This is a genomic window from Georgenia muralis, from assembly GCF_003814705.1.
GTDB classification, from domain to species: Bacteria; Actinomycetota; Actinomycetes; order Actinomycetales; family Actinomycetaceae; genus Georgenia; species Georgenia muralis.
This window is the reverse complement of sequence record NZ_RKRA01000001.1, coordinates 2,790,180-2,846,521: the sequence shown is the minus strand read 5'-3', so window position 1 is coordinate 2,846,521 and position 56,342 is coordinate 2,790,180. Positions and strand designations below refer to the sequence as shown.

The 56,342-nt window shown below is 71.9% G+C and carries 53 protein-coding genes, 2 pseudogenes and 1 riboswitch (2 of these 56 cut by a window edge); of the genes and pseudogenes, 22 read left to right on the top strand and 33 right to left on the bottom strand.

The window, feature by feature from the left end:
• From EDD32_RS12790 to EDD32_RS12770, 5 genes are all read right to left on the bottom strand, one after another.
• A protein-coding gene (locus EDD32_RS12790) for an ABC transporter ATP-binding protein (RefSeq protein ID WP_123920521.1) crosses the window boundary here: on the bottom strand, positions 1–1,577 show its 5' portion. The gene continues 343 nt to the left of window position 1, outside the view; 1,577 of the gene's 1,920 nt are visible here — the first part of the coding sequence; it begins with the start codon at positions 1,575–1,577; its stop codon lies beyond the left edge, outside the window.
• A 14-nt stretch (positions 1,578–1,591) separates the two neighbouring features.
• Positions 1,592–3,340, bottom strand: a complete 1,749-nt coding sequence (locus EDD32_RS19185) for an ABC transporter ATP-binding protein (RefSeq protein ID WP_123920520.1) — start codon at positions 3,338–3,340, stop codon at positions 1,592–1,594.
• Positions 3,341–3,461: 121 nt separating this feature from the next.
• Positions 3,462–4,832, bottom strand: coding sequence for an SPFH domain-containing protein (locus EDD32_RS19180; protein ID WP_211338813.1), 1,371 nt, complete (start codon positions 4,830–4,832; stop codon positions 3,462–3,464).
• Positions 4,833–4,863: 31 nt separating this feature from the next.
• Positions 4,864–5,310, bottom strand: a complete 447-nt coding sequence (locus EDD32_RS12775; protein ID WP_123918044.1) for an NfeD family protein — start codon at positions 5,308–5,310, stop codon at positions 4,864–4,866.
• Between the two features lie 65 nt (positions 5,311–5,375).
• Positions 5,376–6,227, bottom strand: coding sequence for an ABC transporter ATP-binding protein (locus EDD32_RS12770; RefSeq protein ID WP_123918042.1), 852 nt, complete (start codon positions 6,225–6,227; stop codon positions 5,376–5,378).
• A gap of 92 nt (positions 6,228–6,319) precedes the next feature.
• Here EDD32_RS12770 and EDD32_RS12765 point away from each other — a divergent pair, with 92 nt between their 5' ends.
• The gene (locus EDD32_RS12765) at positions 6,320–7,120 is read left to right on the top strand and encodes a hypothetical protein (protein WP_123918040.1); all 801 of its coding nucleotides are present in this window, start codon (positions 6,320–6,322) and stop codon (positions 7,118–7,120) included.
• Positions 7,121–7,148: 28 nt separating this feature from the next.
• On the opposite strand, the gene glgA is transcribed toward EDD32_RS12765, so the two are convergent.
• Positions 7,149–8,375, bottom strand: a complete 1,227-nt coding sequence (glgA, locus tag EDD32_RS12760) for a glycogen synthase (RefSeq protein WP_123918038.1) — start codon at positions 8,373–8,375, stop codon at positions 7,149–7,151.
• A 159-nt stretch (positions 8,376–8,534) separates the two neighbouring features.
• Here glgA and EDD32_RS12755 point away from each other — a divergent pair, with 159 nt between their 5' ends.
• Both EDD32_RS12755 and serB read left to right on the top strand, forming a co-directional pair.
• The gene (locus EDD32_RS12755; RefSeq protein WP_123918036.1) at positions 8,535–9,776 is read left to right on the top strand and encodes a glucose-1-phosphate adenylyltransferase; all 1,242 of its coding nucleotides are present in this window, start codon (positions 8,535–8,537) and stop codon (positions 9,774–9,776) included.
• Between the two features lie 43 nt (positions 9,777–9,819).
• Positions 9,820–10,740, top strand: a complete 921-nt coding sequence (gene serB, locus EDD32_RS12750) for a phosphoserine phosphatase SerB (RefSeq protein ID WP_246006120.1) — start codon at positions 9,820–9,822, stop codon at positions 10,738–10,740.
• 269 nt (positions 10,741–11,009) lie between these two features.
• Here serB and EDD32_RS12745 read toward each other — a convergent pair whose 3' ends face one another.
• The 3 genes from EDD32_RS12745 to EDD32_RS12735 are packed head-to-tail and all read right to left on the bottom strand — an operon-like array spanning position 11,010 to position 13,995.
• On the bottom strand, positions 11,010–12,284 hold the full coding sequence (locus EDD32_RS12745) for a PQQ-binding-like beta-propeller repeat protein (protein WP_123918034.1): 1,275 nt from the start codon (positions 12,282–12,284) through the stop codon (positions 11,010–11,012).
• On the bottom strand, positions 12,281–13,258 hold the full coding sequence (locus tag EDD32_RS12740; protein ID WP_123918032.1) for a cytochrome c biogenesis CcdA family protein: 978 nt from the start codon (positions 13,256–13,258) through the stop codon (positions 12,281–12,283). The genes EDD32_RS12745 and EDD32_RS12740 overlap by 4 nt, the downstream gene beginning before the upstream one ends.
• Before the next feature lie 2 nt (positions 13,259–13,260).
• Positions 13,261–13,995: a DsbA family protein gene (locus EDD32_RS12735; RefSeq protein WP_123918030.1), complete on the bottom strand. Its 735-nt coding sequence runs from the start codon at positions 13,993–13,995 to the stop codon at positions 13,261–13,263.
• A gap of 114 nt (positions 13,996–14,109) precedes the next feature.
• On the opposite strand from EDD32_RS12735, the gene EDD32_RS12730 reads away from it, so the two are divergent.
• From EDD32_RS12730 to EDD32_RS12720, 3 genes are read left to right on the top strand one after another with little or no spacing between them, the layout of a single operon-like run.
• Entirely contained in the window at positions 14,110–14,736 is a 627-nt protein-coding gene (locus EDD32_RS12730; RefSeq protein WP_246006119.1) for a hypothetical protein, read from the top strand.
• A complete protein-coding gene (locus tag EDD32_RS12725) occupies positions 14,729–15,121 on the top strand; it encodes a BlaI/MecI/CopY family transcriptional regulator (protein WP_123918028.1) in 393 nt (130 codons plus the stop codon). The genes EDD32_RS12730 and EDD32_RS12725 overlap by 8 nt, the downstream gene beginning before the upstream one ends.
• A complete protein-coding gene (locus tag EDD32_RS12720) occupies positions 15,118–16,161 on the top strand; it encodes a M48 family metalloprotease (RefSeq protein WP_123918026.1) in 1,044 nt (347 codons plus the stop codon). The genes EDD32_RS12725 and EDD32_RS12720 overlap by 4 nt, the downstream gene beginning before the upstream one ends.
• 364 nt (positions 16,162–16,525) lie before the next feature.
• Here the strand turns inward: EDD32_RS12720 and EDD32_RS12715 are convergent, their stop codons facing one another.
• The 3 genes from EDD32_RS12715 to fabG are packed head-to-tail and all read right to left on the bottom strand — an operon-like array spanning position 16,526 to position 18,568.
• On the bottom strand, positions 16,526–17,026 hold the full coding sequence (locus EDD32_RS12715) for a SixA phosphatase family protein (protein WP_123918024.1): 501 nt from the start codon (positions 17,024–17,026) through the stop codon (positions 16,526–16,528).
• Complete coding sequence (fabI, locus tag EDD32_RS12710; RefSeq protein WP_123918022.1) at positions 17,026–17,793, bottom strand: enoyl-ACP reductase FabI; 768 nt, start codon at positions 17,791–17,793, stop codon at positions 17,026–17,028. The genes EDD32_RS12715 and fabI overlap by 1 nt, the downstream gene beginning before the upstream one ends.
• Positions 17,794–17,851: 58 nt before the next feature.
• Complete coding sequence (gene fabG, locus EDD32_RS12705; RefSeq protein WP_123918020.1) at positions 17,852–18,568, bottom strand: 3-oxoacyl-ACP reductase FabG; 717 nt, start codon at positions 18,566–18,568, stop codon at positions 17,852–17,854.
• A gap of 101 nt (positions 18,569–18,669) precedes the next feature.
• Between fabG and EDD32_RS12700 the strand changes: the two genes are divergently transcribed.
• The 3 genes from EDD32_RS12700 to EDD32_RS12690 are packed head-to-tail and all read left to right on the top strand — an operon-like array spanning position 18,670 to position 20,233.
• Positions 18,670–19,014, top strand: coding sequence for a DUF3099 domain-containing protein (locus EDD32_RS12700; RefSeq protein WP_123918018.1), 345 nt, complete (start codon positions 18,670–18,672; stop codon positions 19,012–19,014).
• Positions 19,011–19,253, top strand: coding sequence for a hypothetical protein (locus tag EDD32_RS12695; RefSeq protein WP_123918016.1), 243 nt, complete (start codon positions 19,011–19,013; stop codon positions 19,251–19,253). The genes EDD32_RS12700 and EDD32_RS12695 overlap by 4 nt, the downstream gene beginning before the upstream one ends.
• On the top strand, positions 19,250–20,233 hold the full coding sequence (locus tag EDD32_RS12690; RefSeq protein WP_123918014.1) for an SURF1 family protein: 984 nt from the start codon (positions 19,250–19,252) through the stop codon (positions 20,231–20,233). Before EDD32_RS12695 ends, EDD32_RS12690 begins: the two co-directional genes overlap by 4 nt.
• A gap of 31 nt (positions 20,234–20,264) precedes the next feature.
• On the opposite strand, the gene EDD32_RS12685 is transcribed toward EDD32_RS12690, so the two are convergent.
• Both EDD32_RS12685 and EDD32_RS12680 read right to left on the bottom strand, forming a co-directional pair.
• Positions 20,265–21,854, bottom strand: coding sequence for an ABC-F family ATP-binding cassette domain-containing protein (locus EDD32_RS12685; RefSeq protein ID WP_484103614.1), 1,590 nt, complete (start codon positions 21,852–21,854; stop codon positions 20,265–20,267).
• 240 nt (positions 21,855–22,094) lie between these two features.
• Positions 22,095–22,973 carry an aminoglycoside phosphotransferase family protein gene (locus tag EDD32_RS12680; protein WP_211338812.1) on the bottom strand — a complete coding sequence of 293 codons (879 nt, stop codon included), beginning with the start codon at positions 22,971–22,973 and terminating at the stop codon, positions 22,095–22,097.
• A 173-nt stretch (positions 22,974–23,146) separates the two neighbouring features.
• Between EDD32_RS12680 and ypfJ the strand changes: the two genes are divergently transcribed.
• Positions 23,147–24,028 (top strand): KPN_02809 family neutral zinc metallopeptidase, encoded by an 882-nt coding sequence (gene ypfJ, locus EDD32_RS12675; protein WP_123918010.1) that lies wholly within the window; start codon positions 23,147–23,149, stop codon positions 24,026–24,028.
• A gap of 106 nt (positions 24,029–24,134) precedes the next feature.
• Here ypfJ and EDD32_RS12670 read toward each other — a convergent pair whose 3' ends face one another.
• The 4 genes from EDD32_RS12670 to EDD32_RS12655 form a co-directional block, all read right to left on the bottom strand.
• Positions 24,135–25,481 (bottom strand): nucleobase:cation symporter-2 family protein, encoded by a 1,347-nt coding sequence (locus EDD32_RS12670; protein WP_123920517.1) that lies wholly within the window; start codon positions 25,479–25,481, stop codon positions 24,135–24,137.
• Between the two features lie 586 nt (positions 25,482–26,067).
• Positions 26,068–26,442: a fluoride efflux transporter CrcB gene (crcB, locus tag EDD32_RS12665; protein WP_123918008.1), complete on the bottom strand. Its 375-nt coding sequence runs from the start codon at positions 26,440–26,442 to the stop codon at positions 26,068–26,070.
• Positions 26,439–26,789: a DUF190 domain-containing protein gene (locus tag EDD32_RS12660; RefSeq protein WP_123918006.1), complete on the bottom strand. Its 351-nt coding sequence runs from the start codon at positions 26,787–26,789 to the stop codon at positions 26,439–26,441. Before EDD32_RS12660 ends, crcB begins: the two co-directional genes overlap by 4 nt.
• Positions 26,786–27,295: a FluC/FEX family fluoride channel gene (locus tag EDD32_RS12655; protein WP_123918004.1), complete on the bottom strand. Its 510-nt coding sequence runs from the start codon at positions 27,293–27,295 to the stop codon at positions 26,786–26,788. The genes EDD32_RS12660 and EDD32_RS12655 overlap by 4 nt, the downstream gene beginning before the upstream one ends.
• Before the next feature lie 319 nt (positions 27,296–27,614).
• Between EDD32_RS12655 and eno the strand changes: the two genes are divergently transcribed.
• The 3 genes from eno (at position 27,615) to EDD32_RS12640 (ending at position 31,091) form a co-directional block, all read left to right on the top strand.
• Entirely contained in the window at positions 27,615–28,877 is a 1,263-nt protein-coding gene (gene eno, locus EDD32_RS12650) for a phosphopyruvate hydratase (RefSeq protein ID WP_123918002.1), read from the top strand.
• 3 nt (positions 28,878–28,880) lie between these two features.
• Positions 28,881–30,119, top strand: coding sequence for an MFS transporter (locus EDD32_RS12645; RefSeq protein ID WP_123918000.1), 1,239 nt, complete (start codon positions 28,881–28,883; stop codon positions 30,117–30,119).
• 63 nt (positions 30,120–30,182) lie between these two features.
• Positions 30,183–30,262, top strand: a riboswitch (Fluoride riboswitch).
• A gap of 16 nt (positions 30,263–30,278) precedes the next feature.
• Positions 30,279–31,091 carry a hypothetical protein gene (locus EDD32_RS12640; RefSeq protein WP_123917998.1) on the top strand — a complete coding sequence of 271 codons (813 nt, stop codon included), beginning with the start codon at positions 30,279–30,281 and terminating at the stop codon, positions 31,089–31,091.
• Positions 31,092–31,094: 3 nt separating this feature from the next.
• Here the strand turns inward: EDD32_RS12640 and EDD32_RS20025 are convergent, their stop codons facing one another.
• The 5 genes from EDD32_RS20025 to EDD32_RS12615 form a co-directional block, all read right to left on the bottom strand.
• On the bottom strand, positions 31,095–31,496 hold the full coding sequence (locus tag EDD32_RS20025) for a phosphatase PAP2 family protein (protein ID WP_425459501.1): 402 nt from the start codon (positions 31,494–31,496) through the stop codon (positions 31,095–31,097).
• A 414-nt stretch (positions 31,497–31,910) separates the two neighbouring features.
• Positions 31,911–33,467: a MutS-related protein gene (locus tag EDD32_RS12630; RefSeq protein WP_123917994.1), complete on the bottom strand. Its 1,557-nt coding sequence runs from the start codon at positions 33,465–33,467 to the stop codon at positions 31,911–31,913.
• Positions 33,464–35,086, bottom strand: a complete 1,623-nt coding sequence (locus EDD32_RS12625) for a MutS-related protein (protein ID WP_123917992.1) — start codon at positions 35,084–35,086, stop codon at positions 33,464–33,466. The genes EDD32_RS12630 and EDD32_RS12625 overlap by 4 nt, the downstream gene beginning before the upstream one ends.
• A gap of 56 nt (positions 35,087–35,142) precedes the next feature.
• Positions 35,143–35,862: a DedA family protein gene (locus EDD32_RS12620; RefSeq protein ID WP_123917990.1), complete on the bottom strand. Its 720-nt coding sequence runs from the start codon at positions 35,860–35,862 to the stop codon at positions 35,143–35,145.
• Between the two features lie 213 nt (positions 35,863–36,075).
• Positions 36,076–36,540, bottom strand: coding sequence for a PepSY domain-containing protein (locus tag EDD32_RS12615; protein ID WP_123917988.1), 465 nt, complete (start codon positions 36,538–36,540; stop codon positions 36,076–36,078).
• 149 nt (positions 36,541–36,689) lie between these two features.
• On the opposite strand from EDD32_RS12615, the gene EDD32_RS12610 reads away from it, so the two are divergent.
• Positions 36,690–38,141 carry a sensor histidine kinase gene (locus EDD32_RS12610; RefSeq protein WP_123917986.1) on the top strand — a complete coding sequence of 484 codons (1,452 nt, stop codon included), beginning with the start codon at positions 36,690–36,692 and terminating at the stop codon, positions 38,139–38,141.
• Between the two features lie 2 nt (positions 38,142–38,143).
• Here EDD32_RS12610 and EDD32_RS12605 read toward each other — a convergent pair whose 3' ends face one another.
• The 10 genes and pseudogenes from EDD32_RS12605 to EDD32_RS12555 all read right to left on the bottom strand — a co-directional run bounded on the left by EDD32_RS12605 (position 38,144) and on the right by EDD32_RS12555 (position 49,304).
• Positions 38,144–39,553, bottom strand: a complete 1,410-nt coding sequence (locus EDD32_RS12605; protein ID WP_123917984.1) for a bifunctional DedA family/phosphatase PAP2 family protein — start codon at positions 39,551–39,553, stop codon at positions 38,144–38,146.
• 1 nt (position 39,554) lies between these two features.
• Positions 39,555–40,232 carry a response regulator transcription factor gene (locus tag EDD32_RS12600; RefSeq protein ID WP_123917982.1) on the bottom strand — a complete coding sequence of 226 codons (678 nt, stop codon included), beginning with the start codon at positions 40,230–40,232 and terminating at the stop codon, positions 39,555–39,557.
• 1,157 nt (positions 40,233–41,389) lie between these two features.
• Entirely contained in the window at positions 41,390–42,130 is a 741-nt protein-coding gene (locus EDD32_RS12590) for a ZIP family metal transporter (RefSeq protein WP_123917980.1), read from the bottom strand.
• Positions 42,131–42,207: 77 nt separating this feature from the next.
• A complete protein-coding gene (locus EDD32_RS12585) occupies positions 42,208–43,293 on the bottom strand; it encodes a cation diffusion facilitator family transporter (protein ID WP_425459485.1) in 1,086 nt (361 codons plus the stop codon).
• The gene (locus tag EDD32_RS12580) at positions 43,290–43,649 is read right to left on the bottom strand and encodes an ArsR/SmtB family transcription factor (protein WP_123917978.1); all 360 of its coding nucleotides are present in this window, start codon (positions 43,647–43,649) and stop codon (positions 43,290–43,292) included. Before EDD32_RS12580 ends, EDD32_RS12585 begins: the two co-directional genes overlap by 4 nt.
• 197 nt (positions 43,650–43,846) lie before the next feature.
• Positions 43,847–45,838, bottom strand: a complete 1,992-nt coding sequence (locus tag EDD32_RS12575) for a heavy metal translocating P-type ATPase (RefSeq protein WP_123917976.1) — start codon at positions 45,836–45,838, stop codon at positions 43,847–43,849.
• The gene (locus EDD32_RS12570) at positions 45,835–46,260 is read right to left on the bottom strand and encodes an ArsR/SmtB family transcription factor (RefSeq protein ID WP_123917974.1); all 426 of its coding nucleotides are present in this window, start codon (positions 46,258–46,260) and stop codon (positions 45,835–45,837) included. Before EDD32_RS12570 ends, EDD32_RS12575 begins: the two co-directional genes overlap by 4 nt.
• A 151-nt stretch (positions 46,261–46,411) precedes the next feature.
• A complete protein-coding gene (locus tag EDD32_RS12565) occupies positions 46,412–47,056 on the bottom strand; it encodes a vitamin K epoxide reductase family protein (protein ID WP_342771409.1) in 645 nt (214 codons plus the stop codon).
• A gap of 4 nt (positions 47,057–47,060) precedes the next feature.
• Positions 47,061–47,722 (bottom strand): annotated as a pseudogene (locus EDD32_RS12560) (DsbA family protein).
• 334 nt (positions 47,723–48,056) lie between these two features.
• Entirely contained in the window at positions 48,057–49,304 is a 1,248-nt protein-coding gene (locus EDD32_RS12555; protein WP_123916160.1) for an IS256 family transposase, read from the bottom strand.
• Positions 49,305–49,954: 650 nt separating this feature from the next.
• Here EDD32_RS12555 and EDD32_RS18855 point away from each other — a divergent pair.
• The 8 genes and pseudogenes from EDD32_RS18855 to EDD32_RS12515 all read left to right on the top strand — a co-directional run.
• Positions 49,955–50,644, top strand: coding sequence for a M23 family metallopeptidase (locus EDD32_RS18855; protein WP_170175282.1), 690 nt, complete (start codon positions 49,955–49,957; stop codon positions 50,642–50,644).
• 105 nt (positions 50,645–50,749) lie between these two features.
• Entirely contained in the window at positions 50,750–51,409 is a 660-nt protein-coding gene (locus EDD32_RS12545; protein ID WP_170175281.1) for a copper resistance CopC family protein, read from the top strand.
• A gap of 134 nt (positions 51,410–51,543) precedes the next feature.
• Positions 51,544–52,185 (top strand): thioredoxin-like domain-containing protein, encoded by a 642-nt coding sequence (locus tag EDD32_RS12540; RefSeq protein ID WP_246006116.1) that lies wholly within the window; start codon positions 51,544–51,546, stop codon positions 52,183–52,185.
• A gap of 2 nt (positions 52,186–52,187) precedes the next feature.
• A complete protein-coding gene (locus EDD32_RS12535; protein ID WP_123920513.1) occupies positions 52,188–52,901 on the top strand; it encodes a DUF305 domain-containing protein in 714 nt (237 codons plus the stop codon).
• A 92-nt stretch (positions 52,902–52,993) separates the two neighbouring features.
• The gene (locus tag EDD32_RS12530) at positions 52,994–53,371 is read left to right on the top strand and encodes an ArsR/SmtB family transcription factor (protein WP_123917969.1); all 378 of its coding nucleotides are present in this window, start codon (positions 52,994–52,996) and stop codon (positions 53,369–53,371) included.
• Positions 53,371–54,288 (top strand): cation diffusion facilitator family transporter, encoded by a 918-nt coding sequence (locus EDD32_RS12525; RefSeq protein ID WP_123917967.1) that lies wholly within the window; start codon positions 53,371–53,373, stop codon positions 54,286–54,288. Before EDD32_RS12530 ends, EDD32_RS12525 begins: the two co-directional genes overlap by 1 nt.
• Before the next feature lie 177 nt (positions 54,289–54,465).
• A pseudogene (locus EDD32_RS12520) lies at positions 54,466–54,933 on the top strand (cbb3-type cytochrome c oxidase subunit I); the annotation flags it as partial.
• 339 nt (positions 54,934–55,272) lie between these two features.
• A protein-coding gene (locus EDD32_RS12515; protein WP_123917963.1) for a bifunctional copper resistance protein CopD/cytochrome c oxidase assembly protein crosses the window boundary here: on the top strand, positions 55,273–56,342 show its 5' end (the start). 1,093 nt of this gene lie beyond the right edge of the window; only the first 1,070 of its 2,163 coding nucleotides appear in the window; its start codon is at positions 55,273–55,275; its stop codon lies beyond the right edge, outside the window.

The window sequence follows — 56,342 nt, the reverse complement described above, 5'->3', positions numbered from 1 at the left end:
ACGACGGTGTCGTAGCCCTCGGCGAGGGAGTGGACGAACCGCTCGACGCCGGTGGCCCGCGCCGCGTCGCGGACCTCCTCGTCGCTGGCGCCGGAGCGCCCGTAGGCGATGTTCTCGGCGATGGTGCCGTTGAAGAGCCAGGTGTCCTGGAGCACCATGCCCACCTGCTTGCGCACGTCGTGCCGGCTCATCTGCCGGGTGTCGACGCCGTCGAGGAGGATGCGGCCGGCGTCGATGTCGTAGAAGCGCATGACGAGGTTGACCAGGGTGGTCTTGCCGGCCCCGGTGGGCCCGACGATCGCGACGGTCTGGCCCGGCTCAACGACGAGGTCCAGGTGCTCGATGAGCGGGGTGTCGGCCTCGTAGCGGAAGCTGACGTCGTCGAAGAGGACCCGGCCGCGCACCTGCTCGGGCGTGCGGGGGGCGGCGGGGTCGGCGCTCTCCTCGGGGGCGTCGAGCAGCTCGAAGATCCGCTCGGCGGAGGCGACCCCGGACTGGACGAGGTTGGCCATCGAGGCCAGCTGGGCGAGCGGCTGGGTGAACTGGCGGGAGTACTGGATGAACGCCTGGACCTCGCCCAGCGTGATCGCCCCGGACGCCACACGCAGGCCGCCGACGACCGCGACGAGGACGTAGTTGAGGTTCGACACGAACCCCATCGCCGGCATGATCGTGCCGGAGATGAACTGCGCGCGGAAGCTGGCGCGGTAGAGCCGGTCGTTCTCGGCCTCGAACGTCCGGGCGAAGGAGTCGCCGGCGTTGAAGGCCGTGACGACCTCGTGCCCGGTGAAGGCCTGCTCGACCTGCCCGCCGAGGTCGCCGGTGGACTTCCACTGCGCGACGAAGTGCGGCTGGGCGCGCCGGGCGATGAGCATCGTCATGACCGCCGAGACGGGCACGGTCACCAGCGCGATGAGGGCAAGCTGCCAGGACAGGACGAACATCATCACGAGCACGCCCACGACCGTCAGCAGCGACGTCACGAGCTGGGAGAGCGTCTGCTGGAGCGACTGGGTGACGTTGTCGATGTCGTTGGTCACCCGCGAGAGGACGTCACCGCGGGGCCGGCTGTCGAGGTGGCCCAGGGAGAGCCGGTCGATCTTGGCCTGGACGTCCTCACGCAGGCGGAACCCGGTGCGCTGGACGACGTGGGCCAGGATGAGACCCTGCGCCCACAGGAACACCGCCGAGAGCACGTAGACCGCCAGGACGACGACGATCTGACCGCCCAGGGCGTCGAAGTCGATTCCCTGCCCGGGCACCACCCCGGTGCCCGAGACGAGGTCCGCCATGCGGTCCTCTCCCGCCGCGCGCAGCGCCTCGACGGCCTCGTCCTTGGTGCTGCCCGCGGGCAGCATCCGGCCCACGACACCGTCGAAGACGATGTTCGTGGCGTCGCCGAGGAGCTTGGGGCCCATCACGGCCAGCGCCACCGAGACGGCGCCGAGGACGACGACGGCGCCGAGCCACGCCCGCTCGGGGCGCAGCGCGGCGAGCAGCCGGCGCAGCGAGCCGCGGAAGTCGGCGACCTTGGCCGGCGGGGCCGCGCCCAGGCCGCCGTGCGGTCCGCCCCCCATGGGGCCCCGGCCGCTCACGCTGCCTCCTCCGCGGTGATCTGGGACAGGACGATCTCCCGGTAGGTCTCGTTGCCGGCCATGAGCTCGGCGTGGGTGCCCAGGCCGACCACCCGGCCCGCGTCGAGGACCACGATCTGGGCGGCGTCGCGGATGGTGGCCACCCGCTGGCCGACGACCAGGACGGTCGCCCCGGCCGTCGCCGCGGGCAGGGCCGCCCGCAGGCGGGCGTCGGTGGCGTAGTCCAGGGCGGAGAAGGAGTCGTCGAAGAGGTAGACGTCCGCGGGGCGCAGCAGGGCCCGGGCGATCGCCAGGCGCTGGCGCTGCCCGCCGGAGAAGTTCGTCCCGCCCTGCTCCACGGGAGCCGCCAGCCCCTCGGGCAGCGCCTCGACGAAGTCCCGCGCCTGTGCTGCCTCGAGGGCGGCCCAGATCTGCTCCTCGCTCGCGCCGGGGCTGCCGTGGCGCAGGGTCGAGGCGATGGTCCCGGAGAAGAGGTAGGCCCGCTGCGGCACCAGGGCGATCCGGTCCCGCAGCTCACCGGGGTCGAGGTCGCGCACGTCGGTCCCACCCACGCGCACCGAGCCACCGGTGACGTCCAGCAGGCGGGGGACGAGGTTGAGCAGGGTGGTCTTGCCCGCACCGGTGGAGCCGATGACCGCCGTCGTGCGGCCCGGCTCGAGCCGGAGGTCGACGCCGGTGAGGACCGGCTCGTTGGCGCCGGGGTAGCCGAAGGTGGCGCCTTCGAGCTCGACGACGAGCCCGCGCCCGGTGCCGTCACGGGCGGGCAGCCGGCGCGGCTCGGGCGGGGCGGTGATCTCGGGGTCGGTGGAGAGAACCTCGTCGATGCGCTCGGCGCTGACCTCCGCGCGCGGCACCATCATGAACATCATCACCGCCATGAGGACGGACATGAGGATCTGCATGAGGTAGTTGAGGAACGCCACCAGCGAGCCGACCTGCATCTCGCCGGTGTCGATCCGCCCCGCGCCGAACCAGATGACGGCGACGGAGGAGACGTTGATGATGAGCATCACCGCGGGGAACAGCAGCGCCAGGAGCCGGCCGACGCCCAGGGCCGTCTCCATGAGGGCGGTGTTCGCCTCGGCGAACCGGACCCGCTCGGTGCCCTGACGGTTGAACGACCGGATGACGCGCACGCCCGAGATCTGCTCGCGCATGACGAGGTTGATGCGGTCGAGCCGCTCCTGCATCTGCCGGAAGAGCGGCCGCATCCGCACGAGCATGAAGCCCATGACGCCCAGCAGCAGGGGCACCACGACCACGAGCAGGCCGGACAGGGCCACGTCCTGGCGCAGGGCCATGACGACGCCGCCGACCATCATGATCGGCGCCATGACCATGATCGTGAAGGTCAGGACCGTGACCATCTGGACCTGCTGGACGTCGTTGGTGGTGCGGGTGATGAGGGACGGCGCCCCGAACCGGCCCATCTCCGCCACGCTGAAGCGCTGGACCCGGCCGAAGACGGCGGCGCGCAGGTCGCGACCCGCGGCCATCGCGGTGCGCGCGCCGAGGTAGACCGCGCCGATCGCGCAGGACACCTGCACGGCGGTGATGGCCAGCATGAGGGCGCCGGTGCGCCAGATGTAGCCGGTGTCCCCGGTGAGGACGCCGTTGTCGATGATGTCGGCGTTGAGGCTCGGCAGGGACAGCGCGGCAAGGGTCTGGACGACCTGCAGCACGACGACGATCGCGACGTCCCGCCCGTAGGGGCGCAGGAAACGGCGCAGGACACGCAGGAGCATCGGACCTCTTCGACGGCAGGGGCGGACCCGGCAGCGGGTGACCAGGACAAACCCTACGCCGCGTGGGTGACGACGGGCCGGGAGGCAGGTGCCTCCCGGCCCGTCGTCGGCCGGACCGCTCCTAGCGCTGGTCGGGCCGCTCGCTGCCCTCGTCGGTGGGCTGCGGCGGGGCGAAGCGGGTGGTGTCCTCCTGCTCGGCGCCCCCCTCCTGCGGGCCGGGACCGCCCGGGGAGGTGCGGGTGCGCTCGCTGAGCTCCTCGGCCTGACGCTGCGCCTGCAGCCGGGCACGCTCGCTGCCGGCCTCGAGGGCGTCCTCACGGGCCTGGGCGGCAGCCCGCCGCTCGGACCGGGTCTGCTCGCTCTCGGCGGGGGCCTGCCCGCGCTCGGCCGAGCGGGAGAACGGCGAGCCGGACCGCTCGCCGGCGGTGGTGGCCTCCGACGTCGCCCGGGCCGCCTCGCCCCGGGCCTGCGCGAGCGCCTCGTCCGGGTCCTGCAGGGTGGTCTCGCCGAGCTCCTTGGCCATCCCCGACCCGTAGGTGCCGAAGTCGACGGTGGGGTGCGCGCCGTCGTCGAGGTCGCCGTCGTCCCCGCCCGGCCCGCCGGTGCCGACGCCCCCGAAGCCCTTGGTGATGCCGTTGAGCGCGGCGGTCAGCTCGGTGGGGATCACCCACAGCTTGGACGCGGAGCCGTTGGCGATCTCGGGCAGCATCTGCAGGTACTGGTAGGCGAGGAGCTTGCTGTCGGGCTTGCCGCGGTGGATCGCGTCGAAGACCTGGAGGATCGCGCGGGACTCGCCCTGGGCCCGCAGGATCGCGGACTGCGCCTGCCCCTCGGCGCGCAGGATCGCCGACTGCTTCTCGCCCTCGGCGGTGAGGATCTGCGACTGCTTGACACCCTCGGCGGTGAGGATGGCGGCGCGGCGGTCACGCTCGGCACGCATCTGCTGCTCCATCGCGCCCTGGATGCTCTGCGGCGGGTCGATCGACTTCAGCTCGACACGGTTGACGCGGATGCCCCACCGGCCGGTGGCCTCGTCCAGCACCCCGCGCAGCTGGCCGTTGATCTGGTCACGGCTGGTGAGGGTCTGCTCGAGGTCCATCGAGCCGATGACGTTACGCAGCGTGGTCACCGTGAGCTGCTCGATACCGGTGATGAAGTTGGCGATCTCGTACGTCGCGGACTTGGGGTCGGTGACCTGGAAGTACAGCACCGTGTCGATGCTCACCACGAGGTTGTCGGAGGTGATCACCGGCTGCGGCGGGAAGGACACGACCTGCTCGCGCAGGTCCACGCTGGCGCGGACCCGGTCGACGAACGGGATGAGGAAGTGCAGGCCGGCGTACATGGTCGTCTGGTACTTGCCCAGACGTTCGACGATGAGCGCCACCGCCTGCGGCACGATCCGCACGGCGCGGCTGATCGCCACGACGACGAACAGCGCCACGAGCAGCAGGACGACGAGGGCGACGGTGCCGCCGAGGGACTCGAGCACGATTCTCCTTCGATGGCCGGCCGGGGTCGGCTCAGCCGTAGGGGGTGGTGGGCACGGGCTCGACGACGGCGATCGCGCCGTCGATCCGCACGACCCGCACCGTGGTGCCGGCGGGCAGGACGGTGCCGTGGCCCGCGGCGCGCGCGGTCCAGACCTCGCCGAGCAGCTTCACGCGCCCGGCCCGGTCGGTGACGTCGATGAGGACGGTGGCCTCGCGGCCGACGTGGGCGGCCACGTTGGTGAGGGAGTCGGGCGTGCTGCGGTCCAGCGCCCTCTTGGCCCAGGGCCGCACGCCGAAGAGGAGGACGATCGAGACGACGGAGAACACGAGGATCTGCGCCCACACCGGCGCGCCGAGGACCGCCAGGAGCATCGCGGCGAGGGCCCCGCCGGCGAACATGAGGAAGATGAGGTCCACCGTGAGCATCTCGACCACACCGAGGACGAGCGCGCCGCCGAGCCACCAGAGCCAGGCCATGGTCACACTCCCCTCGATGTCGTCACGATCCTAGCGAGCGGCCCACGCCGATCTGCCGGATTCGTCTAGCCGAGCGCGTCGCGGGCGTCGCGGGCGTCGGGTGCGCTGTGGGCGCCGTGGTCGTCGGCGTGCGCGCGCGAGGCGCGAGCGCTGTAGCGGTCCCGGTGCCGCTCGACCTCGAGCTCGAGGCCGAACGCCCGCGAGAGGTGCTGCGGGGTGAGCACCTCCTCGAGGGGACCTGCGGCCTCGACCGTGCCCTCGCGCAGGAGCAGGGCGTGGGTGAATCCGGGCGGGATCTCCTCGACGTGGTGGGTGACGAGGACGAGCACCGGCGATCGCCGGTCCCCGGCGAGCTCGGCCAGGGCACCCATGAGCTCCTCGCGACCGCCGAGGTCGAGGCCGGCGGCGGGCTCGTCGAGGAGGAGCACCTCGGGGTCGGGCATGAGCGCCCGGGCGATCTGGACCCGCTTGCGCTCCCCGGAGCTGAGGGTGCCGTAGGTCCGCTCGGCGAGGTCCCCCACGCCGAAGGCGTCCAGGAGCGCCGCGGCACGGGCGGTGTCGACGTCCTCGTACTGCTCGCGCCAGCGCCCGGTCATGCCGTAGGAGGCGGTGAGGACGACGTCGAGCACCCGCTCGCCCGCGGGCAGGCGCTGGTCCAGCGCCGCGGAGGCGAGGCCGACGAGCGGGCGGAGCTCGGCGACGTCCACCTGGCCCAGTCGCTCGCCGATGATGTCCACCGTGCCCGAGGTCGGGTGCAGGCGGCCCGCGACCAGCTGGATGACCGTCGTCTTGCCGGCGCCGTTGGGCCCGAGGACCACCCAGCGCTCGCCCTCGTCGACGGACCAGCTCACGCGGTCGAGGATCAGCTTCGCCCCGCGCCGGACGGAGACGTCGTTCAGCTCCAGCACATCACCCATGGCACCGACCCTAACGGGACCGCACCGGTGGCCCCCGCGCGGGCGCGCCGGGCCGGTGGGACGCCGCCGTGCCGGGCTCGTATCGTTGCTCCATGCCCGGCCCCGCGATCCTCACGCTGCCCGTCTCGGTGATGCTGGCGATCTGGCTCCCCCACGTCGACGGCGCCCCCTCGGCCCGGCGGGCCGCCCGGGCCGTCACGGGCACCGACGAGCCGCACCGGGTCCTCGAGCACGGCGGCGACGACCAACCCGCCCGGTCGCTGGCGGAGCTGATCCCGCGGCTCGGGCCCGTCGTCGAGACTGCCGCGATCCTGCCCCGTCCGGGTGACCCCATGGGCGCGCCCGCGGTGCGCTCGGCCGAGCTCGTCGACGCCGGGGAGGGCGTGCTGCTGCGCCGCACCCGGGGCGGGCGCGAGACCTGCGCGGTGCTGGTGCCCGAGCGGGAGCGGTTCGGCAGCGTCTTCGAGGAGGGCGAGATGGTCACCTGGTCGGTGCACCACGACGTCACCGAGCACGTCCCGGCACCGAGCCTGTTCCTCGCCGGCGTGGACTCCCTCTCCCAGGCGCGCCGGGACATCCAGCTCGCCCTGACCGAGGCCGTGGAGACCCTCGAGGACCTCGAGGTCGCCCGCGAGCGCCCGGACCTCGCCGACCGGCTCCTCGACATCTCCGTCGCCGGCCTCGCCGAGCCGCTGCCGCCGATCGACCCGCGGCGGCTCGACGTCCTGGAGCGAGCGGCGCGGCTGCTCGCCATCGTCGAGCTGGCCACCTCCGACGACGGCGGGGCCCGGACCGCCGCCCAGGTGCAGGAGCGCCGGGCGGCGCTGCGCGCCGTCGACCGGGCGGCCCGGCACGCGCTCAGCGCGGCCTCCGCCACCCGGGCCCCGCACTGACCGCTGCGGGGGCCCGGGCCGGGGACCGTCAGAGCACGCTGCGGTAGACCTCCAGCGTGCGCTCGGCGATCGCCTCCCACGCGAAGTGCTCCTCCACCCGGCGGCGGGCGGCGACCCCCATCTCGGCCGCGCGGGCCGGGTCGGAGACCATCGCCGTCAGGGCCTCGGCGAGGTCGTGCTCGAACGCCTGCGGGTCCACCGGGGTGCCGGTGCCGTCCTGCACCTGCTCGATGGGGACGAGGGTGCCGGTGACGCCGTCGTCGATGACCTCCGGGATCCCGCCGGTCGCCGAGCCGACGACGGGCAGACCCACGGCCATGGCCTCGAGGTTGACGATGCCCAGCGGCTCGTAGACCGAGGGGCACACGAACGCCGTGCCAGCGGCGAGCACCGCGACGAGCTCCTCTCGCGGCAGCATCTCCTCGATCCACACCACGCCGTCACGGCGGTCCTGCAGGCCCTCGACGAGGGAGGTGACCTCGGCGGCGATCTCGGGGGTGTCGGGGGCGCCGGCGCACAGCACGAGCTGGACCTCGGGGGGCAGCTGCTCGACCGCGCGCAGGAGGTGGGGCAGGCCCTTCTGGCGCGTGATGCGCCCGACGAAGACCACCGTGGGCCGCGCGGGGTCGATGGCCAGGCGGGCGAGCGTGGCCCTGGCGGCCTCCTCCTGCGCTGCGCCGGTGGGGCGGCGCCACCCGTCGAGGTCGATCCCGTTGTGGACGACGTGCACCTTGGCGGGGTCGACCTGGGGGTAGGAGCGCAGGATGTCCTCGCGCATGCCGCCGGAGACGGCGATGACGGCCGCGGCGCTCTCGTAGGCGGTGCGCTCGGCCCAGCTCGAGAGGGCGTACCCGCCGCCGAGCTGCTCGGCCTTCCACGGCCGGAGCGGCTCGAGGGAGTGCGCGGAGAGCACGTGGGGGACGCCGTTGAGCAGCCCGCCGAGCGTGCCGGCGAGGTTGGCGTACCAGGTGTGGCTGTGGACGAGGTCGGTCCCGGCGAGGTTCGCGGCCATCGTCAGGTCCACGCCGAAGGTGCGCAGGGCGGCGTTGGCCGAGCTGAGCTCGGGCAGGTCGTCGTAGCCGGTCACGGGGACCTCGACGTCGTGGTCGGTGTCGCCCGCCGGACGCGGACCGTCGAACGCGTGGACCCGCACGTCGATGCTGCGGCGCAGCACCCGGGCCAGCTCGGTGACGTGCACCCCGGCACCGCCGTAGACGTGCGGCGGGTACTCACGGGTGAGGAGATCGACCCTCATCGTTGAACGTCCTGTTCTTCCGGGCGGCGGGACGGCCCGGGCGGGCCGGTGACCGGCGGTCGTGGCAAGCATGCCCCCTGGGGCGGTGATCCGCGCAACACCAGGCCACGAGTTGCCATCCGGGCGCGCCGATCGCGTGACGGCAATATGGTTTCGGGCATGGCATCCCCACGAGTACTTGCGATCGTCCTGGCCGGCGGCGAGGGGAAGCGGCTGATGCCGCTGACCATGGACCGGGCCAAGCCCGCGGTGCCGTTCGGGGGCATCTACCGGCTGATCGACTTCGCGCTGTCGAACATCGTCAACTCGGGGTACCTCAAGATCGTCGTGCTCACGCAGTACAAGTCGCACAGCCTCGACCGGCACATCGCCAAGACGTGGCGCATGTCGAACCTCCTGGGCAACTACGTCGCCCCCGTGCCCGCGCAGCAGCGGGTCGGCAAGCACTGGTTCCTCGGCAGCGCCGACGCCGTCTACCAGTCCCTCAACCTCATCGACGACGAGCGGCCCGACATCGTCGTCATCGTGGGCGCGGACAACATCTACCGCATGGACTTCTCCCAGATGGTGTCCCAGCACATCGACTCGGGGTTCCCCCTCACGGTCGCGGGCATCCGGCAGCCGCTGGCGCTGGCCGACCAGTTCGGCGTCATCCAGGCCGACAAGGACAACCCGCACAAGATCGCGGAGTTCCTGGAGAAGCCCAAGGACGCGCAGGGGCTGGTGGACTCCCCCAACGAGGTGCTGGCCTCGATGGGCAACTACGTCTTCGACGCCGACGCCCTGGTCGAGGCCGTCACCGCCGACGCGAAGGACGACTCCTCCAAGCACGACATGGGCGGCTCGATCGTCCCGGCGTTCGTCAGCGACGGCGCGGCGGGCCTCTACGACTTCACCTTCAACGACGTGCCGGGAGCGACCGACCGCGACCGCAGCTACTGGCGCGACGTCGGCTCCGTGGACGCCTTCTACGAGGCGAACCAGGACCTCATCTCCGTGTTCCCGGTCTTCAACCTCTACAACGACGACTGGCCGCTGTTCACCGGGTACACCGGCCTCCCGCCGGCGAAGTTCGTCTACGGCCACCGCGAGCGCCTCGGCCACGCCCTGGACTCCCTCGTCTCCCCCGGCGTCATCGTCTCCGGCGGGGAGGTGGTCGGGTCCGTGCTCTCCCCCGGCACCCGGGTGAACTCCTGGTCCTCGGTGCGCGACTCCGTCCTCTTCGACGGCGTCCAGGTGGGCCGCAACTCCACGGTCTCGCGAGCCATCCTCGACAAGTACGTCGTCGTGGAGGAGGGCGCCCAGGTCGGGCTGGACCACGACCAGGACCGCGAGCGGGGCTTCACCATCACCGAGTCGGGCATCACCGTCGTGCCCAAGGGCATGGTCGTCAAGCGCTGAGCACCCCCGCGCGTCACCGACGCCGGACCGTAGGCTGCCGGGCGTGAACGCCTCCCCGGACCGCCCCACCCTGCGCGTCGGCCTCGTCTCGCCACGGCCGCTGCCGGTCTCGCTCGTGGAGCACGCGCGCGAGCTGGTCGCCGCCGTGGCCGACGACGCCGCGCTCGTGACGACCTCGCGCGGCGGGTGGTTCGCCGTCGCGGTCACGGCCTCGCTCCGCGACGGCGGTGGTGCCGGCGCCGTCGACGCCCGGCACCTGCGGACCGAGCTCGGCGGCCCGGCGGCGGCGCTGGGCGTCGACGTCGGCGTGACGACGGGCGCGCTCGCCCAGGACGGCCCGGGCCTGCTCGTCATGGACGTCGACTCCACCCTCATCACCGCCGAGGTGATCGAGCTGCTCGCCGAGCACGCGGGCACCCGCGCGGAGGTCGCCGCGGTCACCGAGAGGGCCATGCGTGGTGAGATCGACTTCGCCGACAGCCTGCGCGCGCGGGTCGCCACCCTCGCCGGGCTCGACGTGGCCGTCCTCGCCGACGTGCGCGCCGCCGTCGAGCTCACCCCCGGCGCCCGTGAGCTCGTCGAGGCGGTGCACGCCGGGGGCGGCCGGGTCGGCGTGGTCTCGGGCGGGTTCGTCGAGGTGGTCGAGCCCCTGCGGGCCGGCCTGGGCATCGACCACGCGGTGGCGAACGCGCTCGAGGTCCGCGACGGCCGCCTCACCGGGCGCACCCTCGGTCCGGTCGTCGACCGGGCCGCGAAGGAGGCGCAGCTGCGCCGGTGGGCCGCGGCCGACGACGTCCCGCTCGAGCGCGTCGTCGCGGTCGGCGACGGCGCGAACGACCTGGACATGCTCGGTGCGGCCGGGTTCGGGGTCGCCTTCCGGGCCAAGCCCGTGGTGCAGGAGGAGGCCGACGCCGCCGTCACGTTCCCCCGGCTCGACGCCGTGTGGGGCCTGCTCGGTCGCTGACCTCCCGCCGCGGGCCGGACTCACCGTGCCGACCCGGACTTGCCACGCCGACCCGGACGAGGTCGCGCAGGCGCCGCCCGGACTTGCCACGCCGACCCGGACGAGGTCGCGCAGGCGCCGCCCGGACTTGCCACGCCGACCCGGACGAAGTCGCTCCGATGGCTGCTGATCACGACCATGTGGGCAACCGCGCGACGGGTCAGCCGGTGAACCTGCTCGGATGGCTGCTCATCACGACCAGATCAGCAGACTCGTCACCGACGGCCTGATCAGTCCTCGGCCTCCGACGGCGCGGTGGTGACGAGGCCGTAGCCCGTCTCCGTGGTTACCACGGCGGCTCCGCCGGCCGAGAACAGCACGGGGACGGCGAGACCCGCCGAGCCCGCCTCGCCGTACGCCTGGGCCTCAGCGCCGGTGGCGTTGAGCACCTGGAGGGCGTCGCCGACCCGCATGTAGACCAGTGCTCCGCCCGCCGCGGCGAGGCGCGTGTCCGCCACCGGCACCTCCCAGGGCTCGCCGGTGGCCGGAAGCCCTGTCACGCCCTCCTCACCGAGCGCGACCACCGTGCCGGAGCTGGGATCGCGGCGGGCGTCGGCCACGTCGGTCGCCAGGACCGCACCGTCGGCGAGATCGACCAGGGCGCCGGTTGCGTCGCCCGGCTCACCCAGGAGGGCGGTGCCGTGCGGCGGCCGGGCACCGGCCACAGCGGTCGGCGTCCCGTCGAGGCCGAGCGAGGCGAGCGACACCCGCCAGGCCGTCGTACCGCCGGCGGCGTCGGTCGCCACGAGCTCGCCGTCCACGGCCGTCAGCACCGTCCCGTCGTACTCACCGACGACCGCGGTGTCTGAGCCGTCCGACTCGTCGGCGAGGACCTCGCCGGTGGCCGGGTCGAGGACCACCCGGGAACCGGTCTCGCCCACAGTCGCACGCGGAGCCGCGGCCGAGAACACGAGTCCCGGACCGTGGTGGGGCCCGGGCACCTCGACCGGACCCCAGACCCGCTCCCCCGTGGTGAGGTCGTAGGCGGTGGCGGTGGTGCCCGCCACGGCGTCGTCCGTCGGCGCGAGGTCGGTGAGGACGGCGAGGGCCCGGTCCCCGGCTCGGGTGAGGGCGAAGCCGGTGCACGACGGCGGACGGGCGGCCTCCCAGAGCACCGTTCCCTGCTCGTCCGCGGCCACGAACCTCAGCGCGGCGCCGTCGACCGTGTCGCCGTCGGCCCCGTCACCGTCCGACATGTCGCCGTCCGACATGTCGCCGTCAGACGTGTCACCGTCCGCGGTGGGCTCGGCCAGGCCGAGGAAGATCCCGTCGAGCTCCTCCGGCACCTGGTCCCAACCGGGCTCGACCATGCGGAACGGTGCCAGCGGCAGGGGCAGGGAGGCGCCGGTGGGCGCCGTCGGGGCAGTCTCCCCGACGACGACAGGGGTGGGGTCCACCGGTGCGCCGTCGTCGCCGGTGTCCGCGCACCCGGCCAGCGCCGCGAGGACCAGGACGGCCCCGGCGCCGCCCCGGCGCAGCGCGACCCGTCGGGTGGCGCGCGTCATGACTGCCTCCTGGCGGCGTCGGGCTCCGCCACCGCAATGGGCTCGCCCGCGACAACGGGCTCCGCCGCGACGTCGGGCTCCGCAACGGCAACGCGCTCGCCTGCGGCAACGGGCTCAGCCGCACCGGCCGGGTCGTCGCCCGGCTCCTCCGCTGCGCGACGGCGCAGGACGAACCACACCGCCAGCGCGGCGAGCGCCGCCACGACGATGACCACCTGCTCGGGGACGGCGGCCGAGACCGTGAGGACCGCCCGCTGGAGCTGCGCGAGCAGCGCCGCGGGCAGGAGCTCGGGCAGGGCGGCCATGCCGTTGGTCCTGAGGAAGACGACGCCGACGGCGACGAGCAGCACGCCGGTGATCACCGAGGTGGTGTGCAGGCGCAACGGCCCCACGGCCAGCTCCCGGCCGCGCAGCCGCGCCCGCCCGGCCGTCCCGAGCCGCCCCCACGCGGCAACGAGGAGGAACAGCGGCACGACCATCCCGGCGCCGTAGACCGCGAGCAGACCCCCGGCGGCCACGAGGTTGTCCTCGGTGGCGGCCATGGTGAGCACGGCACCGAGGATCGGACCGGAGCAGAAGCCGGCGATCCCCGAGACGGTGCCGAGGAGGAACGACCGGGTCACCCCGGTGCGCCGCGGCGCCGTGGCCTGGATGTTCCGCGCCCCAGGGAGAACCCGGGAGAGGTCGAAGCCGAACCCGAGGATCTGGGCGATGCCGAAGGCGACGATGAGCCAGCCGGCGACCGTGATGAGCAGGTCACGCTCGGTGGTCACGAGCGACCCCACGAACGACGCACCCAGCCCCAGCGGGACGAGCGTGAGCGAGAGGCCCACGAAGAAGACGGCGCCGTGCGCGAGCAGGCGGGATCCCGCGCCGAGCGTCGAGGCGAAGAACGCCGGCAGCAGCAGCGCGCCGCACGGGCTCAGGAGGGCGAGGACACCACCGAGGAACGCGGCGAGGAGGCTGATCTCCACGGTCAGCCCTGCGCCTTCGCCAGCGCCTCTTCGTGGGCCTGGACGAACACCTCGGTGGGCTGGGCGCCGAGGATCGGGGTGCCACCGAGGAGGAAGGCCGGGGTGGAGTACACGCCGATGGCGGCGGCCTCGTCGACGTTCGCCTGCACGCCGGCCGCGACCTCCGGGGAGTCCAGGTCGGCGGTGAAGCGCTCGACGTCGAGGCCGAGCTCGCCGGCGAGGGCGATGAGCGCCTCGTCGGTCAGCTCGTCGGCGGGCCGCTTCTCCCCGCCCTCGAAGAGCGCGTGGTGGTACTCGACGTAGGCGTCCTGCTCACCCGCCGCGTAGGCGGCCTGCGCCGCGCGGACCGAGACCGGACCGAAGGCGTTGATGTCGCGCCACTCGATCCGGAGGTCGCCGGCGTCGGCGTACTCCATCATCGTCGGCTCGGTGTCCTTCGCCCAGACGGCGCAGAAGGGGCACTGGAAGTCGTTGTAGACGACGAGCGTCACCGGGGCGTCGACCGGTCCGTACGCCAGGGCGTCGCCCTCCTCTCGGCGCGCCATCTCCAGGGTCTGCTGCTCGGGCTCGACGACGTCGGCCACCGGAGCGTCGGAGGGTGCTGTCGCGGCCGGCTGCTGGGCGGCGCCCTCGTCGTCGCCCCCGACGACGGAGACGACGAGCAGGACGAGGGCGACGAGGACGATCGCGGCGGGGACGAGCCAGGCCGGGACCCGGCGGGCGGACGCTGCGGGCATGGGGGTCTCCTTCGGAGATGACTGGGGAGTACCGGGGGTGGCCCGGGGCGGTCCCGGTGGTGACGGACGGTCTACTACGTGACGTAGTAGCCCTCTATCCGGCATAGTAGACGCATGCCTCCCGGAACCTCCACCCCGCTCCTTCCCGCCCGCTCCGGCACGCTGAGCACCGCGGCGACGGCGCTGCGGGCGTGGACGCCGGCTCGGTGGGCCGTCTCGGCGGTCGCCGCCGTCGCGGTCGCCCTCGCCATCGGGATCCCGACGGTCCTCATCCCCAACCCCGTGTTCGGCCGGGAGATCCCGGTCGTGTGGTGGAACTACCCGGTGTGGATCCTCACGTCGCTCGTCGCCGGGATGCTCGTCGCGACGTACGTCCGCCCGCGGCGCGCGCAGCCGGCACCCGACCCCGCCGGCGAGGGCCCGAGCCGGGCGGGGATGGCCGGGGGCGTGCTCATGTGGTTCGCCGTGGGGTGCCCCGTGTGCAACAAGATCGCCCTGCTGGCCCTCGGCTACACCGGCGCACTCACGTGGTTCGCCCCCTTCCAGCCGCTGCTGGGAGTGGCCGGGCTCGCCCTGACGGCCGGCGCGCTGGTGGTCCGGCTGCGCGGCGAGGTCTACTGCCGGGTACCGGCGGCCGCGACGGCCGCGACCGCTGCGCCGAGCGACGCCGAGCCGACCGCCGCGGGCCCGACCGCCGCCGAGCCGACCGCCGCCGAGCCGACCTCCGCCGGGCATGCCTGAGCTCGCACCCCTCCCCCGGCTCGGCAGCCTGGAGCGCGAGGTCATGGAGGTCCTGTGGGACGCCGGTACGGACATGACCACCCGGGCGGTGCTCGACCGGCTCACGTCCGGCCTGGCGTACACCACCGTGGCCACGGTCCTGGGCAACCTCGTGCGCAAGGGCATGGCCGAGCGGGTGACCGCAGGACGCACCTGGGCCTACCGTCACGGCCCCAGCCGCAGCGAGTACTGCGGCGGGCTCATGGCGGAGACCTTCTCCGCCACCCCCGACCGGGCCGCGTCGTTCCTCCACTTCGTCGAGCGGATGTCACCCGAGGACGTCGACCTCCTCCGGAGCCTGCTCGGCGACGTGCACGACGACGACGCACGGGCACCGCGGCGATGACCGCCGCGGTCCTCGCCGTGCTCCTGGCCGTGCTGCTCGGCGTCGGCGCCCTCGCGCCGCGCCTGCGCCGGCGCCCGACGCCGACCTTCAGCGCGCGGCCGCGCCTGGGCCTGGCCGCGTGGACGGGTGCCGCGCTCGCCTGGACCGCGGGGCTCCTCGTCCTCGGCCCGCTCCTGGCGTGGGCTGTCACCGGGCCGGCGCTGCCCGGGGCCGTGGGCGACGTCTGCCGCCGGTGCCTCGTGGCCACCAACCCTTTCGGCCCGGCGACGACGCCCGCGACCACCGACGTCCCCGTCTTCGTCCTTCTCCTCGTGCCCGCCGTCCTGGCGCTCGCGCTGGTGGGGCGCGCCGCGGTCGACCTGGCCCGCGCGGGCCGTGCCGCCGACGCCCACCTCGCTGCCCTGGGCGGCACAGCCCTGCGAGCCGACGCTCTGCACGGCAACGCACCGCACGGCACGACCCTGCACGCCAACGCACCACCGCCCGAGGCCGGGGACGACGTCGTCGTCTGGCTCGTCGAGGACGACGCACCAGCCGCGTACGCACTGCCCGGACGTCGCGGCGTCGTGCTGACCAGCGGCGGGCTCGATGCCCTCACCGCGCCGCAGCTCCACGCCGTGCTCGGCCACGAGCGCGCCCACGTCCTCCAGCGCCACCACACGCTCCTCGGCCTGCTGGCCGCGCTGGCCCGGGTCCTGGGCCGGGTCCCGCTCGTCGCCCACGCGCACCGATCGGCGGCCCGCTACGCCGAGATGGCTGCCGACGACGCGGCGCGCCGCGCGGCCGGCACGCGTGCCCTGGCCGGGGCGCTGCTGGCCCTGGGCGGTCACCCCGACCTGCAGCAGCTCCCGGCCGGGGTGCCGACGCTCCACGTGGCCGGCCGGGCCGTGCCGTGGCGCACCGCCCGGCTCGTGACACCGCCGTCGCCGCCGTCACGCTGGGGACTGGCCGCCGTCGTCGCCTACCTCGCGGCCGTCGTCACCGTGGTCGCCCTCGTCGTCGTGCCCTACGGCACGGTGCTGGTGACCGGCACCTGCTGAGCCGAAGTCCGCCTGGTGTTCATCCCGGGCCGCCAGCGCCTGACGAAACTGCTCAGATGGCTGCTGATCGCGACCACATGAGCAGAACCGATTCACGGCCACCGGCCGAAGCTGCGCGGCGACCCGACGAGTTCGCTCGGATGGCTGCTGATCACGACCACGTGGGCAACCTGGTCCCGCGGTTCCGCGGGGCCAGCGCCGATGTGCGGTGGCGGCAGTGCATCGGGAACGCGCGGGGCGTGCCTCAACCCTGCGCGGCAACGCCGGGGGCGCATTGACGCTGCGCGGCAACGCCGGGGGCGCATTGACGCTGCGCGGCGACGCCGGGAGCCGCCTCGACCCAGCGCGGCCGCCCGCGGCGCCCTCAGTGGTCCGGGCGCAGCAGCCGCGTGAGGTGGGCGGTCGAGCGGTCGAGCTCGCGCCACCCCGTCCGCAGGGTGAGGATGCAGGCCGTCGCGGTGGGCACGCCCAGGGAGACCTGCAGGGCGAGGTCGTCGGCGTCGTCGTGAAGCATCGAGGCGAGATGGGAGATGGTCGGCTCGTGCCCGACGACGAGGGTGGTCCCGGTCGACTCCGGCACCCCGTGCAGCAGGGCCAGCACCTCTCGCGGACCGGCGACGTAGAGGTCGTCGACCACGGTCTGCTCCCGCACGGCCACCCCGCCGGCGAGCAGCTTGAACGTCTCGGTGGTGCGCAGCGCCGAGGAGACCAGCGCCAGGTCCACGGCGCCGACGGCGTCGGCCAGTGCCGGGCCGAGCGCGGCCGCCTGGCGTCGTCCCTTCGCCGCCAGCGGTCGCCGGGCGTCCCCGAGGTCGCGCTCGGGCTCGGCCTTGGCGTGGCGGAGCAGGACGAGGGTCCGCGCCATCACACGCCCATGGCGTGGACGCCGCCGTCGGCGTGGACGATCTCGCCGGTGGTGGCGGGCAGCCAGTCCGAGCACAGGGCCAGCACGGTGCGGGCGGTGGGGTCGGCGTCCGCGACGTCCCAGCCCAGGGGCGCGCGCTCGTCCCAGCCGCCCTCGACCTGCTCGAAGCCGGGGATCGAGGTCGCCGCCGTCGTCTTCACCGGACCGGCCGCGACGAGGTTGCAGCGGATGCCGTCCTTGCCGAGGTCACGGGCCAGGTAACGGGAGGTCGCCTCGAAGGCGGCCTTCGCCACACCCATCCAGTCGTACACGGGCCAGGCGAAGCTCGCGTCGAAGGTGAGCCCGACGACGGCGGACCCGCGGCCCATGAGCGGCTTCGCGGCCACGGCGAGCGCCTTGAGGGAGTACGCGGAGACGTGGACCGCCGTCGCGACGTCCTCCCACCGGCCGTCGAGGAAGCTCCCACCCATGACCGACTGCGGGGCGAAGCCGATGGAGTGCACGACGGCGTCGAGGTGGTCGGTGTGCTCGCGCACCCGGTCCGCGAGGGCGGCGAGGTCGTCCTCGTCCGTCACGTCGAGCTGGACCACCGGCGCCGGGGCCGGGAGCCGGCGGGCGGTGACCTCGGTGAGGCGGAACTGCCGGCCGAAAGAGGTCAGGACGACGGTGGCGCCCTGCTCCTGGGCGAGCCGCGCCACGTGGAAGGCGATCGAGCTGTCCTTGAGGACGCCGGTGACGAGGATCGTCTTGCCGTCGAGCAGTCCCATGTCTCTCCTAGGTTGGTCCGGGGCGCGGCCCGTGGGGGCCGCGGGTGAGCAGGGGCGGTCAGTGCCCCATGCCGAGGCCGCCGTCGACGGGGATCACCGCGCCGGAGATGTAGGCCGCGCCGTCGCCGGCGAGGAACTCCACCGCTGCCGCGACGTCGTCGACGCCGCCGAAACGGCCCGCGGGGATCGCGCCGAGATAGGCCTGCTGCTGCCTCTCCGGCAGGGCCTGGGTCATGGCGGTGTCGATGAAGCCCGGTGCCACGACGTTGGCGGTGATCCCGCGGCCGCCGAGCTCGCGGGTGATGGAGCGGGCGATCCCGACGAGGCCCGCCTTGGAGGCGGCGTAGTTGACCTGACCCGGTCCGCCGTAGAGCGCCACGACGGAGGAGATGAGGACGATGCGCCCGCGGCGCGCCCGGATCATGCCCTTGCTCGCCCGCCGGGCCACGCGGAACGCGCCGGCGAGGTTGGTGTCGATGACGGTCTCGAAGTCCTCGTCGCTCATGCGCATGAGGAGCTGGTCGCGGGTGACACCGGCGTTGGCGACGACGACCTCGACCGGGCCGTGCGCCTCCTCCACCTGGGTGAAGGCGGCGTCGACCGAGGCGGTGTCGCGCACGTCACCGGTGACGCCGAGGACGCCGTCGGGCAGGTCACCGGAGCGGTAGATCGTGGCGACCTTGTCGCCGGCGGCGACGAACCGCTCGGCGATGGCGCGGCCGATGCCCCGGTTCGCGCCGGTCACCAGCACGCTGCGTGCCGTCTGCTCGCCCACGTCGTCTCCCGTTCATCGCTGTGTCGCTGCGAGGAAACCGTAGCCGACGCCCGCCGGGACCGGCGAAGGCCGTCCGTGGGACGGCGGCGTAACCTGTATGGGTGAGGAGGCGGCGCGACTCCGGGTCGCAGGTCCAGGCGATCACCTCGGTGCGCCGCGCCCTGGCCGAGGACGTCCACGACCGCACCATCCGCTACCTCGTCTCCATGGGCATCCGGACCGGCTGCATCCTCCTGCTCTTCGTGGTGCCCGGTCCGTGGAAGTGGCTGTGCCTCGTCGGTGCGGTCCTGCTGCCCCTGCTGGCCGTGCTGGTGGCCAACGCCGGCCGGGAGAAGCCGGAGCCGTCCGCGAACCTGCTGCCCGGCGGGCCGGGTGACCCGGGACAGCTGGGCATCGGGGCCGCCCGTCCGCTCCCCTACGACCCCTTCACGGAGTACCTGCGATGAGCCCCGACGCCGCCCTGCCCTACGTCGAGGTCGAGGAGCTGCGCTGCAGCGCCAAGGGCTGCGGCGCCGAAGCGGTGCACGCGCTGCTCTGGAACAACCCGCGCCTGCACACGCCCGGCCGGCGCAAGGTCTGGCTCGCCTGCGAGGACCACCTCGAGGGCCTGCGCGGCTTCCTCGATCAGCGCAGCTTCCTGCGCGACGTCATCGCCGTCGCCGACCTCGACGAGACCCACGGGTGAGCCGCTACGCCTTCCTCACCGCCCCGCGGTGGGTGCGGCTGATCACCACGATGGTGCTCGTCTCGCTCGTGTGCGTCCTCCTGGGCGCCTGGCAGTGGAGTCGCTACCAGGACCGCTCGGCGCAGGCCGCGCAGGTCGACGCCGTCCACGACGCCGAGCCGGTACCTCTCGGCCAGGCTCTGGGCCGTCCCGTCGTCGACGCCGGGTCGCAGTGGCGCCCGGTGGTCCTTACCGGCCGGTACGTCGGCGAGCCGGTCCTCCTGCGCAACCGCCCCGTCGAGGGCACCGCCGCCGTGCACGTCGTCGCCCCCTTCCTCGCCGACGTCGACGGCGAGGGGCTGCTCGTCGTCGTCGACCGCGGCTGGCTCCCCACCGCCGAGGCCGGGTCCGCACCTGCGTCGCCGGAGGGGACGGTCGAGCTCGTCGCGCGGCTGCGGCTGGCCGAGACGCCGCAGGACCGGGTCGCCGCCGACGGGCAGGTCTACAGCCTCGACCCGCCGACCGTGCTCGCGGCCGCGGGTTCGCCGCCCGAGGCCGTCGGTGCCGAGCCGCTCGAGGGGTATGTCGTCGCGGCCGAGGAGCGCCCCGCCGCCGACGTCACCCTCGGGAGCTACGCCCGCCCGACCTTCAACTACGGCATGAACCTGTCGTACACGATCCAGTGGGGGCTCTTCGCTCTCGGGGCTCTCGCGGCGCCCGTGGTGCTCGCCAGGCGCGAGGCGGCCGAGCGCTCGGGCTACGGACCGGTGCGCACGGGCGGCCGGGCCGAGCACGAGGAGGACCTGGAGGTCCTCGCGGGGCTGCGCCGGCAGGCCGCCCTCCCGCCCGGACGTCCGGCCGACGGTCGACCGGCGGGGCGGGTGATCGACGCACCGGTGACGACAGCCGTCGACGCACCGGTGACGGCAGCCATCGACGCACCGGCCGGCACGGACACCGACGGCCGGACCGCTCCTCGCGCCGGCCGGCACGGCGGCTGACCGGCGGACCGTCGACCCGACGTCGCGACCGTCAGGCCAGGGTCACGAGCTCCAGGTAGCTCTCGCTCCACAGGTCCTCGTCGGCGTCGGGAAGCAGGAGCACCCGCTCGGGGTTGAGCGCCTGGACCGCCCCCTCGTCGTGCGTGACGAGGACGACGGCGCCGGTGAAGGCCCGCAGCGCCCCGAGGATCTCCTCACGGCTGGCGGGGTCGAGGTTGTTCGTCGGCTCGTCCAGGAGGAGGACGTTCGCGGAGGAGACGACCAGGACGGCCAGGGCCAGCCGGGTCTTCTCGCCGCCGCTGAGGACCTTCGCTGGCTTGTCCGCGTCGTCGCCGGAGAACAGGAAGGAGCCCAGCACGCTCCGCACCCCGGTGTCGTCGAGGTCGGGTGCCGCCGAGCGAAGGTTCTCCACGACGGTCCGCTCGACGTCGAGGGTCTCGTGCTCCTGGGCGTAGTAGCCGATCTTGAGACCGTGCCCGGGCACAACCTCACCGGTGTCGGCCTCCTCGACCCCGCCGAGGATGCGCAGCAGGGTGGTCTTGCCGGCCCCGTTCAGGCCCAGGACGACGACCTTGGAGCCCCGGTCGATGGCGAGGTCGACGTCGGTGAAGACCTCGAGCGAGCCGTAGGACTTGCTCAGCCCCTCCGCGGTCAGCGGGGTCTTCCCGCACGGGGCGGGGTCGGGGAAGCGCAGGTGCGCCACCTTGTCGGCGCGGCGGGTCTCCTCCAGGCCGGACAGCAGGCGCTCGGCGCGCCGGGCCATGTTCTGGGCGGCGACGGTCTTGGTGGCCTTGGCCCGCATCTTGTCGGCCTGGGCCATGAGCGCGCCGGCCTTCTTCTCGGCGTTGGCCCGCTCGCGGTGCCGGCGGCGCTCGTCCGCCTCGCGCTGCTTGACGTAGGCGTCCCAGCCCATGTTGTACACGTCGAGGACGCCGCGGTTGGCGTCGAGGTAGAAGACGTGGTTGACGGTCTCGCGGAGCAGCTCGACGTCGTGGCTGATGACGACGAACCCGCCCGAGTAGGTGCGCAGGTACTCGCGCAACCACACGATCGAGTCGTGGTCGAGGTGGTTCGTGGGCTCGTCGAGCAGCAGGGTCTGGACGCCGGAGAACAGGATCCGGGCGAGCTCGACGCGGCGCCGCTGGCCACCGGAGAGGGTGTGCAGCGGCTGCTCGAGGACGCGGGTGGGCAGCCCGAGGTTGGAGGTGATGCGCGCGGCGTCGGACTCGGCGGCCCAGCCGCCCTGGGCGGCGAACTCGGCGTCGAGGCGGACGTACTTCTCCATGGCCCTCGTCTGGGCCTCGCCCTCGGAGGTGGCCATCGCGTGCTCGGCCCGGCGGATCCGCCGGACCAGGTCGTCCAGCCCGCGGGCGGAGAGCACCCGGTCGCGGGCGAGGACGTCCATGTCACCGGTGCGCGGGTCCTGCGGGAGGTAGCCGATGTCACCGCTGCGGACGATCTGGCCGGTGTGCTGGACGACGCCGGAGGTGGCGGCCTCGCCGGCCAGGAGCTTGGTCAGGGTGGTCTTGCCGGCGCCGTTGCGGCCCACGAGGCCGATCCGCATCCCGGAGTCGATCCGGAAGTTCGCCTCGTGCAGGAGCTCACGGGCGCCGATGCGCATCGTCAGGTCGTGGGCGGTGATCACAGGGGCATACCTCGGTCGCTGCAGATGGTGGGGGTGTCGTGGCCGCGGGCGGGACTCCCTCGCGGACGTGCGCCTTCCCAGTGTACGGCGGGCCGTCGGGGCTGCGGAGGGGAGATCCGTCACCCTGCAGCACCCATGGGTCGGTGCCGGCGGTCAGGAGTCGGCGCCCCGGAGGCAGCCGGCGGTCAGAGTCGGCGTCTCGGAGGCAGCCGGTGCTCACGTTCCGGCTCCGCGGTCGCCGTGCGCCAGCGCTGCGAGCGCGGCGTCCCCGACCCCCCGCATCGCGGGGGCGTCGTCGGAGGTGGTGACGAGGGCGGAGCCGATCGCCAGCGCCCAGCCTGCCGCGCGGACCCAGGTGTCGGGCGACGGGCCGACCCGCGAGCGCAGCACCTGACGGCCGGCCTTGCCGAACACGAGCCAGGCGGCGGCGAGGTCGGTCGCCGGGTCACCGGCGGTGAGGTCGCCGAAGTCGACGACGGCGGCGAGCCGGCCGCCGTCGACGACGAGGTTGGCGGGGTGGGGGTCGCCGTGCAGCCACAGCGCGGGCCCGTCCCAGGCCGGGGCCGCCAGGGCCCGGTCCCACACGGCGACGAGCCGGGCGTCGGCGCCGGCGAGCCGTTCCCGCACCACGTCATCACGGTTCCCGAGCGGGACACCTCGGACGGGGTTGTGCGGCGCCCCGGGCGGCGCCGGCCGGTGCAGGGCGAGGAGGAAGTCCGCGAACGCCGGGGCCAGGACGTCACGCCGCTCCGGCGGGAGCGTCAGAGCCGAGACGCCGGGGAACCAGGGCACGACCGACCAGTGCCACGGGTAGTAGGTGGTGGGGGTGCCCGTCCGGACCGGGACGGGCACCCGGACGGGCAGGCCGGGCGCCAGCCCGGGCAGCCAGCGCTGCTCGTGGCGCACGAGCGCTGCGGCCGCCTGCCGCCGCGGGGTGCGCACCGCGAGCCGGTCGCCGAGCCGGTGCACGAGGTTGTCCCACCCGCTGGCGGCAGCACCCAGGGGTAGCTCCGCCAGGTCGGGGTGCTGGTCCGCGAGGAGGCGGCGCACCACGTCGGCACCGACGTCGAGCTCGGCCGAGGGTGTGCGCGCCATCGTCCGATCCTCCCGCACCGGCGCGTTCCACGGTCCGACGCACGGGCGGCGCCCGCGCGTCGGACCGCCCACCACGGGCGGCTCGGCACCGCCGAACCGGACGATACGGGCGGTACGGGGCTGCGCCGATCCCTCGCCATGCCGCGTGACGACGGTGGAACTAGTTTGTGCCCATGACCTTCAACAAGGACGTCCGGGCCGACACCGGACGCGTGCGCAGCTCCCGTGGCGGCAAGGGCGCAGCCGTGGGCGGCGGGCTCGGTCTCGTGGCGCTGCTCATCTACATGTTCACCGGCGTGGACCTCTCCGGCGTCCTCGGCGGCGGGGGTGGCGAGCAGACCCAGGAGGAGGGGACGCAGGACTTCTCGCACTGCCAGACCGGCGAGGACGCCAACGAGTTCACCGACTGCCGCATGATCTACACCGCCGACGCGCTCGACCAGTACTGGGTCGCCGCGCTCCCCGAGCAGGCGGACATCGAGTACCAGATGCCCGGCTTCGAGCTGTTCGAGAACTCGGTCTCCACCGGGTGCGGCAACGCGACGTCCGCCGTCGGACCGTTCTACTGCCCGCCGGACGCCTCGGTCTTCCTCGACATGGGCTTCTTCGACCAGCTGGAGTCCCAGCTCGGCGCCGAGAACGCCCCGCTCGCCCAGATGTACATCGTCGCCCACGAGTGGGGCCACCACATCCAGAACCAGCAGGGCACGATGTCCACGATCGACCGGCAGGGCACCGGCCCGGAGTCCGACGGGGTGCGCCTGGAGCTGCAGGCGGACTGCTACGCAGGCATGTGGGTCGGCCAGGCGGCCACGGTCGTCGACCCCGACTCCGGAGCGACGTTCCTCGAGCCACCCACGCGGGAACAGGTGAACGACGCGCTCGATGCCGCCGCCGCCGTCGGCGACGACCGGATCCAGGAGGGCGCGGGGCAGGAGGTCGACCCGCACACGTGGACCCACGGCTCGGCCGAGCAGCGCCAGCGCTGGTTCGTCACCGGCTACGAGCAGGCGTCGATGGCGGCCTGCGACACCTTCGCCGCCGAGACGCTCTGACGACGACGGCGCCACCCCGTCAGGGTGACGCCGTCGCTCTGGTCACGACCACCGCGAGGGGCGCCGTCATGCGGCTCGTCCGCCCGGCGCAGCTCCACGACCTCGCTCAGCGGCGGGGGTCCGCGCCGTCGTCGGCGGCGTCGCCGTCAGACCGGTTCGCGGCCCTGGCCGCCTCCGCCTGCCGCACCTCGTCGGGCCGGGAGAGGTTCTTCGGGATCGACCGGGCCCCGTGCGCGGCCGCCACGTGGTCGTCGTTCAGCTGGTCGCGGTTGAGCAGCAGGTTCAGCAGGATCGCGGCGATGGCGCCGGCGCTGATGCCCGAGTCGAAGATGAGCTGGAACCAGCTGGGGAAGTTCGCGTAGATCTCGGGCTGGACGGTCGGCAGCAGCGCGATGCCCACCGCGATCGCCACGACGAGGATGTTCGTGTTGGTGAAGTGGACCTTGACCAGCGTCCGCACACCGGCCGCGACGACCATGCCGAACAGGGCGATGCCCGCTCCTCCGAGCACGGCACGCGGCACGCCCTCGACGACGGCGGCGACCTTGGGAACCAGGCCCAGGGCGATGAGGATGACGCCGGACATGGCGGTCACCCATCGCGACTTCACCCGGGTGAGGCTCACCAGGCCGACGTTCTGGGCGAAGGCCGTGTAGGGGAACGTGTTGAAGAACCCGCCGAGCATCGTGGACAGGCCGTCGGCGCGCAGGCCGTCACCGAGCTGTTGCTTGGTCACCGGTCGGTCGACGATCTCCCCGACCGCGAGCATGTCGCCGGTCGTCTCCGTCATGATGACGAGACCGACCACGAGCATCGAGATGACGGCGGCGATCGGGAAGGTCGGCAGCCCGAAGTGCAGCGGTGTGATGACGGCGAACCAGCCGGCCTCGCTGACGCCGCTCCAGTCGACCATGCCGAACGGAACCGCCACGATCGTGCCCACCACCAGCCCCAGGAGGACCGAGACGCGGGCGAGAGCGGGCGGCGCGAACTTCTCGAGCATGATGATGAAGATCAGCGTGGCAGCTGCGAAGGCGAGGTCGCGCGGCTGCGCCGACTCCTCGTTGTTGGTGATCCAGCCCGCGGCCACGCCCATGAGCGAGAGCCCGATGATCATGATGACCGTGCCGGTCACGAGCGGGGGGAAGTAGCGCAGGACCGACGAGAAGACGGGCGCCAGCGCGATCATGAAGAGCCCGCACGCGATGGTGGCCCCGAAGATCGCCGTGATGTCGTACTGGTTGCCGATGGCGATCATCGGCCCGACGGCGGCGAACGTCACGCCCTGCATGAGGGGCAGCCGCACGCCGAAACGCCAGAACCCGATCGACTGGACCAACGTGGCGACGCCGGCGACGAAGAGGTCGGCGCTGATGAGGAAGGCGATGTCGGCGGAGGAGTAGCCGAGCGCCCCGCCGACGATGAGGGGGACCGCGACGGCACCCGCGTACATCGCCAGCACGTGCTGGAGCCCGAGGGGGAACAGCCGGTCGAGCCGGGGGATCTCGTCGACCGGGTGCCTGGTCGGTCCTGTCGTGACGGGGCGTGACACGTGACCTCCTGGTGAGTCCGTCGTTGGACGTTCGGCACACGCTAGGGCACGGGCCGCCCGGACGGAAGGAGATTTGGACAGATTTTTCCAGATAACGAATCTTTTTCCGCGTCCTGGAAGCGGGGACGACGGCGGCCCGGCACCCACGTGGGGTGCCGGGCCGAGGCTGCCGGACGGCGACGACGCAGCGGCGGCCGGTCGTCGCCGGCGGGCAGTCGTCGCCGGCGGCCGGTCGTCGCCGAGGCTCTCAGACGTTGAACTGTCCGAACCCGTCCTGACCTGGACGTTCGCCGTGAGCCGGGAGGCTGTGGGGGAATCCTGGGGGAATCGGGCCGTGCGCGTGCCCCCGCCGAGACGGAGGTGGCGAGACCGTGACGGGTTACGTCGTGGTCTCGGGTGGGCAGCCCGCCCACCATCGGCAACTCTAGCGAGCCGCGGATCATCCGCGGCGACGGACCGTGGAGCACTGGCCGGAGGGATTGGTCCTTTACCCGCGGAGTGCAAGGGCGATGGTGAGGCCAAGCCACGCGGCGCCGAGGCCGGCGGTGAGGCTGAGCAGGATGTTGAGCAGCGCGTAGAGCCGGGAACCGCTCTCGGTCAGCCGCATGGTCTCGTAGCTGAAGGTGCTGTACGTGGTCAGGGCCCCGCAGAACCCCACACCGACGAGGGTGAGGACGGTCTGCGGCACCCCTCCGGCTGAAGCAGCACCCGCCAGGACACCCAAGATGAGGGAACCGATGACGTTGACGGTGAGGGTGCCCCACGGGAAGACGGAATCGTGCCGGGACTGGATGGCCCGGTCGGTGTAGTAGCGAAGCGGCGCTCCGACCGTGGCGCCGACGGCGACCAGGAGGAGCGTCATGCCGGCTTTGCGGCGGTGTCGCCGAAGTGACGGACCACCTCGACTTCGTCGATGACGGCGACCCCCTCGGTGACCACCTCGTCGAGCCGGGGCAGGAAAGCGCGGATCTTCGCTTCCTCGTCGATGATGACGATGCTCAGCGGGAGGTCCTCGCTGAGGCTCAGGATCCGGCTGGTATGGATCTTGTGGAAGCGGCCGAAGCCCTCAAGACCACGGAAGACCGACGCCCCGGCCAGCCCCGCGTCATGTGCGCGGTGGACGATCTCGGCGTAGACGGGGCGGTGGTGCCACTGGTCGGACTCCCCGACCAGGACCGTCAGCCGCAGCAGTCTGCTTCCTTCTTTCATGGTTCCTGTCCTTCCCTGTCGGGCCGGGCGCGGGTGGCCCAGCGGGTGATGGCCATGCCGATCTCCACCGCGACGAGGGCAGCGGCGACGGTGGCGAACATGTACACCAGCGCGGTGCTCGGCGCTCCCGCCCCTAGGAGCTCGTGAACGTCGACGGCGTAGGTAGAGAAGGTGGTGAAGCCGCCCAGGATGCCGACCCCGACGAAGGGGCGGATGAGTCGGTGCGGGCGTCCGCCGAGTTCGGTCAGGAGCACCATGAGCACCCCGATCACCAGGCACCCGGTCACGTTGGTCCAGAAGGTTGCCCACGGGAAGGAACCGGGACCGTGAGGTTGCCAGAGGGCGATCCCGTAGCGGCCAACGGCGCCAGCAGCCCCGCCGGCCGCGATGACAAGGGGAACGTCGAGCACGATCCTGGGCCGGGCCCGGCGGCCGGGGGTCTCGCGCCTGGCGGTCTCGGGAATGAGATCCGGGTCCGTGGCGACCTGGTTGCTGCGCTCGGGCATGCGTGTTCCTCCTGGTGTGCCTGCAGGGACCGTTGGCGGAGGAACCGCGGTTGGGGCCGGCGAGCCCCACCGCCGGATTCTCAGCAGCGTAGTAGCCCCTGTGGTGCGCGCCAGCCGTGTCCGTCTTTTGGTCCTCCCCGCGCCACGTGGGTGGGAGTAGCGTCGTGGTTGTCACGGCGGTGGGGCTCGCCTTCAACTGCGGCAGATGCCGCCAACGGTCCCTGGTCTTGTCCGAGAGGGCGGGGGCTGCGGTGACCCTTCATCGTGGTTCCTCGCCGGTGACCGCGCCGGGCGGCGTGGAGGAGAGGGGCGATCGACGATGGGCGCAGAGAGCTTCGGTATCACTGACCTGGACGCGCTGGAGATCCTGGACTCCCGGGGGAATCCCACGCTGCGCGTGTCCGTGGAGCTGTCCACCGGGCAGAGGGCTTCGGCGGGTGTGCCCTCGGGTGCCTCGACGGGCAGCCGGGAGGCGGTCGAGCTGCGCGACGGCGACGCCGACCGGTACGGCGGCAAGGGTGTCACCCGTGCGGTCAGCAACGTCAACGGCGAGCTCGCGGAGCTGCTGCGGTCCCGGACCTGGTCGGCCCTGGCGGAGGTGGACCGGGCGATGAACGACGCCGACGGCACCGGGAACAAGGCTCGCCTCGGGGCGAACGCGATCATCGGCGTCTCCATGGCCCTGGCCCGCGCCCTGGCCGGCACCAACGAGCTGTACACGTACCTGCGCCTCGGCGGTACTTCCCCGCGGCTGCCGGTCCCGCACTTCAACGTGCTCAACGGCGGCGCGCACGCCCCGAACTCCCTCGATTTCCAGGAGTTCATGATCGCCCCGATCGGCGCCCCGTCGCTGCCCGAGGCGGTCCGCGCCGGGGCGACCGTGTACGGCAGGCTCCGCTCGTTGCTCCAGGACCGCGGGTTCGCCACCGGCCTGGGGGATGAGGGCGGTTTCGCCCCGGACATCACCCGGCCCGAGGACGTCCTGGCCCTGCTGGTCGAGGCGATCGAGGGTGCCGGGTACACCGCCGGACGTGCCGGGGTGGCGATCGCCCTGGACCCGGCGGCGAGCGAGTTCTACGACGACGGCTCCTACCGGGTCGCCGGGGAGAGCCTGACCAGCACCGAGATGATCGAGCGGTACGCCCAGATGGTCGCCGACTTCCCGGTGTGGTCCATCGAGGACGGTCTCGCGGAGGGTGACTGGGACGGCTGGGTCGCCCTGACCGAGCGCCTGGCCGGCCGGGCCCAGATCATGGGCGACGACATCTTCGTCACCAACCCCGCGATCATCACCGAGGCCATCGGGCGCAAGCTCGGCAGCTCCGCCCTCATCAAGCTCAACCAGATCGGCTCGGTGTCCGAGACCCTCGAGGCGATGCGCCTGTGCCGCGACGCCGGCTACACCCAGATGGTCTCCCACCGCTCCGGTGAGACCGAGGACAGCTTCATCGCCGACCTCACCGTCGGTACCGGGTGCGGTCAGCTGAAGTCCGGTGCCCCCGCCCGAGGTGAGCGCGTGGCAAAGTACAACCGGCTCCTGCAGATCGCCGCCACCACCGACCTGCCGTACGGGCTCGCCTGACCCATGGCCTCGGACCGCCACGGCACCGATCCGGCCCCGTCGCCGCGGTGGTTGACACCCGGTGTGGGGAGCATCGGAGCCGCCTCGTTCTTCTCCGACACCGGCCACGAGATGGCCACCAGTGTCCTGCCTACCTTGCTCACGACCACTCTCGGCGCCGGGCCGGGGGCGCTCGGGGCCATCGAGGGGGTCTCGGACGCCCTCATCGGACTGAGCAAGCTGGCCGGTGGTCCGCTGTCGAGCGACCCTGGGCGCCGGGCCAACCTGGCCCGTGGCGGGTACGTGCTCACCGCCGTCGCGACCTCGTTGATCGGCGTGGCCACCGCCGTGTGGCAGGTCGCGATCCTTCGGGCCCTGGGCTGGATGTCCCGCGGGATCCGCTCCCCCGCCCGCGACACCCTGCTCGTCTCTCTGGTCCCGCGCGAGGCCTACGGGCGCGCCGCGGGTCTCGAGCGTGCCGGCGACAACGCCGGCGCCGTCCTCGGCCCCCTTCTCGCCGCTGCCCTCGTCGGCGTCGTCGGGGTTCGCCACACCATCCTCCTCGCCTTCATCCCCGGCGTGCTCGCCGCCGTCGCCATCACGCTGGCTGCCCGCGAGGCCCGCCGGGTACTCGGAGCCGAGCAGGGCAGGCGCACGCTCTCCTTCAACCTGGGGGAGCTCCGGCGGGCCGGCCTGGCCCGGGCCTTCCTTCCCGTCGCGATGTTCGAGCTGGGCAACGTTGCCACCACCCTGCTGATCCTGCGGGCCACCGACCTCCTGCACGCCCAGGGACGCAGCCTGGTGGCCGCGACCAGCCTGGCCATCGTCCTGTACGCCGCCCACAACGGCGCCGCCACGATCGCCTCCATCGGTGGCGGGCACCTCACCGATCGGCGCGGTCCCCGTGGCGTCTTCGCCGCCGGTGCTGCCTGCTACGTCGGCGCCTACGCCCTCTTCGCGCTCGACCAGCAAGCCTGGCCGCTCGTCCTGGCCGCGTTCGTCCTTGCCGGCATCGGCATCGGCCTGGCCGAGACCGCCGAGACGACACTCGTCGCGCTCATCCTCCCCGACCACCTCCGCGGCAACGGCTACGGCGTCCTCGGCCTGGTCCAGTCCCTCGGCGACCTGGGCGCCTCCCTGGTCGCCGGCCTGCTCTGGGCTGCGGTTTCGCCCACCGTCGCGTTCGCCTACGCGGCCACGTGGATGGTCGGCTCGCTGATCGCCGCGAAGGTCGTCACCGCGCCGGCACGGGCGCGCGACTGACTCCCTCCCCATCAGGGCACCGGCAGGCGTCGCCGAGCGAGGTCGACGGGGCGGGGCGTAAAGTCGGATCTGGGTGATGGATCCCGCCCGGACACGACGTCGCAACCGCCGCCACACAGGCAGCTGATGGTTCCTCCCGGTGACGAGAGGAACCCGACCATGGCAACGCCCGACCCCCCACCGCCGGCGCCAGCGGGAACGAAGGACCTCCGGCTGACCACCGAGGAGGTGCGCCAGCTGTGGTCCTTCGTCCACGGCGACATCATGGATCCCGAGATGCGCCGGCAGCTGCGAGCCTCGTACGGCCTGTGCCCGAGGCACAGCTGGGCCTACGCCGTCGTCGAGATCGAGCTGTGGACGTACGGTCCGGGGGCACGCGGGGGCCACCAGCCCTTCGACGTGGCCATCCTCTACAAGGACCTCCTCGAGCACGCGGCCACGGAGCTGACCAGGCGCCGGATCCTCGCCGCCAACCTGGCCTCGGTGTTGACTGCTGGAGCGGCCTGCCGCATCTGCGAGGAGCTGAGCGCCGCCGCACCGTCAGGAGCGCCGGTCGGCTACGCAGGGTCGGACACCGCAGCCCTGACCGAGGAGGCCAACCGGCTCACGTTCACCACCGCATGGCTCCGCCAGACCGAGCGGGTCTGGCGCCCATGGGTCTGCCCGGTCTGCGCCGCAGAGGCAGGCGTCCCGCGGGATCGCCAGCTCACCGCGGACGACGCCGGCCGGACGTGCCGGCCGCACCTCCTCGCCGCCAGGGACCTTCCCCGTCACACGGCCGACCGGGTCGGCGCACGTCTGCTCGAGACGGCGGATCTTCTCGGCCCCCTCATCGAGTCCATGACCGACCGCGGCCGGCCCGCCACCACCGAGGAGGACGCTTCCTGGGTCGCAGCGCTGGGCTGGTTCGCCGGTTGGGCGTTCCCCCTCGCCGTCCACGTGTCCGACGAGGGCGCGGGGACCGCGACCTGAACCTCATGCCAGCTCGTGGACACGGCGCATCTTCCCGCTGGTGGCCGCGCGGCCGCGTTCCGTGGCGGGCTCACGGTGATGAGTATCCGCACGGTTTCCCAGCCACCGAGAAGTACAGGGCGCCCTCCGTGGCAGCCTCCCGACCCATCCTGCCCAGACCCGGGCCAGGAGCACCCCGGCGACGACGTCGCTTGGCCAGTGTATCCCCAGACGCACCCGGCTCGCCCCCACCCCGGTCACCACCGCGCCCCCCACGACGCGGACGAGCCCTCCGGCGACCCGACCGTGGCACCGTGCGGCGACCGTTCCCAGCGCCAGTGCCGCCCAGGTCGCGTGACGAGAGGGAAAGCTGGGGCCCTTCGGCACGCCTTGCCACCAGCTGGACGGTGATCGTTCTCGCCGCACAGCGACGTTGAGAAGCCGCCTCACCAGCGCACCGCCGCAGACGGTGGCCGCGGGACGCCACCACGACTCCTTCCCCCACGCGGCGTGCACTGTCGCCCGGCCAAGGCCCCGACCACCGGAGCCTCACCCAACCGGGTGACCCAGCCCCACGGCCTGGCCGCCGGCGAAGGCTTCTGCGCGAGCGCACGCTCGACCCGCGTAAGGGGCCCATGCACGAGGACGTCGACAGTCAGGGCCGTCAACGCCACCATGGTGGACAGGCACCGCGCTTCATCCTCGGCCGGATGTGATCGCCGCATCACACCCTCCTCCGATCGCCCGCGTCGCCGCAATCTTGTCGAGCCGAAGCTAGACCGGAACCGGTGCCGCACCGCGCCCAGAGCTCCTGGCCCCACGGCGGCGCGCGGGACGGCGTCACCGCGTGTCACGCCGCGAGCTAGCACCGGAGCGGGTCTCTCCCGTCGGTGGGGTCTCGGTCCCCGCTGCCGTGCCGAAGACGCGCGCGTAGAGGTCGGTGCCATAGCTGGTGGGGAGCGGCTCACCGACGGGCAGCTTGAAGGTCCGGTGCCCGTCCGCCTCTCGTTCGGCCCGGAGGCACAACGTGTCGCCCCGTCCCTGCCGCGCGATGCCGTGGGCGAGGTCGAACAGGTGTGTGACGAAGAAGACCTTGATGCCCTCCTCCTGCAGCGCCCGGAGGATGTCTCGTGAGATCTGTGACCCTTCCCGTTCGTTGGTCGAGGCGAACGACTCGTTGCACAACAGCAGCGATCCGGGCCGGATGTGGTCCGCGATGTCGCTCATCCGGCGGAGCTCTTCGTCGAGCCTTCCGCTGGTCATGGTCGGATCTTCCTCGCGGCTGAAGTGCGTGGCGATCGCTTCACAGACGTTGGCCCGGTACTGCTGTGCCGTGACGAACATCCCGGACTGCATCATCAGCTGCGCCAGCCCCACGGCACGCAGGAACGTGGATTTCCCTCCTTGGTTCGCGCCAGTGATCATCACCAGCGACCTGCCGTCGGCGTCGACGTCGTTGCCGACGACGGGTTCCTCAGTGGTCAGCACCAGCGCGGCGTCGCGGAGATCGCGGCAGCTCAGTGCGACGCTGCCCTGTACCGGCTCGGGGAAGCACCAGGCGGTCGCCTCGGCTCCCAGCTGGTCGTGGAGGTTGAGGCACCCGATGTAGAAGCCGAGCTCGGTGCGCAGGGCCTTGAAGAAGGCCAGGATGTGATCGGTGGACCGGGACAGGGCGTGGGCGATGTGGTCCAGGCCCTGGTCGCGCAGCTCGGAGAGCGCGCTGAAGCCGGCGTCGTCGCGGTCAGGGATGACGAACGTCAGGCCCTGCCGTGGCGGCGCCGTCAGGCGCTCGAGCCAGGTCCCTCTCTCATGATGCGGGCGGCGCAGCGTATAGCGGGTACCCGTGTTCCCCGTGCCGAGCTCCGCGCTCATCAGGACGCCGTCGCGGAACCTCAGACGGCGCAGGTGCGCACCCGCCGTCGCGAAGAACTGGTCGTCGAGCTCGGTGGCGATCATCTCGAAGAACGTCGTGAATGCGGCTGAACGGAAGGTCCAGCTCCGCTCGTCCGCGATCACCCTGAGCCGGGTGAGGTGCTCGACGAACATCTCCAGGACCTCCACCGACCTGCTCACCACCGAGGTCGGCCTGCGCAGGATCGACCCGAAGATCCGCTTCTCCCGGGCGATGGCGGCCACCGCGCCGGCGTAGATCTCCGTGACGATCTCCCGGTGGCGGAGGCAGTCCTCGAGCGCTGCCTGGCGATACCTGATCTCGGCCGGGTCCTGCAGGGGTGTCAGCAGGGCGACGCGGCCGATCTCGTAGAGGACGTGATCGCCGTCGGCCATGACCGCCAGCAGGGTGTCGAGCTCGAGGTCGTCGATGAGGTCCCCCGCGTTCCAGGGGAGCGGCTGCTGCGGATCGAAGCCACGGTCGGGGTGCATCAGATGCGTCTTCATCTCGCCACCCGTGCCCTCAACGCCTCGTAGCCGAGGCCGTACTTCTGCGCCAAGGCAGCGGCGTACGCAAGCCCGTCCGCGCGCCGCCGCTCCAGCCTGTAGGTGCGCTCGGTCGGGTCCTCCGGACGGACCGCGCTGACCATGCTCACGGTCGAGGGACTGAGATCGGAGAGCTCGTCGACGAAGGTGACGTACACGGCCAGGCAGTCGAGCGCGATGATCCGCCTCAGGACCCGCTCCCCGAGCAGACGGGCGTCCTCCAGGGTGGTGGAGGTGAAGATCTCGTTGAGAATCAACACGCTCTCACTACTGGCCCGCTCCAGCATCTGATGGACCCGGATCAGGTCGTCCTCGAGCTGCCCCCTGAGGTCGCTGAGGTTCTCCTTCCGCGCGAAGTGCGTCAAGACGCGGTCCGGCAGGGCCAGCCGGACACACGTGCCCGGGACCGGGCAACCCAGGGCGGCCAGGTGAAAGAGCTGGCCGACCGTTCGGGCGAACGTCGTCTTCCCGCCCTGGTTCGGGCCCGTGACCACCACGACTCGCTCCGGCCCTACCAGCTGGAAGTCGTTGCAGACCACGGTTCCCCCCTCGGCGACGAGCCGGCCCGCCAGGGCCAGGTCGAAGACCTGCCGTCCCTCCACGGCCTTCGATCTGCCCACCAGCGGGTAGCACAGCGCCAACCCGGCCTCCTCGAGAGGAGCCACATGGTCGAGGTAGGCGAGGTAGAACTGGACCTCACGATCGAAATCGCCCACGACGACGTCCACGAAGTCCCGATGCTCCGTGCCGTAGCGGGCCAGTGCTCCGAAAGCCCCCGGGTTGAGCTGGGCGACCAGGTCGAGGACGCGGGCCTCGACGTGACTCATCTCCCCGGCCCGGGACGGGTTCGCCTCCCGTGGCGCTCGCTCTGCCTGCCGGAACCTCTCGAAGGTGGCCAGCACCTCCGCCCCGTAGTCGGCCTCGCCGTGGCAATGGTCGACCGTGACGTGGGCCCCCTTGATGTGGACCGTGTACCGAACTCGGGAGAGGCCCTCACGGACCCGATCCGTGTCCTCACGCAGGTCCGTGAAGGCCGATGATGCGACGTAGTCGCTCAGGTACGCCCGCAACAACCGCAGCCCACGAGAACGGACGGTGGCCCCGCCCAGGTCGCGCCACAATGCAGGAACAGCAGCGCAGTACACCGCCCCGGCCTCGAGGAACCACCACTGCCGCTGCAGCTCGTGGTGCACGCTGCGAGCCGCCTCCAGGCAAGACCGCACACGGCGCATCTCCCCCTCGAACAGCTCGACCACACCGGCCACCGCACGCCCGGACAGGTCGCGGAAGATCTCCTGCCGGTACGTCACCGTCGCCACGTCATGCAACGGCAAAGTGAAGAACGGCCTGATCCGGTACTCCTGCCGCCCGGCGGCGACCGAATCAATGACCTGATCGAGATTCAGGTCGTGGATGAAGTCAGCATCCTTTGGTGGCCGGATCGCTCGCGACCCGCCCGGAAACAGAATCGAACGGAACGGCCTCGTGTCCGCTGGACCGAGTGGGCCATCTCCGGGAACTGGACGCTGCACCGACTCTGGGCTTCTCACGGCATCCTCCACCACGACGTGAGGAGCCATCAGCCCACCAGGGCGGTTCCCGGGAGCTCCATCCCAGAACCGACGTTACACCGTAATCAAGCTGAGTGAAGCTTCCCCGGATGTAATGGAGACCTGTGGTTATCGCCAACCGCACCGAGGCGGTCGGCCGGCGGTGCCGTGGTGCGGCGTCGGCGTCGGGCTCGCCGCCGCAGGGCGACGAGGAGGGCGATGACGAGAACGACGATGACGACGTTGCTGAACGTGCTGGCGTAAGCGCCGACGGTGTCCCACTGGGTGCCAAGCGCATACCCGGCGCCCACCAGGATGGCGTTCCAGACGCCGCTGCCGATTGCGGTGGCGACGCTGAAAGTGGCCATTGGCATGCGTTGGGCACCGGCGGGTAGGGAGATCAGGCTCCGCACGCCGGGGACCAGCCGGCCGAACAAGACCGCCCCGCGGCCGTGGCGGTGGAACCAGTCGGATGCCCCCACCACATCCTCCCGGTCCACCAGCGGCACCTTCGCCACCAGCGCGGCGGACCGTTCGAGCCCGAGCGCCGCCCCGAGCCCGTAGAAGATCCAGGCGCCCACGAGCGACCCCACGGTCGAGGCGACAAGAACCCACAGGACCGACAGATGGCCCTGCTGGGCCAGGAACCCGGACAGAGGCAGGACCACCTCGCTGGGGACCGGCGGGATCACCGTCTCGACCAGTGTCAGGACCGCCACCCCCACCTCGCCCAGCCTGTCGATGAGCTCGACGAAGAGCGCGCTAATGCCGGTCAGATCGCCAGGGGTCGCCGCCGTAGCGATCACCGCGTACCCGCCGGTGCGGTCGGATGAGCCGCCGCGTGGCGGGATCGGGCACGTTCACGTGTGGGCACGGGGACCTTTCCGGGTCGTCGGTCGGGCAGCACGGGCCGTGGGCGGTCGAGGGGCGCTGTTGAGATCGCCGAGGTGGCGAAGGCGCCGGATCGAGCGCCTTCGCCACCGGTGAGGCGGGCCCCGGTCGTGGCCCGGTCGTGGCTGTCAGTCGTCGTTGGTCTCCTGGTCGTTGTCGGCCTCCTGGGCCAGGACGGTCGCGTTGCCGGCGTCGACCTTGACCTCGATAGTGGTGCCGTCATCGCCGGTGACCTCCACGCTGTAGACGACGTAGCCGTTCTCGTTGTCGAGCTCGACGGCCCCGGCGGTCCCGGGCACCGCGGCCAGTGCCGCGCTCGTGGCGTCCTGCGGGCTGACGGTGGCGAGCGACTCCAGGGCCTTGGCCTCGGCCGCCTCGTCGTCCTTGGTCTCGGTGCCGTCCGCGGACTCGGTGTCCTGCGGGGCGGTGACGCTGCCGGTGTACGACGGCTCCTGCTGCTGGTCCTCGGTCGTGGTGGCCTCGGAGCCGCTGGGGGCCGTGCCGTTGGCTGCCATGGCGATCCCCGTGCCACCCAGGGCCAGCCCGGTGACAAGTGCGCCGACGGCGACCGTCCGCTTGGTGGTGACGTTCATGATCGGTGACTCCTTCTTGGTGTCGCGGTCCACCCTGGTGGTGGATCCGTCGATACGAGCAAGACTGTCCGAGGCGTGCTGTGGACACTCTGAGAGACGCTGAGAGCCCCCTCAGCGGCTCCTCAGGTGGCGGCTCCTACGATGGCCAGATGTCCCCCGAGGCACCGCCGGCGTCGAGCCGGGAGGCACGTCGAGGTGCCGTGCCGTGGTGGCACCGGCACCTCGGGGTGCGGGCCCGCTCGACCCTGGCGGCGACGCTCGTCGTCGCGCTGGCCCTGGCGGCGGCCTCGGCGGCGCTGGTGGTGCTGCTGCAGCGCTCACTGGTCGCGGGTATCGACGCGGCCGTCACCACCCGGGCGGAGGAGATCGCCGACCTCGTCCCCGCCGCGGGCCTGGACCGCGCCGACCCCGGTGCCGTCGAGGCCCTGACCGTAGCCGTGGCCGCGGCGTCGGCCCAGGACTCGGTGGTGCAGGTCCTGGCCCCGGACGGTCGGGTCATGGCCTCGAGCGAGGACATCGACGGTGAGGCCGCCCTGAGCCCGGCGCACCCCGCGCCGGGTGAGCTCGTGCGGCAGGACCGGCGCACCCCGGTCGACGACGACCGTTTCCGCCTTGTCGTGACCGCCGCGGACACCGACGCGGGCGTGTACACCGTCGTCGTCGGGCAGTCCCTGGGGGCGGTGGAGGACAGCGTGCAGGCCGTGACGGCATTGGTGGCCGTCGGCTACCCGATCCTGCTGGTGGTGGTCGGCGCGGCCACCTCGTGGTTCGTCGGCCGGTCGCTGCGTCCGGTGGAGGCCATCCGCGCCAAGGTCGCCGGCATCGGCGGACGCGAGCTGACCGAACGCGTCCCGGTCCCCGCGGCACGCGACGAGGTGGCCCGGCTCGCCGTCACCATGAACCAGATGCTCGACCGGCTCGAGGCCGCCCAACGCTCTCAGCGGCAGTTCGTCGCCGACGCCAGCCACGAGCTGCGCAGCCCCATCGCCACGCTCAAGGCCGCGGCCGAGATCGCCCTGGCTCATCCCGACCAGGCCGACGCCGACCCCGCCTCGGTCGCGGCCGGCACCCTCGCCGAGACCAGCCGGCTCGAACGCCTCGTCAACGACCTCCTGCTCCTGGCCCGCGCGGACGAGCGCGGCCTCCACCCGGACCGCCACGAGGTCGACCTCGACGACCTCCTCACCGCCGAGGCGACCCGCCTGCGCGCCACCACCGCCCTTCACGTCACCTCCAGGATCCACGCCGTGCGTGTCCTGGGCGACGCGCACCAGCTCGCCCAGGCGCTGCGCAACCTGGTCGACAACGCCGGTCGGCACGCCACCGCCGAGGTCGGTCTCACCCTGACCCGTGACGGCGCTCACGCCGTGATCGAGGTCAGCGACGACGGACCCGGCATCCCGCAGGCGGACCGCGAACGGGTCTTCGACCGGTTCGTGCGCCTGGACGACAGCCGCCAACGCGCCCGCGGCGGCAGCGGACTAGGCCTGGCCATCGTCCGGGAAATCGCCACCGCCCACCGCGGCACCGTAGCGGTGGTGGACGGCCCGGCCGGAGCCACGCTCCGCCTGACCCTGCCGGTCCACCCCGTGGACCGGTGAGGTCAGGCCTCCCGCATCTCACCGTGCACGCGGTCCGGCATCTCACCGCGCACGCGGTCCCGCATCCCGGAGTAGCGCCACAGGCCCAGCACGGCGATCAGCCACACGCCCCCGACCAACCACGCGGCCAGCACGTCGGTGAGCCAGTGCACACCCAGGTACAGCCGGCTCAGCCCGATCAGGGCGACGAGGACCCCCGTCCCGGCGCCGATCCACACCCGCCGCGACCAGCTCAGGGTCGCCCGGGCCGCCAGGACCGCCAGGACACCGATGATCGCGAGCGAGTTCAGCGAGTGACCCGAGGGGAAGGAGAACCCGCCCTCCCCGGCGACCGCCAGCTCCATCGCCGGTCGGGCCCGGCCGACGAGGTGCTTGCCGGCCAGGGTGATCGCCCCGGAGCCGGCGGCGGTCAGGACCACCAGGCCCGCCGGGGCCCAGCTCCCCGTGCGCCACCTCAGCACACCCGCTCCGGCCAGCGCCAGCAGCGGCAGCAGCACCGGCCCGCCGACGGCGGTGAGCGCCTGCATCGCGACAGTCACCTCGTCGTCGCGGTGGGCCGCGAGCCACTCCAGGACCGGTCGGTCGAGGAGCGCGACGCCGTTGCCGTCCAGGACGTTGTCGAGCACCTCGGCGAACCCCATCGCCAGGACCGCCGCCGCGACGAGGGCGGCCACCACGCCCAGACTGAACGCCGGAACGGCGCCGGCACGGCGCGACACACGAGCCAGGACCGACGCGGCAACGCCCTCGGTCCACCGCACGGCCGCCGCCGACCGGACCCGCCGGCCCGCAGCCGCCACCCGGTCGGGGTGCCGCGCCAGGTACCGAGCCACCGCGACCACCGTCGCGACGGCGACCAGCACGACGAGCAGCAGCAGGCTCGCCCGGCCCAGGTAGGCCTCCACCTTCCGGAACGAGGCGCCGGCGAAGTACCCCAGCAGCACCACGGTGACCGGCCACAACGTCCCCCCGGCCGCGTTGTAGGCCAGGAACCGCCGGTACGGCATCCGCGACATGCCCGCGACGGCCGGCACCAGGGCACGCAGCACACCCACCCACCGGCCCAGGAGCACCGCCGAGCCGCCGCGGCGAGCGAGGTGGTCCTCCCCGCGGGCCCACCGCTGCTCACCGACCATCCGGCCCAGCCGGCTCGCCTTGAGCGCCGGACCACCACGGCGACCGACCTCGTACCCCACCGAGTCCCCCGCGACAGCGGCGAGGACGGCGACCGCGAGCAGCACCACCAGGCTCACCCTGCCCTGACCGGCCAGCACCCCGCCCAGGAACAGGGCGGTCTCCCCGGGCAGGACCAGCCCGACGAACAGCGCCGCCTCCATGAACGCCAACGACCCCACGACCGCGTAGACGGGGACACCGGACAGCGACAGGAGGGAGTCGAGCACGTGCGTCATGTCAGCCGCCGTCGTGAGCCAGGCGGTAGCCCACCCCGCGCACGGTCTCGATGGCCCGGCGACCGAAGGGCAGGTCGATCTTACGGCGCAGGTAGCCGATGTAGACCTCCACCACGTTGGGGTCACCGTCGTAGTGGGCGTCCCACACGCCCTCGAGGATCTCGGTCTTGCTCACCACGTCACCGCGGTGGCGCAGCAGGAACTCCAGCAGACCGAACTCCCGCGGCGTGAGGGACAGCTCCTGCCCGCCCCGCTCCACCCGGCGCCGGGCCGGGTCCAAGGAAAGGTCACCGGCGGCCAGGACCGCCGGGCGCTCAGGAGCGCCGCGGCGGATCAGCGCCCGCAGCCGGGCGACCAGCACGATGAACGAGAACGGCTTGGTCAGATAGTCGTCAGCGCCGAGATCGAACGCGTCGGCCTGGTCATACTCACCGTCCTTCGCCGTGAGCATCAGCACCGGCGTCCACACCCCGGCGGCCCGCAGCTGCTCGCACACCTTGTAGCCGTTCAGCCCAGGCAGCATGATGTCCAGGACGATGACGTCGTAAGCATTCTCCCGGGCTCGCCACAGCCCCTCCACGCCGTCGTGGACGACCTCGACGTTGAACCCCTCGGCCGCCAGGCCACGACGAACCGTGTCCGCGAGCCGCACCTCATCCTCGACCATCAACACGCGCATCAAGACCCCCTCGGCCCCACCCTCTCGCACCGGACCTGAGAACATCCTGAGACGCCGCCCCACGGGATGACGGTCGACCACGACAAGACCATCGTCGAAGCGCAACGATGCCAGAGCAAGCACGACACTCATGAAAGTCGTCCGCAAAAAGTGGCCGATGGCCGACGCATCACTCGGGAAACTGCCCACGAAACCGTGAACGCTCGCCGGCGCTCAGGAAGCGGGTGTCGGCGGGCTCTCGCGCCGAGATCACCAGCCGGCTGCCCAACGGCGCATCTGTGAAAACGTCCACGTAGGACCAGGCGGGTTGCTCGTCGAGACTTTGGCACTCGTCGGCACCACGGTGGCGATTTCCGACCTCTCACCTGTTCGGCGAGCTCGGCCGCAAGCGGCCGGCGATGCAGAGCGCAGAGCCGGTTCTCCCTTCACGCCAAGGACCGCAGGACGGCGACCGTGGTGGTGGTTTCCACGTCCCAGTTGGGGTGGACCCACATGCCGATAGCGGTCTTGATCATGGCCGGCAGCTTCTGGCCGCGGAACCGCTTCCGCGGACCGGGCGGGCGACGGGAGCACCGACAGGGCTTGGCGGTCCCCGCCGCCGCGCGGGCTCCCGAGCCGGGGCACTGACAGCGCTTTCCGTGCGGCGCAAATCGCGTCGAGAGTGTCGGACTTGGCGCCGTGGCGACGCTGGGTGCGTTCAGGTCGGTCGAGCTCGATAACGACCTCCTTGCCCCCCCCCCCCGCTCGAGGTGCCGCGTCAGGCCAGCCGCCGCCAGCGCCCTCGATCGCCCTGGCATGCAGCGCTGCGTACTCGTCGCGAACTCGACCAGATCGGTGTCGGCGGCAGTGTTCCGGCCGCCGCGCCCCAAAACGCGACGCTCCGCACCTCTGGCGAGGAACGGGCCGGCGTTGACCGTGCAAATAAGTACGGAGGTGGTGGGCCGACAGAGTCCTATCGACAGGATCTTGAAAGCCTTAGGGTCATCCGTGCAACGACTTCGGACGTTGACGGCGGATCCAGTTCACAATCTCCGAACGGATAGAGACATCCACGCCGAGTCTTGCTCACCGGCGCCCATTTCCGTTGGGGGCGATGGCTGCTCACTGGGCGAGGAGCGACCGCACTGCCGCGTCCGGTTGTGAGCTCGGGTTTCACATCATGCGCCGACGTAAACCGAGATCGCGGCGAACATCGCGAACCCGGCGGTGAGGAAGATGGGGCCGAGCTGCGAGGTGTCGCCTTCGTGGGCCTCAGTAAGCATCTCCTCCACGACCACGGCGGTCAGTGCCCCACCGGTCAGAGCCAGGACCGAGAGGGTGACGATCTCCGGAGCGCCCCGCAGGGCGAAGTACCCGATGGTGGCGCCCAGCATGATCGGGATCGTGAACGCTACGGCGGCCAGGATGCGTCGACGGCGTGGGATGCCTGCTCGACGCATCGTGGCGATGGCGGCGAACCCTTCGGGCAGATCGGCCGGGACCTGACCGATCGCCAGCAGCAGCCCGAGGGCGGGGTTCAGGAGGGTGCCCGTGCCGATCATCACCCCGTCGCTGAACAGGTCGAGGGACACGCCGGAGAAGATCGTCAGCGCTCTGGACCCCTTGTCGCCGGTGCGCCCGCCGAGTCGGGCGCGGACGACGCCAACGGCGCGGTCCAGGCCGATGAACGCCACCCCGCCGACGACGAACGCAAGCAGGGGCACCCATGGCACCTCCGCAGCCAGCGCCTCGGGCATGAGTTCCAGCCCCACGACGGCCAGGACGATCCCGGCGGCCAGATGCAGCGCGAGGCTGAGGGTGCGTTCCGAGACTCGAAGCACCTCAGCCAGGACGCCGCCGACACAGTTGCCGAGCGCAGGTAGGGCAGCCAGGCCTAGGACCAACCAGAACGAGGGCATCGGCTACTCCTTCCGTGAGCTGGTCGGCAAGGTAGATCGACACTCCCACGCAACCCAGCGTCCATCGTGGAGCTCCGTCACACGGCTTCGGTCGTCTCGTCGGTCTTTGAGCTGGATGTGGCGAGGAGGACGTCTCCGACGCTGGGCAACCCCTGACCGAGCGCGTGCCGCGCGCGTGTCGTCATCTCCTCCAGCTGCACCAGTGGGGTGGCTGGGTGGGTGGTGAGGGTGGCCTGAACGGCCAGGCGGTGCCCGGACCAGCGAAGCCTGAGGTCGCTGACACCCTCGACGTCGGCGACCCCCCGAAGGGCTTCCTCGGCCCGGTCGGTGAGGGTGGGGTCGACACCGTCGAGGATGCGCCGCCCGACATCCCGCGCGGTGCCCCAGAGCAGAATGAGGATGGCTGCGGTGATCAGCAGGCCGACGATGGGGTCAGCCTGGGGAACTCCGACCCACACTCCGATCACACCCAGCACGACGGCCAGGGACGTGAAGCCGTCGGTGCGCGCATGGAGCCCATCAGCGACGAGAGCTGCGGATCCGATGCGCCGACCGGTGCGGATGCGGTAGACCGCGACCGCCTCGTTGCCGAGGAACCCGACGATGCCCGCGGCAAACACCCACCCGAGGTTCTCCAGAGGCTGCGGCTCGGCGAGGCGGCGGATGGACTCCACCCCCGCGATGACCGCCGACAACGCGATCATGGCAACGATGAACAGGCCGGCCAGGTCTTCCGCCCGTCCGTAGCCGTGCGTGTAGCGCCGGGTCGGCGCCCGTCTCCCGAGTGCGAAGGCGATCCAGAGCGGGACAGCCGTCAGCGCGTCGGAGAAGTTGTGGATCGTGTCGGCCAGGAGGGCGACCGAACCGCTGATCGCCACGATGACGAGCTGGGCGGCAGCCGTGATGCCGAGGACGACGAGGCTGATCTTGACAGCACGGATGCCCTGAGAGCTGGCCTCGAGGGCATCATCGATGGAGTCGGCAGCGTCATGACTGTGCGGGACGAACACCTCGTGCAGCCAGCCACGGAACCCGGTGGGGTGCTCGTGGTCGTGATCGTGATCGTGATCGTGGTGATGCTGATCGGCGCCGACGTGACCCTGCGTGCTGGTTTCCACCGGGTGGCCGCGGCGGTGGTGTGAGTCCGTGGGGTGTGCGTTCACGCGTCGTGCTCCTTCCGGTGGTGACGGGGTTGGGCGTCGACGGCGTGCTCGGCTTGGAAGATCGCGTCCACGACGAGCTGACGCACATGCTCGTCGGTCAGCTTGTAGAACACGCGGGTCCCCTCTTGCCGCGTGCTGACCATGCGGGCCAGTCGCAGCTTCGCCAAGTGCTGAGACACGGTCGTGGGTGACTTCCCCACGGCTTGGGCCAGGTCGCTCACTGCCAGCTCCCCCTCGCGCAGGGCGAGGACGATCCGCACCCGCGTCGCGTCGGCCAGCATTGCAAATACCTCGACGGCCAGGTCCACGTACGGCGAGTCGAGCGCAAACCCGCATGTCTTCGAGTCTTCGCGCATTCGTACATCGTCTCATGACCCTGTTGGGTCTGTGCATCGAAGGGGAGGAGTCCCGTTGGCCCGAGTGGCTGATGACGGTGGTCGACATACTGGCGCGCGCGGTCGGTCACCATGCCCGGCGTGGACGAGAACTCCCGCCCACAGTCGTCATGCGGGTCGGGATCTTGTGTCTCTCGGCTTGTGTCTCTCGGCTCGCTTCAGTTAGAGAGGCGAGGAGGGCTTAATCTGCGGGCGGGGGCTGGCGCTGCCGTGGTCGGCGCTGTGGAGGAGTTGATTGTGTGCAGGTCCTTGGACCGGCCGGCACGTACGCCGTTGGCGATGACGACCACCTCGGCGAGCTCGTGGACAAGGACGACCGCGGCCAGGCCGAGCACGCCGGCGAGAGCGAGCGGGATGAGCGCGGCGATCAGGACGAGGGACAGGCCGACGTTCTGAAGCATGATCCGCCGCGAACGACGCGCGTGTGCGAGGGCCTGGGGCAGCAGCCGCAGGTCGTCGCCCATCAGGGCGACGTCGGCGGTCTCGATCGCCACGTCACTGCCCATGGCGCCCATCGCCACGCCGAGGTCGGCGGTGGCCAAGGCGGGTGCGTCGTTGACGCCGTCGCCGACCATCGCCGTGACGCCCCGGGCGCGGAGCGTCCCGACGAGGCGAGACTTGTCCTCGGGACGCAGCTCGGCGTGCACGTTGGTGATTCCGGCCTCTGTGGCCAGCGCCTGGGCGGTGGCCGCGTTGTCCCCGGTCAGCATGGTCACGGTGTAGCCCTCGCGCCGCAGTCGCGCGACCACCTCGGGGGCCTCGGGACGGAGCTCGTCGCGCACGGCGATGGCGCCGAGCACCTGCCCGTCGACCTCCAGGACGACCGCGGTGGCGCCGGCCTGCTGCATGCCGGTGACCTCGGCGGCGAGGCCGTCCGGGTCGATCCACCCAGGACGCCCCAGTCGAACGCGGCGGGCGCCGATGGTGCCGGTCAGTCCGGCACCGGTGACGGCCTCGACGTCGGCCGCTGCCGGCACGCCGTGGGCCGCGGCGAGGATGGCCCTGGCGAGGGGGTGCTCGCTGCGGGCCTCGAGCCCTGCGGCCAGCGAGAGCACCTCCTCGCGGGAGCGTCCCGCGGCCGTGGCGACCCCCACGACCACCGGTCGGTTCTCTGTCAGGGTTCCGGTCTTGTCCAGGGCGATGTTCCGGACCCGTCCCAGGGTCTCCAGGGCGGCCCCACCCTTGATGAGCACACCGAACCGGCTGCCGGCCCCGACCGCGGAGACCACCGCGACCGGGACGGAGATCGCCAGGGCGCACGGGGACGCGGCGACGAGGACCACAAGCGCCCGCTCGATCCACAACTCGGGGTCGCCCCCGAGCGAGCCGATGACGGCGATGAGGGCGGCGAGGACCATGATGCCGGGCACCAGGGGCTTGGCGACCTTGTCGGCCAGCCGCTGGGTCGCACCCTTCCGGGACTGCTCGGCCTCGACGATGTGGACGATCCGCGCCAGGGAGTTGTTCTCCGCGGTCGTGGTGACCTCGACCTCGAGGGCGCCGGTGCCGTTGATGGATCCGGCGTAGACCTCGGCTCCGGGGCCGGCCTCGACGGGCATGGACTCCCCGGTGATGGCCGAGACGTCCAGCGCGGTGCGCCCGGCAAGAACGGTCCCGTCGGTGGCGAGGCGCTCACCGGGCTTGACAAGCATGACCTCGCCGACGCGCAAGTCCTTGGGGGCGACGGCGACCTCGATGCCGTCGCGACGCACGGTGGCCTGCTCAGGGACGAGGGAGAGCAGAGCGCGCAGGCCGCCGCGGGTCTTGGCCAGGGAGTACTCCTCTAGGCCCTCGCTGATGGAGTACAGGAACGCCAGCATCGCGGCCTCCTGCACCTCACCGAGCAGCACCGCGCCGACGGCAGCGATGGTCATCAGGGTGCCGACCCCGATCCGGCCCCTGACCAACGCCCGGAGCGTGCCAGGCACGAAGGTGACCGCGCCCGCCAGCAGGGCGGCGACGTTCAGCCCGAGCGACCAGCCCTCCTGCCCGGACCAGGAGAGCAGGAAGCCGGCGGCCAGCAGCACGCCAGACACCGCGGCCCCACGGATCTCGTCGACGTCCCAGAGCCGCTCGGCCTGGGCCTCACCGTGCTCGTCGTCGTGGTCGGTGCGCTCGTCCTCGTCGTGGGCGCAGCAGGCGTCGCTCATCGGGCGGTCTCCAGGTGCTCGTGAGGCTTCAGGTGCTCGGCGCCCGGGGTGGTGGTGGCCCCGACGCCGTAGTTGGGGCACAGCTCGACGGCATATCCCGTCGAGGCCAACAGCTGCTCCGCCGCCGCCAGCACCGCAAGCAGCTCCGGGGCCGTGGTCAGGGAGAACATCGACGCCCGTCCCTCCGGACGAGAAGTCACCAGGCCGCAGTCCCTCAGACACGCCAGATGTGCGCTGATGGTCGACTGCGCCAGGCCGAGGTGCTCGGTCAGGTCCCGCACCCTGTGCTCGCCCACCGTCAGGTGCTGCAGGATCGCCAGCCGGGCCGGGTCGGACAGGCCATGGAACAGCGCGGCTGCCGGCGCCAACGTGGCGGCATCCACCGCACCGCGCTCATCGCCACTCACGGTTGGTATCGTCATAGGGCGATGTTAGCGCATCCAAGTGGCTCCCCTGTACTCGCCCACGCTCGACGGCTCACGCCCGGCCTCGCACGGCCCGGGCGGCCGCGGAGCGGCCAACGAAGGAACGGGCACGAGGTCATGCACCACCCCCCCGCCACAGGGCGACCGGCTACAGCACGCCCAACCAGTACGTCCTGAACTGGACGAGGATGAGAGTGGCGATGGCCAGGAACCAGCCGGTCAAGAGCACCCCGTGGTACCCGGCCACGCCTTGAGCGACTCGGCGCAACGGCCGCGGGAGGGACACGTGCGCGGCGTCGATGTTGTGCAGGGTGGTGTACCAGAACACCGCGATGGTCACGACCCACACCACCATGCAGTACGGGCATAGCGCCCCGATGCGGTACAGGCTCTGGAAGATCAGCCAGTGCACGAACACAACGCCGAATGTGACGCCGACCTGCAGGCCCAGCCAGAACCAGCGCCGGTACCCGGCCCCGGCAAGGAGCCCCACCCCCACCGTGGTGACGACCGCGAAGCCTGCGACGCCGATGAGCGGGTTCGGCACGCCGAAGGCCTCGGCCTGCGGGGTCGTCATGACCGAGCCGCAGCTGAGCACCGGGTTGATGCTGCAGCTCGGCACGTAGCTGGGGTCGGCGATCAGGGCAAGCTTCTCGACGAGCAGCACCACGGCCGCGACCAGACCCACCAGCCCGCCCAGTGCCAGCAGCACCGCCAGGTGACGAGGTGCGCCACCGTCGGGGCGCGCCGCGACGTCGTCGGTGGCGCCAGCGCGCGGAGCGGGTGCGGCCACCGGGTCAGCCCTCAAGGGCGGCGTCGATCAGCGCACGGAACTCGTCGGTGGACGCCGGTGAGATCATCTCGCCGTTGAGGAAGAACGTGGGGGTGCCCTGCACCCCCAGGGTCAGGCCGTCGGACATGTCCTGCTGGACGCGTTCCAGCGTCGACGGGTCCGCCACCGCCTTGTCGTAAGCCGTCATGTCGAGCCCGAGGTCCTCGGCGAAGGTGCGGAACAGGTCGGCCTTGGAGGTCTGCTGCTCCCCCACTCGGCCTGGGTCTCATACATCCGCTGGTACATCGCCTCGAACTTTCCCTGCTGGGCCGCCGCCTCGACGGCCAGCGCGGCGTTCTCGGCGTTGGCGTGACTGGCGATCGGGAAGTAGCGGGCGACGAAGGTCACCCGGCCGGCGTAGTCCTCGCGGAGCTGCTCGACGAAGGGGTAGGCCGCTCCGCACGCCTCGCACTCAAAGTCGAGGAACTCCACGAGCGTGACCCGACCATCAGAAGCGGTGGAGAGTCGGTGACTGTTCTCTCGCACCACCGGGGCCGCGACGAGCTCGTCGCTCTTACCGCCTGCCGTCTGATCACTGCCCGACCGACCGACCAGGACCACCGCCAGGGCGACGGCGATGACGAAGACCGCGACCAGCACGGCCGACAACTTCACATTCCTGCTCACTGCGAACCAGGCTCCTGCCCCGGCGGAATCCCGCCGTCCAGACATCACGAATCGTGGTGGGGCGGAGGCGTTCCGCACCGACGGTTAGGGAAACACACAACGGCCTGTCGGGGACACACCCAGGGGCAGCGCTTGGCGTGCATCGGGGCGGGTCAAGTCCTCGGCGGGGCGCTCGGGAGAAGGCTGCTCCTTACCTGCCGGGCGCTCGGCCAGCGCGGCATCGACGCGTCGACGCGTCGACGCTGCGCGCCTCGGGCTCTGTCCTCCGCGAAAGCGGGACTGGTCAAGTCCTCTGGGGTGGTGTACGGGTTCGGCGTGATTCCTTCGTGGGGTGTTAGGCGCTGATGGCGCCGGCGATGGCGGGGTCCTCCTGTTCGGTCTCGGTGGTGGTGATGAGGCTCAGGCGGGCTTTGGCGAGGGCGTCGAGGCCGAAGTAGCGGCGGCCTTCGGCCCATTCGTCGTGCTGCTCGGCGAGCACGGCCCCGACGAGGCGGATGATGCTGGTGCGGTCGGGGAAGATGCCGACGACGTCGGTGCGGCGGCGGATCTCGCGGTTGAGGCGCTCGTTGGGGTTGTTGGACCAGATCTGGCGCCACAGGGCCTTGGGGAAGCCGGTGAAGGCCAGGATGTCGCCGCGGGCGTCGTCGAGGTGGGCGTGGACGTCGGGCAGCTGGGTCTCGACGGCGTCGAGGAGCTTGTCGAACTGGGCCTGGACGGCGGGGGCGTCGACCTGGTCGTAGACCGAGTGCAGCATGGCCTTCACGGCCGGCCAGGACGCCTTGGGGCACTTGGCCATGAGGTTCGCCGCGTAGTGCGTGCGGCACCGCTGCCACGCCGCCCCGGGCAGGGTCGCCCCGATGGCCTCGACCAGGCCGGCGTGGGCGTCGGACGTCACGAGCTTGACCCCGGTCAGGCCCCGGGCGACGAGGTCACGGAAGAACGCCAGCCACCCCGCCCCGGACTCGGCCGTGGCGACCTGGACACCGAGGACCTCGCGGTGGCCGTCGGCGTTGACGCCGGTGGCGACCAGGACGGCGACCTTGACCACCCGGCCACCCTCGCGGACCCGCATCGTGAGCGCGTCCGCGGCGAGGAACGTGTACGGGCCGGCGTCCAGCGGCCGGGTGCGGAAGTCCTCGACCTGGGCGTCGAGGTCCTTGGCCATCTGTGAGACCTGGGACCTGCTCAGCCCGGTGATCCCCAGGGTCTGGACGAGCTTGTCCATCCGCCGGGTGGAGACGCCCAGGAGGTAGCAGGTCGCCACCACGCTGGTCAGGGCCGCCTCGGCGCGGCGGCGCCGCTCGAGGAGCCAGTCGGGGAAGTAGGACCCGGTGCGCAGCTTCGGGATCGCGACGTCGATGGTCCCGGCGCGGGTGTCGAAGTCGCGGTGGCGGTAGCCGTTGCGCCGGTTGGTGCGCTCGTCCGAGACCTGCCCCCACGCTGCACCACACACGGCGTCGGCGTCGGCGGAGAGCAGGGCGTTGATGAACGTGGTGAGCAGCTGGCGCAGCAGGTCCGGGGACGCCTGGGCAAGGTGGTCCTGGAGAATCCGGGCAGGGTCGATACTGGAAGGAGCGGTCATCGCAGTCGGTCCTTTTCGAGAGTGCTGTGGAAGGTTCACTCGAAGGATCACGCGGTGACCGCACTCGTCTACGACGACACGCTCACCGAGCTACCGGTACACCACTCTGCTGGACGCAACTGCGGGACTCTCAGTGGACGTGTGGAACAGGTCACGAGATCGACGAGACGGTCTTTCCAGGCATCGCCTGGCCGTTACCCTTTCGTGACACATTGCTGCGGCCCGACCCCGGGCCGGCCCTGTCTGTTTCGCGGAGGCTTTGATCCATGTCGGACGCTGCTGTGCCCGAGGAGGTCCGGGTACCGCTGACCCGACGGCACATCCGACATCAGGCAGAGCGCTCCCGCGCTGCGCAGCGCGACCATGCGGCGCCCTCAGGTGTACCACCGCAGTCGAGCCGGACCGATATGGGAAGCCGACAGCGCAAGCGACACGCGGACCACGGCGCTGACACACCGACCGAAGAGGTCGCCCAGCTGCCGGCAAGGTCTCGCCGGGAGCTGCGTTCCCAGTCGGACGTTTGCAAGAAGGATGACCGTCGCCCTCGGCACCTACTCCCGCGCGCGGCCGTGCTGACCGTGCTGGGGCTGACGACGGTTGCCGCTCCGGTCCTGGGACTGGACGGGACTGACCATTCCGCCCATGCGCACGTGCCGGCCTCGGCGGCCGCACCCGCGGTGCAGACCCAGCCCAGCGTGCTGGACCTCCTCGACTCCCGGGCCGCCACAGCCCAGCCTTCCAGCCCCACGCCGCAGAGCCTGCTGGCCACCCCGACGGCACAGGCGCGGGCCGAGTCGGTGCCCGCATCTCGGGCGGCCGAGCGCGGCGCCCTCGACGGCGTGAACGTCGAGGGAGCACACGGAACGATGGCCGCCGCGGTGCCCGAGAAGGAGATCGTCATGCCGCTCCCCCAGGGAGCGTTCCGCAAGACCTCCTCCTACGGCGGGCGCGCGGACCCGTTCACCGGCGGGTCGTCCGCGCACACCGGCATCGACCTCGCGGCACCGCTGGACACCCCCATCCACGCCGTCGCCGACGGCGTGGTCGACTACGTCGGTCCGGGCAGGGCCGGCCGCTCGAGCATGATCATCGTCCTCAAGCACGAGATCGATGGCCAAGTGGTCTACAGCTGGTACAACCACATGTACGCCAGCGGCCTCTACGTCGAGGTGGGCCAGCAGGTCCAGGCCGGCGACGTCATCGCCGGCGTCGGCAACAACGGCCGGTCCACCGGGCCGCACCTGCACTTCGAGATCCACACCGACGACGACCTGACCACGACCGACCCGCTGGCCTGGCTCCGCGAGCAGGGGGCGGTCGACGTCAGCGAGCTCCCCTGAACAGACAGGGACGCCCGGCTCACTCGACCGGCTACGCCTGGGATCTTGATCACTCGCGCTCTCACGTATGTGGCTGTCTGGCACAGCTTGCCTATGGTGGCCTGCATGCCCGCCACCGCCACCCCGAGCCCCGTCTCGCCCCGGACACGGCCGGCCGCGACCCGCGCCGCCCAGCTCTTCCTGCTGACCCTGCTCGGTGTCGCAGGATTGGTCACCGCACCGAGCGCGCGTGCGCACGACACGCTCATCGAGGCCAGCCCCTGCCAGGACGCCGTCGTCGAGGAACCCCCCACCGAGGTGGCCCTGACCTTCAGCGCCGAGATCCTCGACCTGCCCACCACCATCGTCGTGACCGCTGCCGGCGGCGCAGTCGTGGCCGAGGGCACGCCCGTGGTCGACGGCCAAGCGGTCCGACTCGCCCTGCCGCCGAACCTGCCGAACGGCGACTACGACGTCACCTGGTCCGTCGTCTCCTCCGACGGGCACCGCACCGAGGACAGGTACACATTCACACTCGCAGCCGACAACGATGCGACACCGTCGGAGTCCGCCACGGAGAGCACCCCCAAGACTGCCCCCCAACCGTCCGCACAGACATCCCAGGCGAACCCGACACCGGACACGGACGCCGATACAGCTGCGCAGGACGACGCCGCCGACGACTGGATGCCTTCCTGGACCACCATCCTCCTCGTGCAGGCCGGCATCGTGGTGCTCGCCATCGCGGCGGCCCTGGCCTACAAGCGCTGGCGGACTGGCCGCTGACCCCCACGAGTCGGCGACCTGCCCGTCAGGTGTCCGGCACGCGTTATCGTGACCGGGTGGTGGCCTACAGGCTCGGCGCTAGCCGAGGCAGGGCACGCTCACCACGTCCAACCTCGAGGATCAGGTAGCAGACCGTGACCAAGAACAAGCAGGCGCAGGCTCGCGCCGCCCAGGTCGCCGCGATGCGGGCCGAGCAGGCCCGCAAGGACCGCCGCCACCGAAACCTGATCATCGCCGCCGTCTCCCTGATCTGCGTCGGGCTGATCGCCGCGGTGGCGATCCCCCTCGCGGGTGCCTCCCGTCAGCGGGCTGCCGTTGAAGCCGCAGCCAGCGCCCCGATCGACGGGGTCGAGGAGTTCGCAGACCTGAGCGCGAACCACGTCACCGGAAACGTGGACTACCCGATGGCACCCGCCGCTGGCGGGGACCACGACCAGGCGTGGCAGAACTGCGGCGTCTACACCGAACCGGTGCCGGACGAGAACGCCGTGCACTCCCTTGAGCACGGCGCGGTGTGGATCGCCTACTCACCCGACCTACCGGCGGACCAGGCCGATGCGTTGACCGGCAAGGCCGAGAACCAGCCGTACGTGCTGGTCAGCCCCTACGAGAACACCGACTCCCCGATCGTGCTGAGCGCCTGGGGCCTCCAGCTCGCCGTCAAGGATGCCGACGACCCACGCATCGACACGTTCCTGGCCAGGCACCTCCAGGGAGAGCAGACCCCGGAGCCCGGCGCGGCGTGCTTCAGCGGCGTCGGAACACCGGCAGTGTGACCATGCCCCTCCCAGACCCGACCAACAGCGGAACGCCGACCCCTCCACCGGACGAGGTAACCGGACAGCCCGCTGCACGGGCCCTGCCGCTCCCGGTGACCGCGTGGGCCGCGCTCCTTCTGGTCGCCCTCGCTGCCGTTGTCGGACTTATCGCCGGGTCACGGCTAGGCACAGGCGCGGCCGTCCCGAGCACCGGTTCGGTCGATGCCGGTTTCGCCCGCGATATGGGCGCCCACCACTCCCAGGCCGTGCAGATGTCCGTGCTCGTCCGCGATCGCACAGAGGACCCCGAGGTCCGCGCACTCGCCCTCGACATCATCCTCACCCAGCAGCAGCAGGCCGGACAGATGTTCGGCTGGCTCGAGCTGTGGGGCCTGCCCCAGTCCTCCCAAAAGCCACCCATGGCCTGGATGCAGGACAACCACGCGAACATGTCGGAGCCCGACGAAGGCACCACCGCAGCCATGCCGGGCATGGCCAGTCAGGACGACCTCAACAAGCTCGCGACGGCGAGCGGGCGCGACGCCGAGCGGCTGTACCTCCAGCTGATGATTCCCCATCACCAGGGCGGTGTCGAGATGGCTCAGTACGCCGCGAACGAGGCGACGGAAGAGGTTGTCAGTGACCTGGCGGTGACCATCGTCAACGCCCAAACCGCAGAACTCGCCGTACTGAACAACCTCCTCAACGCCCGAGGTGGTCCGCTGCCCGAGTGACGGCTGGACCCGCTAAGGCCGCGGTCCTCCATACCCGTCCGCGAAAGAAGATGATGTAACGTCTGCAGAACTGCTCAGATGTGGAGGATGTAATGGGTCATGTCACGCCGCTCGACGCCTGCGCGGTCGTCGCGGTCCATCCCGACAAGGTGGCCCTGACGCAGGAGAACATCCCCGACCTTAGCGAGACGGCCCGGCTGGCCGCCCTGTTCAAGCTCCTCGGCGATCCACGCCGCGCACGGATCCTGTACGCCCTGCTCGAGGCCGGGGAGCTGTGCGTGTGCGACCTGGCCGCCTCGGTCGAGGTGCCGGAGACCGCGGTCTCCCAGTCCCTGCGGCTGCTGCGAACCGCTGGGGTGGTCGACAACCGCCGCGACGGCCGGATGGTGTACTACCGGCTGGCCGACGCTCACGTGCGGATGCTGCTGGACCTCTCCCGCGAGCACACCCGCCACGAGGAGCGGCCCTGATGGGCGCCGGGCACAGTCACGGGCCCACGCCCGTGGTCGGGCACGCCGGCGGGCGCTACCGCACCCGCCTGGCCGGCGCCTTCGGCCTGACCGCAACCTTCTTCCTCGTCGAGCTCGTCGCGGGATTCCTGTCCGGGTCGCTGGCGCTGATCTCCGACGCCGGGCACATGGCGGCCGACGTGGTGGCCCTGGGCGCCGCCCTGGTGGCCACCCGTATCGCGACCCGCCCGGACACGACCGGGCGCCGGACCTACGGGTCCTACCGGGCCGAGGTCTTCGCCTCGGGACTGACGGTGCTGATCATGCTGGGCGTTGGCGCCTACGTCCTGCTCGAGGCGGTCAGCCGGGTCGATGAGGCTCCCGAGGTGACCTCGGGGACGATGCTCGTCGTCGGGCTGATCGGGCTGGTCATCAACATCGTCTCGATGCTGCTCCTGCGCGGCGGTTCCAAGGAGAGCCTGAACGTCAAGGGCGCCTACTTCGAGGTGGTCGCCGACGCCGCCGGGTCGGTGGGCGTCATGGTCGCCGGCGTGCTGATCATGGCCACCGGGCAACCGGTGTGGGACGTGGTGGTTGCGGCGCTGATCGCCGTCTTCGTCATCGTCCGGGCTATCTCGCTCGGGCGGCAGGTGCTCGGCGTGCTCGGCCAGCACGCCCCCGCCGGCATGGATCCCGAGGCGGTGGCCAGCCTGCTCGGTGACGTCCCCGGGGTCGCCGATGTCCACGACCTGCACCTGTGGACGCTGACCTCCGGGATGAACGTCGCCACCGCCCATCTGGTCGCAACCCCCGGAGCGGACCAGCACGCCGTGCTCGGCGCCTCGCGAGACGTCCTGCGCGACACGTACGGAATCGAGCACGCCACCTTGCAGGTCGAGCCAGCCGACCACGGAGGCTGCAACGACCTGACCTGGTAAACCAGAGAAACCAACAGGTCTGCTCCCGGTGCAAGAAGACAGCGTCGACCCGTGGACGCACGAAAAACAGTTCGTCGGAAGGAAGTACGACTGTGGCAAGCCCGGTAAGAACCAGCCCGCAGATCGTTCCCGGGCTCCGACCCGAGCGGCAGAGCCTCGGCAGGACCGTCGTCACCTTGGATCCTCTTCATCGACTTCCACACCACCTTCCTCGACCAGCACTGGCTCGGCGCCCAGGGCATGCCCCGCCGGTACCCGAACTACATGCCCGAGGACGGCTTCACCCTCTACAACCAGATCTCCACCGTCGGGTCGGTGCTCGTCGCCGTCTCGACCCTGCCGTTTCTGTGGAACGTCTACGTCACCATGCGCGGCCCGCGCACCGTGTTCGTCGACGATCCGTGGGGCTTCGGCAACTCCCTCGAGTGGGCCACCGCCTCCCCGTTCCCGCGGCACAATTTCACCTCGCTGCCGCGCATCCGGTCCGAGCGCCCCGCGTTCGACCTGCACCACCCCGAGGTGGCCGCCATGGACCCCCCGGAGCGCAACCGGGATCTCCTGGACTCGCTGTACGCGGGCCCGGAGACCCACGGGCGCGATCGACTCATCGACCAGCGCACCGGCAGGACTGACCATGATCGATGACCGCTCACCGCGGTGGCTCGAAGCGCCGGCGGTGACCGGTGCAGGCTCGCGGCCACGGCGACGGTCCTCCGATCCTGGTGGCTGCGTTCCTGCCAGCTTCTCTGATCGCCTGAGACGGCGGTCGCCCGGCCTGCCCGGTCGCGGCCGACCACAGCGAACCACCCCTACACCTGCGTGAGTGATCCGATGAGGACGACCGTGTCCCCCAGTGACAGCGCGGACGGTGCCCGAAGTAGGCCGGAGCGGACGCAGCGACGCCCCGGTGCACTCTCCCCCTCCCCCGAGGATCACCGACCATCGCTGCACAGGGTGTGGTGGTTCCCCCTAGGCGCGCTGCCCATGGTGCTTGTCGCCATGGTGGCGGGACTGGCCCTGACCGGTGCCGCGGGCCCACCCGAGCTGTTCGATCCCGGCCCGCTCGTGCGCTGGGGCCTGCCCGTCGTCACCGCGCTCACATGGGTCGGATCGACCCTGACCATCGGCGCGTTCGCATTATGTGCCCTGGTGCTGCCTCGCCCCGGAGCGGACCGAGCTGGCAGGGAGCCGGCCAGCGGCGGCGCATGGTGTCTCCTCGCACCGGTGGGCGTGATCGCCGCGGTGGTGTGGGCACTCGCCCAGCTGGCGGCCCTGCTGCTCACGCACGCGGCGGTCCTCGGGACGCCGATCGGCGGACCGGGCTACGACGTCCAGCTCATCCACTTCGTCACCGAGATCGAGATGGGCCGCTACCTGGCCTTGGCCACGCTGCTGGTCGCGGTGATCCCGATGCTGGCCGTCGCCACCACGAGGTACGCCTCGGTCGCGTGGGCCGGCGTGCTCGCCCTGATCTCGCTGTACCCGGTCGCGCAGACCGGCCACGCCGCGGGGGCGGCAACCCACGACCTGGCCGTGTCCTCGTGGTGGTTACACCTGGGGGGCGTCACCGTGTGGGTCGGAGGCCTGGCCGCGTTGTGTCTCGTCGCCCCCAGGCTCGGCGCCGATCTTCCGCGCGTGGTGGAGCGGTACTCCCGCGTCGCGCTGTGGGCCTTCGTGATCACCACGGTGGCCGGCGCCGCGAACGCCTGGGTCCGGCTGACCACGCCGCTGGACCTACTCACCCACCCCTACGGTCAGCTGCTGCTGATCAAGGTGGTGCTCACCCTCGCGCTGGGACTGGCCGGCTGGGTGCACCGCACCGCGACCATCCCAGCGATCCGCGCCCACGCCGACGCGGCCGGCGCAAGGGCGGGCTGGGCGTTCTGGTGTCTGGCCGGGGTCGAGGTCCTCGTCATGGGCGCGGTCGTGGGCATCGCCGTGGCCCTGGGCTCCTCACCGCCACCGGACCCCCTGGAACCGGTCAGCAACGCCGGAGCGCTCTTCGTCCTCACCGGATACCCAGAGCCACCGGCGCCGACCGTGCTGACCTACCT

Coding starts and splice junctions, on each gene's coding strand:
- EDD32_RS19185 (WP_123920520.1), bottom strand. CDS start 3,340: ATGCTCCTGCGTGTCCTGCGCCGTTTCCTGCGCCCCTACGGGCGGGAC.
- EDD32_RS12775 (WP_123918044.1), bottom strand. CDS start 5,310: ATGGCCTGGCTCTGGTGGCTCGGCGGCGCGCTCGTCCTCGGTGTGGTC.
- EDD32_RS12770 (WP_123918042.1), bottom strand. CDS start 6,227: ATGGGTGATGTGCTGGAGCTGAACGACGTCTCCGTCCGGCGCGGGGCG.
- EDD32_RS12765 (WP_123918040.1), top strand. CDS start 6,320: ATGCCCGGCCCCGCGATCCTCACGCTGCCCGTCTCGGTGATGCTGGCG.
- glgA (WP_123918038.1), bottom strand. CDS start 8,375: ATGAGGGTCGATCTCCTCACCCGTGAGTACCCGCCGCACGTCTACGGC.
- EDD32_RS12755 (WP_123918036.1), top strand. CDS start 8,535: ATGGCATCCCCACGAGTACTTGCGATCGTCCTGGCCGGCGGCGAGGGG.
- EDD32_RS12745 (WP_123918034.1), bottom strand. CDS start 12,284: ATGACGCGCGCCACCCGACGGGTCGCGCTGCGCCGGGGCGGCGCCGGG.
- EDD32_RS12735 (WP_123918030.1), bottom strand. CDS start 13,995: ATGCCCGCAGCGTCCGCCCGCCGGGTCCCGGCCTGGCTCGTCCCCGCC.
- EDD32_RS12730 (WP_246006119.1), top strand. CDS start 14,110: ATGCCTCCCGGAACCTCCACCCCGCTCCTTCCCGCCCGCTCCGGCACG.
- EDD32_RS12725 (WP_123918028.1), top strand. CDS start 14,729: ATGCCTGAGCTCGCACCCCTCCCCCGGCTCGGCAGCCTGGAGCGCGAG.
- EDD32_RS12720 (WP_123918026.1), top strand. CDS start 15,118: ATGACCGCCGCGGTCCTCGCCGTGCTCCTGGCCGTGCTGCTCGGCGTC.
- EDD32_RS12715 (WP_123918024.1), bottom strand. CDS start 17,026: ATGGCGCGGACCCTCGTCCTGCTCCGCCACGCCAAGGCCGAGCCCGAG.
- fabI (WP_123918022.1), bottom strand. CDS start 17,793: ATGGGACTGCTCGACGGCAAGACGATCCTCGTCACCGGCGTCCTCAAG.
- EDD32_RS12695 (WP_123918016.1), top strand. CDS start 19,011: ATGAGCCCCGACGCCGCCCTGCCCTACGTCGAGGTCGAGGAGCTGCGC.
- EDD32_RS12685 (WP_484103614.1), bottom strand. CDS start 21,854: ATGCGCATCGGCGCCCGTGAGCTCCTGCACGAGGCGAACTTCCGGATC.
- EDD32_RS12680 (WP_211338812.1), bottom strand. CDS start 22,973: ATGGCGCGCACACCCTCGGCCGAGCTCGACGTCGGTGCCGACGTGGTG.
- ypfJ (WP_123918010.1), top strand. CDS start 23,147: ATGACCTTCAACAAGGACGTCCGGGCCGACACCGGACGCGTGCGCAGC.
- EDD32_RS12670 (WP_123920517.1), bottom strand. CDS start 25,481: ATGTACGCGGGTGCCGTCGCGGTCCCCCTCATCGTCGGCGGGGCGCTC.
- crcB (WP_123918008.1), bottom strand. CDS start 26,442: ATGACGCTCCTCCTGGTCGCCGTCGGCGCCACGGTCGGAGCGCCGCTT.
- EDD32_RS12660 (WP_123918006.1), bottom strand. CDS start 26,789: ATGAAAGAAGGAAGCAGACTGCTGCGGCTGACGGTCCTGGTCGGGGAG.
- EDD32_RS12655 (WP_123918004.1), bottom strand. CDS start 27,295: ATGCCCGAGCGCAGCAACCAGGTCGCCACGGACCCGGATCTCATTCCC.
- eno (WP_123918002.1), top strand. CDS start 27,615: ATGGGCGCAGAGAGCTTCGGTATCACTGACCTGGACGCGCTGGAGATC.
- EDD32_RS12645 (WP_123918000.1), top strand. CDS start 28,881: ATGGCCTCGGACCGCCACGGCACCGATCCGGCCCCGTCGCCGCGGTGG.
- EDD32_RS12640 (WP_123917998.1), top strand. CDS start 30,279: ATGGCAACGCCCGACCCCCCACCGCCGGCGCCAGCGGGAACGAAGGAC.
- EDD32_RS12630 (WP_123917994.1), bottom strand. CDS start 33,467: ATGAAGACGCATCTGATGCACCCCGACCGTGGCTTCGATCCGCAGCAG.
- EDD32_RS12625 (WP_123917992.1), bottom strand. CDS start 35,086: ATGGCTCCTCACGTCGTGGTGGAGGATGCCGTGAGAAGCCCAGAGTCG.
- EDD32_RS12615 (WP_123917988.1), bottom strand. CDS start 36,540: ATGAACGTCACCACCAAGCGGACGGTCGCCGTCGGCGCACTTGTCACC.
- EDD32_RS12610 (WP_123917986.1), top strand. CDS start 36,690: ATGTCCCCCGAGGCACCGCCGGCGTCGAGCCGGGAGGCACGTCGAGGT.
- EDD32_RS12605 (WP_123917984.1), bottom strand. CDS start 39,553: ATGACGCACGTGCTCGACTCCCTCCTGTCGCTGTCCGGTGTCCCCGTC.
- EDD32_RS12600 (WP_123917982.1), bottom strand. CDS start 40,232: ATGCGCGTGTTGATGGTCGAGGATGAGGTGCGGCTCGCGGACACGGTT.
- EDD32_RS12590 (WP_123917980.1), bottom strand. CDS start 42,130: ATGCCCTCGTTCTGGTTGGTCCTAGGCCTGGCTGCCCTACCTGCGCTC.
- EDD32_RS12580 (WP_123917978.1), bottom strand. CDS start 43,649: ATGCGCGAAGACTCGAAGACATGCGGGTTTGCGCTCGACTCGCCGTAC.
- EDD32_RS12575 (WP_123917976.1), bottom strand. CDS start 45,838: ATGAGCGACGCCTGCTGCGCCCACGACGAGGACGAGCGCACCGACCAC.
- EDD32_RS12570 (WP_123917974.1), bottom strand. CDS start 46,260: ATGACGATACCAACCGTGAGTGGCGATGAGCGCGGTGCGGTGGATGCC.
- EDD32_RS12555 (WP_123916160.1), bottom strand. CDS start 49,304: ATGACCGCTCCTTCCAGTATCGACCCTGCCCGGATTCTCCAGGACCAC.
- EDD32_RS12545 (WP_170175281.1), top strand. CDS start 50,750: ATGCCCGCCACCGCCACCCCGAGCCCCGTCTCGCCCCGGACACGGCCG.
- EDD32_RS12535 (WP_123920513.1), top strand. CDS start 52,188: ATGCCCCTCCCAGACCCGACCAACAGCGGAACGCCGACCCCTCCACCG.
- EDD32_RS12530 (WP_123917969.1), top strand. CDS start 52,994: ATGGGTCATGTCACGCCGCTCGACGCCTGCGCGGTCGTCGCGGTCCAT.
- EDD32_RS12525 (WP_123917967.1), top strand. CDS start 53,371: ATGGGCGCCGGGCACAGTCACGGGCCCACGCCCGTGGTCGGGCACGCC.